A 55,763-nucleotide genomic window follows, 5' to 3' on the forward strand; every position below is an offset into this window, starting at 1 on the left:
CGTGGCGCCCGCGCCGTAGGAGAACGACTGCCAGTCCAGCACCGTCACCGGACGGCCGCCGGCCGGGGTGGCGAACATCATGTTGTCCGGCCGGAAGTCGTTGTGCGTCAGGCAGCGGGGCCCGTCGTGGCCGCCGCCGAACTGGGTGAAGCGCCGCGACAGCCAGTCTCCGGCTTCGATCCAGCGCGGCTCGAGCCGGCCATCGTAGCGCGCCTTGAAGCCCTCCCACAGCGCGGCGACCATCTCGTCCTGCACCATGCTCGGCGGCGCGGCCTTCGAACCCTGCACCCAGGGGATCTGGTCCAACCCGTCGTCGCCCCAGTGCGAAGCGTGCAGCCGGGCGGCCTCGACCACCACCAGGCGCGCCTGGTCCAGGCTGACGCCGGCCAGCTGGTCGCCCTGTTCGGCGGGGGCGAGGTCCTCCATCATCAGCACGAAGTCGGAGGTGGCCTCGTCGACGTCGGCGAAATAGCAGCGCGGCGTGGCGATCAGCGCCTTGGGCGCCAGCTGCTGATAGAAGCGCACCTCGCGCAGGTAGTTGCCCAGGGCGACGCCGGTGTTGCGGCTCTCCTCACCCGCCGCCGGGAACTTGCCGACCAGTGAGGCGGGGGCGGCGTCACCGCCGCGTTCGTAGTCCAGCCGGAAGCGCACGCTGTCGCCGATCTGGCCGGTGCCCACCCCCTTGGCGGTGAAGTTGCCGACCACGGCGTCGACGCCGGCGGCCTGCAGCACCTGCGTCAGCCAGCGGGCGTCGACCGCCTCGGGCCGGCGGATGTCGGGAGCCGATGAGCCGCTCATGCGCCGCCGAGCATGTGGATGTAGACCTCGTTCAGGGCGATGCGGTCGCCGTCGAGGATCACCAGGTCGAAGCCGCGCATGCGCCCGCCGCCGGCGATGTCGCAGTACCAGCGCCCACAGAAGCCGCCGGGGATCGGCCAGACCTCGTCGGGCGCGTAGGTCATCGCCGGGGTGCTGGCGAAGAGCTGCGTCAGGTAGGGGCGCAGGGCCGCGTGGCCGGTCAGGCCGGCCGGCGTCTGAGGGTCCTTGAACACGCAGTCCTCGGCGTAGAAGCCGCAGAGGGCGTCGACGTCCTTGGCCGTCCAGGCTTGCAGCCAGCGGGCGTTGTAGTCGGCGATGTCGACAGTGGCGGTCATCTTCAGGTCTCCGCTCAGCCGCCCAGCACCCGGGCGCGGTGCTCCTCGGTGAACATTTCCGGCGGCAGCATCTCCGGCCCTGCCATCACCCCCAGGCCGTGCGCCTTGAGGCTGGGGTCGGCGGCGCCCCGTTCGAACAGGCTGCGCCGGCGCTCGGCGGCGGCCTCGCCGAACTCCATGTCCACCGCGGCCTGCAGCCCGGCGATGAAGCGCAGGCGGCGCATGCGCTCGGCCCGTTCCTGGGCGTAGCTGGAGAAGTCGACGGCGCGCCAGTCGTCCGAGGCCTTGAGCAGGTCGCTGACGATGCGCACGTCGCGATAGGTGATCGACAGGCCCAGCCCCAGGATCGGGTCGTTCCAGCCCGCGGCGTCGCCTACCAGCACCACGCCGGGCGCGAACGGCTCGTCGGTCCAGCTGTCGGCGTTGAAATAGCTGAACAGTGGCCCCGCGGGCTCGCCGGCCACCAGGGCGGCGTTGCCCGGGCTGCACGCCATGGCGAAGGCGTCCAGGAACCGCCGCGCCCCGTCAGGGCCCTTGAAGCGCTGGGCCTGGTCCAACGGATAGCCGCCGTAGACCCGCACCCGCCCCTCGCCCTGCGGGAAGGCCAGGAAGCCGAAGTCGCCCTCGGTGCCGATCGCCTGCAGGGTCGGGTCCCAGCCCTCGACGCCATCCACCAGCAGGCCGGCGAACCAGTGGTGCGGCTTGTCCTGGTGCAGGACGATGCCGGCGGCCTCGCGCACCTGCGAGGTGCGCCCGTCGGCGCCGACCAGCAGGCGGGCGTGCGCCTCGACGGTCCGACCGTCGTGCTCGTAGACCACCGTCGGATCGGGCCCGCCCGTGGCCGACATCACGTTGACGCCGCGCAGGGCGGTGGCCCCCGCCGCCTTGGCGGCGTCGAAAAGGGTCTGGCAGTGGATCGGGTGGCGCAGGCACAGCGGCCCCGGCACGCCCTCGCGGAAGATGCCGAGCGGCAGGGCCGTCGCCTCGGCGTCCTCCGGGGCGCGGGTCTCGTCATAGGTGACGTGGCGGGTGATGTGGTGGCCGCCGGCGGCCATCAGCCGGTCGTAGAGCCCCAGGCGCTGCACCTCGGCCACGCCCCAGGGCGCGATCCATTCGCCCCGCACCTTGTCCTGATAGACGTCGGTGGCCTCCAGCAGCAGCACCGACCGCCCCGCCTCGGCCATCACCGTGGCCAGGGCCGAGCCGCCGATTCCGCCGCCGACGATGACCAGGTCGTAGGCCTGCACGTGTCGCTCCCGCGATTGCCCGCAGCGTCTGTCGCGCCGCGTGCGGTCACCATCGCCGCGCGGCGCGGCCCCGTCCAGTAGCCGCCACGGAAGCCTTGCGTCGGGTCAACGCGGCCGGCCGGCTCAGGCGGAGGCGGGGCGGCTCCACGCCAGAGCGGGGTCGCTGCGGCTGGGCCGGCCGGTCTCGATATGGCCGGCGAAGCGGCGCAGGAAGCCGGCGTCGCCCGCCACGCTCACCGTGACGTCGTACCAGTGGCCATGCGGCGCCAGCGGCCACGACAGCGTGGCTTTCGCGCCTGGCGCCAGTCGTGCGGTGCGGACCTGGCCGCCGTAGGCGTTGACCGCCCGAACCGCCACGGGCGCGGGACCGCTGTTGGCCACGTCCACGCGCAGGACGCCGCCCACGGAGTCGCGCAGCCGTGCGGAGAGGGGCTCGGCGCCCGCGCCGCCGAACTGCCGCAGAAACCCGTTCGGGCCGTGCAGGGTCAGGTCGTAGGCGCTCTCGATCGGCAGGCTGTCCGTCAGGCTCTTGCCGGCGTCCACGGCGTAGAACCACGGCCCCGGCCCGCCCGCCGCGGCGGGATAGAGGGCAAAGCCGGCCCCCGCGGCGCCAGTGTTGGCGATGGTCAGGGCCAGCGTCCCGCCCCGGCGTTCCATCCACGCGTCGAAGGCGTAGGGCAGCGGCCGCGCGGGCCGCGCGCCGGGCTCCTGCGACGGCAGGGCCTGCGCCTGGGCGGGCGCCTTCGGCTCCGGGAGGGCCGATTGCGCCGTGGCGCGCGCCGGCAGGACCGACGCGTCCGGCAGCGCGGCGCGCGGGCCGCGGTCGGGGGCGGCGAAGTCGAACACGCTGGACAGATCGCCGGTGACCGTGCGCCGCCAGGGGGTGATCTGCGGCTCAGCCACCCCGAACCGCGTTTCCAGCAGGCGGATCACCGACGTGTGGTCGAAGGTCTGGGAGTTGACCCAGCCGCCCTTGGTCCAGGGCGAGACCACCAGCATCGGCACGCGCGGTCCGAGGCCTACCGGCACGCCGTGGTAGGTCTCGCCGTCCAGCGCCGCGGTGCTGCGTCCAGGCGCGCCGCCGGTCGGTGGGACCAGCGGCGGCATGTGGTCGAAGAAGCCGTCGTTCTCGTCGTAGTTCACGATCAGCGCCGTCTTGGCCCACACCTCGGGGTTGGCGGTCAGGGCCGCGATCAGCCGGGCGGTCAGGTGCTCGCCCGCGGCAGGCGTCGCCGAGGGGTGTTCGCACAGCTTGTACGGGGGGACGATCCACGACACCTGAGGCAGGCGGTCGGCGGCCACGTCGCGGGCGAAGGCGGCGACCAGGTGCTCGCCGTCAGAGGTCTTGGCGTTGCCGGCGTTGGCGCCGTCCGCCCAGGCCCGTCCGCGGTCGAACAGCGGATGGCCCGGACCGACGCCACGGAACGTCTCGAAGTACGCCAGGGCGTTGTCGCCGTAGTTGTCGAACTCCTGGTAGACCCGCCAGGAGACGCCGGCCGCCTGCAGCCGCTCGGCGTAGGTCGGCCAGCGATAGGCGGCGAAGGCCTTGGCGTCGTTGGCCGGATCGGCCGTCTCGTTCAGCTCGTCGGGCGGATTGGCCACCACCTGCGGGCCGTCGGCGCCCGCCGCCAGGCCGCTGGTGCCGGTGAACAGGAACATCCGGTTGGGGTTGGTCGGTCCGAAGATCGAGCAGTGGTAGGCGTCGCAGACGGTGAAGGCGTCGGCCAGGGCGTGGTAGAAGGGGATGTCGGCGCGGGTGAAATAGCCCATCGTCAGGTCGGTCTTGGCCGCGATCCAGGCGTCGTGCCGCTTCCAGAGGTCGTGGCTGCCCTTCCAGCTGTGGTCCAGGCTGTGCAGGCTCTGGGCGCGGGTGGCCGCCGCGTCGAGGTGGAACGGCGTCACCACCTCCGCGGAACCGGGCGAGCGGGGCTGGTGGAACACGTTGGCGCCGCCCGGCAGCCGCAGCGGCCGGGGATCGGCGAAGCCGCGCACGCCGCGCAAGGTCCCGAAATAGTGGTCGAACGAGCGGTTCTCCTGCATCAGGATCACCACGTGCTCCAGGTCGCCGATCGTGCCGCCGCCTCGCCGCGCCGGCAGGGCCAGCGCCCGGTCGATGGTCCCCGACAGCGCCGAGCCTAGCGCCGCAGCGCCGGCCGCCTTGAGGAATGTCCTGCGTTCAGCGCCCCGATCCGCCCCCTGTCCCGCCATCGTTCCGCCCCCAAACGCGTCGCAAGCCGCCTCTATGCGGACCGATCTTGAAGCCCTTGCGACAGTCCCGCCAGCGCCCTCTTTCTGCGCTGGCCCCAGACCAGGGTATCGGCCGCCGCGGCGCGGGGCGACAAACGCCGCTTCGGTTCTCCAAGACCGGCGGCCCCGCGCAGCCGATAGCCGCCACAGCCGAAGCGCCAGCCTCGCGCCCTTTTCCCTGCAGGAGCCGACCCGATGAGCGAGATCAAGACCAAGGACGGGACCACGATCTTCTACAAGGACTGGGGGTCGGGCCAGCCCATCGTCTTCCATCACGGCTGGCCGCTGAGCGCCGACGACTGGGACGCGCAGATGCTGTTCTTCCTGCATCAGGGCTTCCGGGTGATCGCCCACGACCGCCGCGGCCACGGCCGCTCCAGCCAGACGTCCGGCGGACACGACATGGACACCTACGCCGCGGACGTCGCCGAGCTGACCGCGGCGCTGGACCTGAAGGACGCCGTCCACATTGGCCATTCCACCGGCGGCGGCGAGGTGGCGCGCTACGTCGCCCGGGCCGACAAGGGCCGGGTCGCCAAGGCGGTGCTGGTCAGCGCCGTGCCGCCGATCATGCTGAAGACCGCCGCCAACCCGGGCGGCCTGCCCATGGAGGTGTTCGACGGGTTCCGCACGGCCCTGGCCGGCAACCGCGCCCAATTCTTCCGCGACGTGGCGGCCGGCCCGTTCTACGGCTTCAACCGGCCTGGCGCGACGATCTATCCCGGCGTGATCGACAACTGGTGGCGCCAGGGGATGATGGGCGCGGCCAACGCCCACTACGACTGCATCAAGGCCTTCTCGGAAACCGATTTCACCGAGGATCTCAAGGCCATCGACGCGCCGACCCTGGTGCTGCACGGCGACGACGACCAGATAGTGCCCTACCAGGATGCCGGCGTGCTCTCGGCCAAGCTGCTGAAGAACGGCGCGTTGAAGATCTACCCCGGCTATCCGCACGGCATGCTGACGGTGCACGCCGACGTGCTGAACGCCGACCTGCTGGCGTTCATCAAGAGCTAGCCCCCGGGCGTCGGCCCCAAAGCCTGTTCCGGTCCGCACGGATCGGGGCGGGCTTCGCCCTGCGCCGTCCGGGAACCGCCGTCGACGCCGCGCGTTGGCTCCGGGTGTCACCGGGGACGGCGCGAGAGGAATGTTGTTGGCCGAACGCGGGCCCCAGGGGGTCACCAACGACGAACTGCCGTTCAGGCAGCTCGCACAGAGCCTGCCTACGCCTTGCTGGATATCCGACCCCGCCGGCCAGATCATCTGGGTGAACGACGCCTGGCTTGACTACACCGGCTTCGACGTGGGCGCGATCGAGCGCCAGGGGCTGGCCCCGCTGCACGACAGGGCGGTGCTGCCGCGGGTGAACGCGCGCTGGGACGAGGTGCGCCGGGCGGGGGGCGCGGCGGAGATGGTGTTCCCCCTGCGCGGCCGCGACGGTCAGCTGCGGCCCTTCATCACCCGGGTGGCGCCCTTGCGCGACAGCGCCGGCCGCCTCACCGGCTGGTTCGGCACCAACACCGACATCAGCGTCCAGGCCGACGCCGAGACCCGCGCCCGTCAGCGCGAGGAAGACCTGCGCGAGGTGTTCGACTGCGCCGGCGACGCCATCGCCATCACCGACGGTCAGGGGCGCATCCTGCGGGCCAACCCGGCCGCCGCCGCCCTGCTGGGCTACACGACCGAGGAACTGCTGGAGACGGCCGTGCTGGACCTTGTCCGCGTCGAGGACATCGACCGGCTGCACGTCGACCGCGGTCGAAGCGAGACGCTGGACGAGTGGCGGCTGCGGCGCAAGGACGGCGCCCTGGTCGACGTGGAGATCAACACCCGCCAGCTGAGCGGCGGCCGGCGCTTGGCCATCCTGCGCGAGATTTCCGAACGCCGGCGTCAGGAGGCCCGGCGCGAGGACGCCTCCGAGCGGCAGTTCCGCCTGCTGGTGGCCAATGTGGTGGACTATGCCCTCTACATGCTGGACCGCCAGGGACACGTGGTCAGCTGGAACACCGGGGCGCAGAACATCAAGGGCTACGCCGCCGACGAGATCGTCGGCCGGCATTTCTCGGCATTCTACACGCAGGAGGACCGCGCCGCCGGGACGCCGCAGCGGGCGCTGGCGACGGCGCTGGAAAAGGGCCGCTTCGAGGCCGAGGGCTGGCGGGTGCGCAAGGATGGTTCGCGCTTCTGGGCCAGCGTGGTGATCGACCCCATCCGGGACGAGACCGGCGAGCACCTGGGCTTCGCCAAGATCACCCGCGACATCACAGAGCGGCGCAACACCCAGCTAGACCTGCAGCGGGCGCATGACCGGCTCGCCCAGGCGCAGAAGCTGGAGGCGGTGGGCCAGCTGACCGGCGGCGTGGCGCACGACTTCAACAACCTGCTGATGGTGGTTGGCGGCCAGGCGCAGCTGCTGCGCGACAGGGCCGCCAGCGATCCGGTGATGCTGCGCCGACTGGATTCGATCGACGCGGCCGCGCGCCGCGGCCAGGACCTGACCCGTCACCTGCTGGCCTTCGCCCGCCGCCAGCGGCTGCAGCCGGCGCCGCTGCGGCTGGACGAGCGGCAGGCGGGGCTGCGCGAGCTGATCCTGGCCTCGGTGGGCTCGATGATCCGGGTCAACCTGGATCTGCCCGAACATGTCTGGCCGGTGCAGGTGGATTCCGGCGAGCTGGAGCTGGCGCTGCTGAACATGGCGGTCAACGCCCGAGACGCGATGCCCCAGGGCGGGGCCCTCTCGATCTCGGCGGGCAACGCCGCATCCGACGAGGTTCAGGGGCTGGAGCTCACAGGCGACTTCGTAGTGCTCACCATCGCCGACACCGGCCAGGGCATACCGCCGGACATCCTGCCCAAGGTGTTCGAGCCGTTCTTCACCACCAAGCCGGTGAACCGTGGCACGGGCCTGGGCCTGTCCCAGGTCTACGGCTTCGCCCAGCAGTCCGGGGGACGGGTGACGGTGGACAGCACGCTCGGCGAAGGCACGCGCATCCGCCTGTTTCTGCCCCGGGCGACGGACGAGCCGTGCTCCGCGGCCGCGGAACCCCTGGCGACGGCGCCCGCGGGCCTGGACATTCTGGTGGTGGAAGACAACCCAGATGTCGCGGAGGTCGCCGCCGGACTGCTGGCCCAGCTGGGCCACACCCCCTGGCTGGTGAACAGCGCCGACGAGGCCATGGGCTGGCTGACGGAGAACCCCCTGCCCGACCTGGTGTTCAGCGACATCGTCATGGCCGGGGAGATGGACGGCCTGGGGCTGGCCGAGCGACTGCGGGTTCTCCACCCGCAGCTCCCGGTGCTGCTGGCCAGCGGCTACAGCGACGCCGCCGCCAGATCCGATGCCGCCTTCACCATCCTGCCCAAGCCCTACCAGATCGAGGACCTGGCCCGCGCCGTCGCCGCCGTGGCCGCAGGCCGCCGAACGGCGGAGAACGCGTAGCGACGCGCGCCGCGATCTGCTAGAACAATCGGCGAACATGTCAGCCGTCGTCCGATGAGCCAACGTAGCGGCAGCGCCGATCTTCCCCTGCACGGCGGCCGGGTGCCCGCCTGGCTGGCGGAGCGGATGAGCGCGCTCGGGGTGATCATCAGCGAGGCGATCGTCGCCGAGTACGGCCGCGACGAACTTCTGCGGCGCCTGGCGCATCCCTTCTGGTTCCAGTGCTTCGGCGCGGTGATGGGCATGGATTGGCACTCGTCCGGCATCACCACCAGCGTGCTGGGCGCGCTCAAGCGCGGTCTGAAGCCGCGCGAGGCGGAGCTGGGCCTGTTCGTCTGCGGCGGACGGGGGCGCCACTCGCGCCGGACGCCCGACGAACTGGTCGCCGTGTCGGACCGCCTGGGGCTGGACGGCGCGGCCCTGTCGCGCACCAGCCGGCTGGTGGCCAAGGTCGACAGCGCCGCGGTGCAGGACGGCTTCGACCTCTATCTGCACGGCTTCATCCTGGCCGAGGACGGGCGCTGGGTGGTGGTGCAGCAGGGCATGAACGGCGGCTCGCGCCAGGCGCGCCGGTATCACTGGCTTTCGGAGGGCCTGACGAGCTTCGTCGACGCCCCGCACGCCGCCATCGAGGGCCAGAACCAGGGCGCCATCGTCAACCTCACCGACCGCCGCGCCGAGGCCTCGCGCTCGCGCCAGCTGGACCTGCTGGGATCACTGGGTCCCGACGGCGTCAGCCAGGCCTACGCCCGGCTCGCGACCCGAGCCGCCCGGCGGCCGGATCCCGAGCCCGCCCAGGGTCTTCTGCCGCATCTGGTGCTGCCGGAGCATCATGACGTGCGCGCCGAGGACGTGGTGGCGCGGCGCCTGCAGGCCAACCTGGCGGCGGCGGCGGACCGCGCGCCGGCCGACTTCGCCGAGCTGCTGCTGGCGCCCAAGGTGGGCGCGCGGACGGTGGAGGCCCTGGCTCTGGTCGCCGAGGTGATCCACGGCGCCCCCTGCCGCTTCACCGATCCGGCGCGGTTCTCGTTCGCCCACGGCGGCAAGGACCGCCACCCGTTCCCGGTGCCGATCACGGTCTATGACGAGACCATCCGTGTACTGAAGGCCGCGGTCGGACACGCGCGCCTGGGCCAGTCCGATCGGCTGGATGCGATCCGCCGCCTCGACGCCCAGGCCCGGCGGCTGGAAGGCCGCGTGGCCGGACCGTCGGTGGACGCCCTGATCGCCAGCGAACGGGCGAGGTCGCCCGACTATGGCGGCAGAAGCGTGTTCGGCTGGGAGGCGGAGCTGGCGGCCAAGGACCGGCCGGCCTGAGGCCGCCGCGCCGGATTAACCTTTCAGGAAGTCGCCGATCATCGCCACCGCGAAGATCAGCACGCCCAGTTCCATCAGGCCCAGCACGCCGATCATCACCAGGCGCACCGGCGAATAACCTTCGGATTCCATGACAACCTCCTCGACCCTTGCGCCCCAGCGCCAGGGAAACGCCCCGCCGCGGCCAAGGTTGCGGCGATCCCCTCTCGACCCGTGCGACGGCGCCGCTAAAGTCGCCCCCTGATCCGCGGCCGATCGGCCGGCCAAGACAATCCCAGGGACGAACCCATGAAGACCCGCATCACCGAACTCTTCGGCATCGAGCACCCGATCATCCAGGGCGGCATGCACTTCGTCGGCCTGGCCGAGATGGCGGCGGCGGTGTCCAACGCCGGGGGCCTGGGCATCATCACCGGCCTGACCCAGCGCACGCCGGAGCTGCTGGCCAAGGAGATCGCCCGCTGCCGGGAGATGACCGACAAGCCGTTCGGCGTGAACCTGACCTTCCTGCCGGCGGTCACGCCGCCGGACTACCCCGGCTATGTGAAGGCGATCATCGACGGCGGGGTGAAGATCGTCGAGACCGCCGGCAACAACCCGCAGAAGTGGATGCCCGCGCTGAAGGAAGCCGGCGTAAAGGTGATCCACAAGTGCACCTCGGTGCGCCACTCGCTGAAGGCCGAGGCGATCGGCTGCGACGCGGTCAGCGTCGACGGCTTCGAGTGCGGCGGCCACCCCGGCGAGGACGACGTGCCCAACTTCATCCTGCTGCCGCGCGCGGCCGAGGAGCTGAAGATCCCGTTCGTCGCCTCCGGCGGCATGGCCGACGCCCGCTCGCTGGTCGCCGCCCTGGCCCTCGGCGCGGAAGGCATGAACATGGGCACCCGCTTCATCGCCACCAAGGAAGCGCCGGTGCATGAGAACGTGAAACAGGCCATCGTCGCCGCCTCCGAGCTGGACACCCGGCTGATCATGCGCCCGCTGCGCAACACCGAGCGGGTGCTGACCAATGCGGCGGTGGAGAAGCTGCTGGTGATCGAGAAGGAAAAGGGCGCGTCCCTGTCCTTCGCCGACATCGCCGAGGAGGTGGCCGGGGTCTATCCGCGGATCATGGTCAATGGCGAGATGGACGCCGGGGGCTGGTCGTGCGGCATGGTCGCCGGCCTGATCCACGACATCCCCACCTGCAAGGAGCTGGTGGAGCGGATCGTGCGCGAGGCCGAGGAGATCGTCGCCGGCCGCCTGACCCGCATGTTCGCCCGCCAGCCGGCCATGGCCTGAGGCCAGGCCCCCGACCGTGCCGCGTAACCTCACCCTCGACCGCCGGCGCCTGATCGGGGCGTCGGCGAGCCTCGGCGCGCTTGGCCTGGGATCGGTGGGGCTGGGCGCCTGCGCCACGGCGCCCGCGGCGCGGCCGTTGACCGCCGCCGGCCTGCCCGCGCCGCAGGTCGGCCCGCCGTTCGTCCCGGAGCTGGCGCCGATCCGCGCCCGCGCCGACCGGCTGTTCGACATCACCGTCTGTCTGCGGCCGTTCCGCGCCGCCGGGCCGCGACTGGACACCGAGACGGTGGGCGACACCCTGGTGGTGCACAACTACGGCCACGGCGGCTCCGGCTGGTCGCTGTCGTGGGGCTCGTCGACCATGGCTGTGCGCAAGGCTATGGCGGGCAGCCCACAGCGCGTCGCCGTGATCGGCTGCGGCGCCCTGGGCCTGACCTCCGCCACCCTGGCGCAGCAGGCCGGCGCGCAGGTGACGATCTACTGCAAGGACCTGCTGCCCGACACACGCTCGTCGCGGGCCACGGGAAGCTGGACGCCGGACAGCCGCATCGCCCTCACCTCGGCCGCGGGACCGAAGTTCGGCGCGCTGTGGGAAGAGATGGCGCGCATCTCGTTCAAGACCTATCGCCGGTTCCTCGGCCTGCCCGGAACGCCGGTGGAGTGGGTGGACCACTATGTGCTGGCCGATGACGGGCCGCAGGCCGAGCCGCCGGACCCGCTGGGCTTCGCCAGCTATGGCGAGCGCATCGCCGACCTGACGCCGCGCCGCGAGATCCTGCGGCCGGGGTCGACACCGTTTCCGGTGGCGCACGTCAGCCGCAATTCGACGCTGATGTTCAACATCGCCGACTACGGGCACACGCTGATCGCCGACTTCCTGGCGGCAGGCGGCCGCATCGAGCACCGCGAGTTCCACGATCCTTCGGAAATCGCCCAGTTGCCGGAAAAGGTGGTGATCAACTGCACCGGCTACGGCGCCCGGGCGTTGTGGAAGGACGAGAGCATCACCCCGGTGCGCGGCCAGATCGCCTGGCTGATCCCGCAGCCGGAAGTGCGTTACGGCGTCTTCTATCGCGACGTGAACGTGCTGCCGCGCCGCGACGGCATGGTGGTGCAGGCCCTGGAGGGCGGCGACATGAAGGGCTACGGCAACGACCACGAGGTCCCCGACCGCGCCGAGGCCGAACACGCCGTGGGCGTGATGGCCGACCTCTACGCCCGCTTCCCCCGCCGCGCCTGAGGCGGCGGCGATGGCCGGCGACATCGACCTCGTCGTCTCCGACATCGACGGCACCCTGGTGACGCCAGACAAGACCATTACGCCCCGCGCCGCCGCCGCGGTCGCCGCGCTGCGGGCCGCCGGCGCCCGCTTCACCCTGGTCTCCAGCCGCCCCCCGCGCGGCATGGCCGCGATCGCCCGGGCGCTGGACGTCGCCCTGCCCTTCGCGGCCTTCAATGGCGGCGCCATCGTCTCGGCCGAGCTGGAGCCCCTGCGCCGCATCAGCCTGCCGCCGGATCCGGCGCGCCAGGCGCTGGCCGTGCTGGAGGCGCACGGAGTCTCGGCCTGGGTGTTCGATGGCGCCGACTGGCTGATCACCGATCCACACGGCCCGCGCGTCGGGCTGGAGCAGCGCACCGTCGGCTTCGATCCGCTGGTGGTGTCGCGGCTGGACCAGCGCCTGGACGCGGTGGGCAAGATCGTCGGGGTCAGCGACGACCACGCCCGCCTGGCCGACGCCGAGGCCGCCGTGCGCGAGGCCCTGGGACCCGCGGGCTCGGCCAGCCGCTCGCAGGCCTATTACCTCGACATCACCCCCTGCGGCGCCGACAAGGGCTCGGCGGTGCTGGCCCTCTGCGCCCGTCTGGGCGTCGATCCGGCGCGCACGGCGGTGATCGGCGACATGGCCAACGACGTGGCGATGTTCCAGGTCGCCGGGCTCTCCGTCGCCATGGGCCAGGCCCCGGCCGCCGTGCAGGCCGAGGCCCTCGCCGTCACCGCCGCCAACACCGCCGAAGGCTTCGCCCGCGCGGTGGAGGAAATCATCCTGCCCCGCATCGGCTGACGTGCTCTAGTGTCGGCCCGCGCAGACAGGAGGCGGCATGCCGACGCCCGAAGACCCGTTCGACCTGATCCGCTTCGAGGAGGCGCAGGACGACGTGCTGGACCAGGTGCGCGCCGAGCTGGCCGAGGGCCGCAAGCGCGGCCACTGGATCTGGTACGTGTTTCCGCAGTTCGCCGGCCTGGGCGCCAGCATCATGTCCCAGGGCTACGCGATCCGCAGCCGCGCGGAAGCGCAGGCGTTCATGGCCCACCCCGTGCTCGGCCCGCGGCTGAAGCAGCTGGTCGCCCTGGCCACGCAGATCCCTGAGCGCAGCGCCACCCAGGTGTTCGGCACGCCGGACGACCTGAAATTCCGCTCGTGCGTGACCCTGTTCGGCGCCATCGAGCCGGACGAGCCGGTATTCCAGCGCGCGCTGGCGCGGTTCTATGGCGGCCAGCCGGACCCGAAGACGCTGGAGCTGCTGGCGGCGTCCGGTTGACCCGCGCCCACCCTTCCGGGGTCGCTTAGTTCCCCTCCCCCTTGCGGGGAGGGGTCAGGGGTGGGGGCGCCAATCGGGACGCGGCCGATGCTGGCGCGGCAGGCCGGATGGGTGTCCCCGACCGGACTGCGCAACGATCCCTTGGAAGGCGGCGGCAATCGAGAAGCTGTCGCCGAACAGCTCACTCCACCGTCACCGACTTGGCCAGGTTGCGCGGCTGGTCGATGTCGCGGCCGAGACCCTGGGCCACTTGGTAGGCGATCAGCTGCAGCGGGATATTGAGCAGCAGCGGGGCCAACTCCGGCTCGCAGGCCGGGACCGCGAACGCCGCCTCCACCCCCTCCAGCGAAACCCCTGGCTGGGTCACCGCCAGCACCGGCCCGCCCCGCGTGCGCACCTCGGCGACGGTCGACAGGTTCTTGGCCAGCAGATCGTCGTCCGGCAGCAGCATCACCGTCGGCGTGTCGGGCGAAATCAGCGCCAGCGGGCCATGCTTCAGCTCTGACGCCGCATAAGCTTCGGCGTGTAGATAGCTGACTTCCTTGAGTTTCAGCGCCCCTTCCACGGCGATCGGGAAGCTCGCCGCGCGGCCCAGGAAATAGGCGTGCTCGGCCCCGGCCAGCCGGGCGGAGAGGGCCGCCAGCTCAGCCTCGCGGGCGATGATCCCGGCGATCTGGTCCGGCAGGGCGTCGAGGCCCGCCACCAGCCGCGCTCCGGCCGCCGCCGACAGGTCGCGCACCCGCCCCAGCTGCAGGGCAAGCAGGGCGAAGGCCGTGCAGGTGGAGGTGAAGGTCTTGGTGGACACCACCGCCACTTCGGCCCCCGCGTGCAGGTAGACCCCGCGGCCGCACTCGCGGGCGATGGTCGAGCCGACGGCGTTGACGATGCCCAGCACCCGGCCGCCCTTGCGCTTGACCTCCTGGATGGCCGCCAGGGTGTCGAACGTCTCGCCGGACTGGCTGACCGCCACATACAGGGTGTCGGGCTCGATCACCGGGTTGCGGTAGCGGAACTCCGAGGCCGGCTCGGCGTGGGCCGGGATGCGGGCCAGCTGCTCGATCAGGTGCGCGCCGACCATGCCGGCGTGGCAGGCCGAGCCGCAGCCCAGGATCTTCACGCGCCGGATGTCGAGCATCTCGCGCGCCGCCATTTCGATGCCGCCGAGGTGGGCGGTGGCGAAACGCCGGTCGAAGCGGCCCAGCAGGGTGCGCCGCACCGCCGCCGGCTGTTCGTCGATTTCCTTGCGCATGAAGTGGGCGTAGTCGCCCTTTTCCAGGGCCAGGGCGTCGCCCGAGAGTTCGCTGAGCGCCTTGACGGTCTGCGTTCCCTCCAGCGTGAACACGGTGAAGCCGTCGGCGCGGACCTCGGCCAGTTCGCCGTCGTCCAGGTGCGCGATCGAGCGGGCATGCCCCATCAGCGCCGCGGCGTCGGAGGCGATGAACCCCTCCCCCTCGCCCACGCCCACCACCACCGGCCCGCCATTGCGCGCCGCCACCAGGGCGCCGGGTCGAGCGGCGTCGATCACCGCCAGGCCGTAGGCGCCCTTGACCTCGGCCAGCACCGCCCGCACCGCCTCCACCAGCGACGGCTCCGGGCGACGGGCGATCAGGTGGGCCAGCACCTCGGTGTCGGTCTCCGAGGCGAACGTCACGCCCTCGGCCGCTAGGCGCTGCTTCAGCGCCGCGGCGTTCTCGATGATGCCGTTGTGCACGACGCCGATCCGGCCGGTGGCGTCCAGGTGCGGGTGGGCGTTGGCGTCGCTCGGCTCGCCGTGCGTGGCCCAGCGGGTATGGGCGATGCCGACAGCGCCGGAAAAGCCGGCCGCCGGCAGGGCTGCGTCCAGCTCGCGCACCTTGCCCTTGCGCTTGGCCACCGACAGCCGGCCGCCCTCGGCCACCGCGATGCCGGCGGAATCATAGCCCCGGTATTCCAGCCGCCGCAGGCCCTCCATCAGCAGCGGCTGGGCGGCGCGGGCGCCCACATAGCCGACGATGCCGCACATCAGCAGGCCTCCTGCGCGGCGGGCGTCTCAGCCGTAGATGATCCGGCGGATCTGTCGCAGGCTGTAGGGCGCGGCGGGAAAGCGGCGCTGGGCCAGTTCGCGCGCGATGCGCGGATAGATCGCCTCGTTGCGATGCCCCAGGCGGCTGAGCGCGGCATGGCGCCGGCGCACGAAGTCCTCCGGACTCTCGACCAGGTAGCTGAGTATGTCATCGACGATCCGCCTTGCCGTGGAAGGATCGAGCCCGCTGGACCGCGCCACATAGGCCGCCAGGTCATCCAGGTCGCTCAGATCCGACATCCCGGCCTCATGCGGCTTGTCCGGACGCCACACAACGCGCTTGCCCGATTTCGGGCAAGCGACATCGCAGCATCACGCGAGGTGCGCCGTCAGGTCTGGGAGATCAGCAGCTGGGTCAGGCCTGGGCGCGGCCGGGGTGCTGGCCGTGCGCCACGGCGACGGCGTCCATCAGCCGCTGGGCCAGCCGTTCGGCGGTCTGAGCGCTGATGCTCAGCGGTTCGTGGGTCAGGCCCAGGATCAGGACCTCCCCGTCGCGCACGGCCACGTTAACCGACGCGATCGCCGAAGACGGCGACACTGGCACAGCTGTCACGGACGAAAGCTTCCTCAACCCGTCCCACGCCTTGCCGTCCATGCGCCCCACCGCATGGCCCGTCGACGCGAGCCCGAACAATCCCACGCCGGAGGATACTCCCTCAATTCTAGCGGGCGGGTAAATGCGGAATCGTCCGGCGCGACATAAGGGCGCCGTAACGGTCCCGTCACCGTCAGGGTTCGGATCAGGCCATGCCCGCCAGGCCGCGGTCCACGGGCAGAACCGGCGGGCGCTGGTAGTCGCGCGGCGGCAGCTCCTTGGGATCGTCGAACCGGTCGGTGACCCCCAGCAGGGTCAGCAGCCGGGTCTTCAGCCGCCGGGCGTCCAGCGGATCGACCCGCCCGTCCGCGCCGCGCGGCATGGCGATGTCGGCCGCCAGCCGCCCGCCCTCCAGCACCACCACCCGATCGGCCAGGGCGATGGCCTCGTCGACGTCGTGGGTGACCAGCAGCACCGCCGGCCGGTGGATCGCCGACAACCTTCGCAGCAGGGCGTGCATGCGGATGCGGGTGAGCGCATCGAGGGCGCCGAACGGTTCGTCCGCCAGCAGCAGCGCCGGCTCGCGCGCCAGGGAGCGCGCCAGGGCCACCCGCTGCTGTTCGCCGCCGGAGAGTTCGTAGGGCCACGAGCCGCCGCGGTGGCCGAGTTCCACCTCTTCCAGCGCCTTCAGGCCGCGCTGGCGCGCCTCGGCGCCCGGCAGGCCCAGCACCACGTTGTCCAGCACCCGCTTCCAGGGCAACAGCCGGGCGTCCTGGAACACCACGGACAGGTTGGCCGGCACGTCGACGGTCCCGGAGCCGGTGGCCTCGTGATCGAGATCGGCCAGGGCGCGCAACAGGGTGCTCTTGCCCGAGCCGCTGCGCCCCAGCAGGGCGACGAACTCGCCGCGATGGATATCGAGGTCGACCCCGTTCAGCACCCCGCGCAGGGTGAAGCGCCGGTGCAGCGCGCGAACGCGGACGATGGGCGCGTTGTTCATGCGAAGGTCCTCCGCCAGGCCAGCACGCGCGCCTCGACCAGGCGCACGGCGGCGTCGCTGACCAGTCCCAGGAGGGCGTAGACCACCAGTCCGACCAGGATCACGTCCGACTGGGCGTAGGTGCGCGCCAGGTTGATCATGTAGCCGATCCCGCTGGTGGCGTTCAGCTGCTCCACCACCACCAGGGCCAGCCACGCGCCCAGCACCGCGAAGCGCAGGCCGGTCATGAACCCCGGCAGGGCGCCCGGCAGCACCACGTGGCGGATGAAGTCCCAGCGCCCCAGGCCGAGGGTCTCGGCCAGCTCCAGGTGCTTGACGTCGAGGCCGCGCAGGGCGGCGTGCAGCTGGATGTACATCGGCGTGAACACCGACAGGGCGATCACCGTGACCTTCATCCCCTCGCCGATGCCGAACCACAACACCAGCAGGGGGATCAGCGCCAGCACCGGGATCGAGCGCTTGATCTGCACCAGGCTGTCGATGGCGTAGCCGCCCAGCTGCGACAGGCCCGCGGCGAGGGCCGCGATCACGCCGACCACCACGCCCCAGGCCAGCCCCTGCCCCGCCCGCCAGGCGGAGATGGCGAGGTTCTCCTGCAGCCGGCCGTCGCGGATCAGGTCGCCGGCGGTGGTGACCGCCACCCAGGGCGCCGGCAGGACGCGCGGGTCGATCAGGCCGGCGGCCGAGCCGGTGGTCCAGGCCAGCAGCAGCAGGAACGGGCCCAGCAGCCACCCCCCGCGCACCGCCTCGCCGGGGCCCAGCCGCCGGGCGCGCCGGGCCGCGGGCCGGCCGGTGGAGGCCTGGCCCAGCGGGATCGGGCCGGCGAGCGGCGCGCCGCCCGGCAGGGCGTCGGCCACCTCCAGCTGGGCGCCGATCACGGCGCTGGTCACGGGGGCGTTCATGCGGGGCTCCTTCAGCGGCCGGCGGCGGGGGCGCTGCGGCCCTCCGCGGCGGCGGCCTGCCAGGCGACGGCTTCGAAGCGGCGGTCGAACAGGCTGGCGGCGTCGAAACGGGGATGGCGGGTCTCGCGCGCCATCAGGTCGAGCGACGCCTGCTCCAGGCGCACCGCCTCGTCCCAGCTGCGCGGAATGTCGGGCACGCCGTTGGTCTGGGTGACATAGCGGGCGTCGGCGGGCGAGAGGCCCTGGTTCTGCTGGTAATAGACCTGCGACCACTCGTCCGGGTGCGCGGCGATCCAGGCGTTGGCCCGCGCCCACAGCTTCACATAGGCCTTCAGCGCCGCCGCCTTGCCCGGATCGGCCAGGGTCTCGGTGCGCACATAGAGGCAGGTGAGGTCGTCGCGGGTGGCGCTGTGGCGGATCAGCGCCGCGCCCTGCGGGCCGTAGGCGTCGACATAGTGCTTGGCCACCGCGCCGGCGCCGATCGGGGCCACGTCGACCATGTGGCTGACCAGGGCGTTGACGTAGAGGTCGCCGCCGGTGCTCGGCAGCTCCACCAGGGTCACGTCGGCGCGGGTTAGGTGCGCGGCTTCGAGCGAGCGCAGCACCACCTCGCCCTGCACCTGGCCGGGACTGTAGGCGATGCGCTTGCCCTTCAGATCGGCCAGGCTGCGCACGCCCGCCCCCGGCGCGACGGCCAGCACGTACAGCGGGTGCGCCTGCGGATCCTGCCGCAGCCGCACGGTGATGATCTTCACCGGAATACCCACCCAGACCGCGTGGATCGGCGGGATGTTGGCCACCGAACCGACGTCCAGCGCCCTGGCGTGGAACGCCTCGGTCACCGCGGGCCCGCCGGTGATCTCGGCCCACTTCACCTGGAACGGCAGGTCCTTGATCCAGCCCGTGTGTTCCAGCACCCGGCGGGTCGTCGGATCGCCGATGGTCAGGGTGACGCCGGGCGGCACGGTGTCGGGGATCGGCGCAGACAGCGGCAGGCCGCCGAGGGCGACGGCGTCGCCGGGCCGGGCGAAGACGCCGCGATGGTCCCTGGCCGCGCCCAGCAACACCACCGCCGAGGCGGCGAGCGCCACGCCGACGATCGCGGCCAGTCCGGTTCTTGTCGACGCCATGCCGGTCGTCCTGTCGGTCTCAAGCAAGAAGGTTCGGGCGCCGCAGCCTGAAGGGGAGACTAAAGGCCACGACGCCCGAGGTGCTCGGCTGTGAAGCGGTTCAGCCGAGAACGTTGAACAGCTCGCCCTCGAGCGGTTGCGAGCGGAAACCGTCGACGCCTTGCGGCAGGTCGCCGGCCACGGTGATGCGGCGCACCACGCGGGGCAGGTCGAAGTGGGCGTAGTCGATGGGGCCGGCGTGGCTGACCGCCGCGTTGTCCCACACCACCAGCGAGTTCGGCCGCCAGCGGAAGCGCGCCTGGTACTCCGGCCGGGTGATTTCGGTGTACAGCAGGTCGATCAGGAAGGCGCCCTCGCGCTCCTTCAGGCCCTCGAAGTGGCTCACCGTGCCGGCGTTGAAGAACAGCACCCGCTCGCCGGTCTCCGGGTGAACCCGCACCAGCGGATGCAGCGAGGCGAACGGACCAGGCTTGCGACCGTCCTTGCGCAGCCGCCGCTCGCCGCCCCCGCCGTCGTAGGCCGAGGTCTGGTGCACGGCCTTCAGCCCATCCGCCAGCGTGCGGATGGCGGGCGACAGCCCCTCGTAGGCCGCCACCAGGTTGGCGAACAGGGTGTCGCCGCCGAACGCCGGGATCTCGGTCCCGTAGAGGATGGAATAGCGGTTGGGGTTGGCGACGAAGGTGATGTCGATGTGCCAGCCCTTGTAGTCGCGGGGCGGACGGCGGCCGACGGCGCGGGTCTCGTCGCTGCGGCGACGCTCGCGGTATTCGTCGGCGGCGCGCTCCCAGATCTCCGGGTGATCGTCCAGGCCCTCGGAGATCGGGTGGGCGGGGGTCAGGGGTCCGAGGTGGCGGCCGAAGGCCTTGAGCTGGTCGTTGCTGAGCTGCTGATCGCGGAAGAACACCACCCGCCAGTCGCGGATCGCCGCGCGGATCTCGTCCACCGTCTCGGCGTCCAGCGGCCGGGTAAGGTCGATCCCGGAGATCTCGGCGCCGATCACCGGCGTCACCGGCTCGATGACGATCCGGCGCGGAACGAACTTCGGCCGCGCGCCGGCGGCGGCTTGCGGACGATCAAGGATTTCGGCGGTGCTCACGACGGCGTGCTCCAGGCCCAGGTTGCGGTCGCAGCGCCCGCCGCGACGAGGCCGGGACAGGAGCGCCGCCGGCCTGGGCTTTTATTCCTATCGAACTGATATGAATGTCAATGGAGCATGCCCGGTGTCTTCGGGAAAGAAATTCTGCGCGCGATGCCAGACCCGCTGACAGACAGCGGCCCACCATCGGCTCTCAGGGCGGCAGAATCGGAACGCAGAGGGCGCGTACGGCGCGGCCTCGGCAGCCATCAGGCCGCGGGCGCGGCGTCGTCCTGCAGCAGGGGATGCACGGCGCCGGGCGCGCGCAGGGCGCCGGCCAGGGTGGTGCGATCGAGGATCTCGGACACCTCGTTGCGCACATTGGCCATGATGCGACGCAGGACGCAGGCCGTCTCGTCCGTACAGTCGTCGCAGCGCTTGTAGAAGTTCTGGCTGGCGCACGCGAGCAGCGCCAGGGGGCCGTCGATCAGGCGGATCACCTGGCCGAAGGTGATCAGGTCCGCCGGCCGCGCCAGCCGGTAGCCGCCCATCTTGCCGCGGGCGCTGTCCACGAGCTCGCCCCGGCGCAGGTCCGACATGATCGCCTCGAGGAACTTGCGCGGGATGTTCTCCTCGGCGGCGATGGTGCTGACCCCGCGCGAGGCCCCTTCGGCTCGCGCCAGGTTGATCATCGCCTTCAGGGCGTAGCGGCACCGCTGCGACAGCATCTCGACATCCAGATCCGGCCGGACGCACCCGCCCGCCGCATGAAACCCTGAGCATAGATAGTGGATCGCCCGACGAATGGCGACGGGGCCGCGACACCCCGCCCCAGCGCGGCATGCGCGTCGCCAAGCGCGACCATGACCCAGAAAAACTATTCAATTCGCCAGAAGGAATGAGATTCATTTCATATTGACCCAATAGGATTTTAAAGACCACAAACCGGCGCCTTTGAAAGAATGCTGGAACAACAAAAGATGCGTCTGTCTCTGAAGTCCGCCCTTCTCGCCTCCCTCGCCCTGTCGCCCGCCGCCGTCGCGCGCGCCGCCGATGCGGTCGCCGCCGCCGACGTCGATGCGGCCAGCGCCACCGCCGTCAACGAGCTGATCGTCACCGCCCGACGCCAGTCCGAGCGCGCGCTGGACGTGCCGATCCCGCTGTCGGCCCTCTCCGGCGACAGCCTGGCCAGGACGGGCGCCTATACGATCGCCGACGTGCAGAACCAGGTCCCCAGCCTGACGGCGTACAATTCCAACCCGCGCAATTCATCGGTCGGCATCCGCGGCATCGGCGTGTCCTCAGCCTCCGATGGCCTGGACACCTCGGTCGGGGTGTATGTCGACGGGGTCTACCTGGGACGCCCCGGGATGGCGCTGACCGACCTGATCGACATCGACCAGGTGGAAGTCCTGCGCGGGCCGCAGGGCACGCTGTTCGGGCGCAACAGCTCGGCGGGCGTGCTGAACATCACCACCAAGGCGCCCAATTCCACGCCCAGCGCCACGGTGGAGGCCTCGTACGGCAACTTCAACTACGGCCAGGTGCGCCTGAGCCTCAACGGCCCGCTGCTGGACGACAGGATCGCCGCCCGGCTGACCGCCTTCACCACGCGGCGCGACGGGGTGCTGCCCAACATCAAGACCGGCTCGGCGGCCAATAGCGTGGGTCGCAGCGGCGCGCGGCTGCAGGTGCTGTTCACGCCGGACGCGAAGTTCTCGCTCAAGCTCAGCGGCGAGTACTCCGTGGAAGACGACACCTGCTGCGTCAGCGTGCTGAAGTCGGTGCTGCCCGACAGCGCCGGCGCGACCACCGCGCGCACCAAGGCGGCGCTGGCGGCGCTGGGCTACGTCCCGACAGCCAGCCTGGACTACACCCGGAACAATGCGCCGCAGGAGATGATGACCGACCAGCACGCGGTCTCGGCGGAGGCGAAGTACGACCTCGGCTTCGCCGACCTGACCTCGATCACCGCCTACCGCTACTGGCACTTCCATCCGCTGCAGGACAGCGACGGCACGCCGCTGGACATCATCCAGGTGAACGTCGCCCAGACCAAGGACGACCAGTATTCACAGGAGTTCCGCCTGGCCTCCAAGCCGGGGCGCCTGACCTGGCAGGCGGGGGCCTACTTCTTTCACCAGAAGCTGCGCGACCACTATATCCTGAACCAGTTCGGCTACGACGCCAGCGCCTTCTACACGACCTACGCCCGGCTCGCGAACCCGGCGGCCGCGGCGATCACCGTGGCGCCCGGCTCGCAGTATCTCGACGACGTCGTCGCCACCACCGACAGCGCGGCGGTGTTCGGCCAGGCCAACTTCAAGCTGACCGACCGCCTGACCCTGACCGCGGGGGTGCGCTACACCCACGACAAGCGGCACGGCGTCAGCGCCACCTCGACGGCGGGCACGCCGCTCGCCACCACCTCGATCCCGTTCAGCTACGACGTGACGGTGAAGAACGGCAACTGGTCGTACCTGGCCAGCGGCTCGTACAAGGTCACCGACGACGCCATGGTCTACGTGTCCTATTCCACGGGCTACAAGGCCGCCGGGATCAACCTGAACTCGGCGGTTTCGGCCGGCATCCCGCTGGTGCTGCAGCCCGAAACCGTGGGGGACTGGGAGGCGGGCTTCAAGTCGTCGCTGTTCCAGCACCGGGTGGACTTCAACATCGACGTCTTCACCACCCGGCTGAACGGACTGCAGGCCAACATCTATCCGCCCGGCCTGAAGTCCTACCTGGCCAACGTCGGCGACATCCGCGCCAAGGGCGTCGAGGGCGAGGTGGACTGGCACGCCAGCAGCGCGCTCGATCTCGGCCTGAACTTCTCGTACAACGACACCCGCTACATCAGCTACGCCAACCCGCCCGCGCCGGTGGGCGTGGTGCTGCCAGCTGGGACCGTCGCCAGCCTGACCGGCCAGCCGGTGTACCAGGCGCCGAAGTGGGTGGTGAACGCCAACGCCCGCTACGACTTCCCGGCGCATGGCCGGTTCAAGCCGTACATCCAGGGGCAATATTCCTACCGCTCCGGCGTGTTCGGCGACGTGCAGGAAAGCCCCGGCGCCTGGATCCCGGCCTATTCGCTGGTCAATGCGCGGCTCGGCGTCCACATCGGCGAGCGCTACGACGTCGCCGTCTGGGTGAACAACGCCTTCGACAAGCGGTATTTCCAGAACCTCGGCTCGTCCTCGATCACCGGCGCGGCGGCCTACGGGTTCGGCGGGCAGCTCGGCACGCCCAGGACCTTCGGCGGCACGGTGCGGGCCGAGTTCTGATCCTGTCGGCATCTTCACTCGACAGGACCGCGCGGGCGCCCGAACCTCGACCTGACATCGAAGGTCGCGCCGGAGCGCCCGCATGGACATCAAAAGCGACCTGAAGAGCACCCTCGCCGCGCGGGCCGACGAATACCACCGTCTGGGCCTGGCGGGGGTGCGCGCGGCCATCCGCGCCGCCATCGCCGGCCGCGACCGGCGCTGCCCGCCCCTGGACGAGGTGCGCGAGCTGGTGATCGACGGCCCCGCGGGCCCGCTGCCCGGTCGGCTCTATCGGCCGCGAGGGGCGCCGCCTGGCGGGCCGGCGCTGCTGTTCATCCACGGCGGCGGCTTCGTGATCGGCGATCTGGACACCAACGACGCCTTCTGCCGCCGGCTGGCCGACGGGGCGCAGGTGACGGTGATCGCCGCGACCTACCGCCTGGCGCCCGAGGCGCGCTATCCGGCGCAGCGCGACGACGCCCTGGCCGCCGCCCGCTGGGTGCTGACGCACGCCGCCGAGCTGGGCGTGCGGCCGGACGGGCTGGTGCTGAGCGGCGATTCCGCCGGCGGCTACCTGGCCATCACCCTGACGGCGGCGCTGAACGCCGAGCGGCCCGGAACGGTCGCGGCGCAGGTGCTGGTCTACCCGCTGATGCATATCGACGACGCCATCTGGTCGACCACCATCTTCCAGGATTCGCGGATCGTCGGCCGGGCGGCGGTGGCCTATATCCGCAGCCAGCTGGCCGACGGCGAGGTGAGCGCCCCGTCGCTGTTCGACGTCGACATGCCCCCGGCCCCGCCCACCCTGATCGTCACCGGCGGCCCGCTGGACCCGGTGCGGCCGGACGCCCGGCGCTACGGCGAGATCATCGCCGCCCAGGGCGCCCGCGTGGTCACCCGCGAGTTTCCACTGCTGCCGCACGGCTGGGCCAACATGACCCACGCCTCGGCCAACGCCCGCAAGGCGGTCACCGAGACGGCCGCCCTGGCCGGAGCCCTGATCCGCGGCCAGGGAATGGGCGTGTGATCGCCGCCCGCAGACCCCACCCTCCCCTTCTGTTCAGACCGGGGACATCGGTGACAGGTGTTCGGGGACATCCGTGACACATGTCCGATCTCGCAGGGAGGTCGGAGATGGCATTCACGGGGGTGTCTGCGATGGATCAGAAGCGTGAGTTTGTGCGGTTGGCTCTGGTGGAGGGGTGCAACCGGTCGGAGCTTTGCCGACGCTTCGGGGTGAGCCGGACGTTGGGGTACCGGCTGCTGGCACGCTATCGGCAGGAGGGTGAGGCTGGGCTGGATGAGCGCTCGCGCCGGCCGCTGAGCAGTCCTGGGCGCACGGCCGCGGCGGTGGAGGCGGCGGCTCTGGCGGTGCGGTCGGAGCATCCGGCCTGGGGCGGGCGCAAGATCGCCAAGCGACTGGAGCGGCAAGGGCTGGCGGCGCCGTCACCCTCGACGGTGACGCAGGTCCTCAAGCGCCACGGCGTGGCGCTGGGGACCTTCGGCGGCGGCCATGCGCCGTTCACCCGCTTCGAGCATCCCGCGCCCAACGATCTGTGGCAGATGGACTTCAAGGGCCATGTGCCGATGCGTTCGGGCCGGCTGCATCCGCTGACCGTCCTGGACGATCACTCCCGCTTCTGCCTGGTGCTGGCCGCTTGCGCCGACGAGAAGACCTCGACCGTAAAGGCCAACCTGATCAAGGCCTTCGAACGCTACGGCCTGCCCTGGCGCATGACCATAGACAACGGCGCGCCCTGGGGCAACGGACCTGGCGATCCCTACACCCCGCTGGGCGTGTGGCTCATCGAGCAGGACATCCGCGTCGGCCACTCCAGGCCATACCACCCCCAGACCCAGGGCAAGGACGAGCGCTTCCATCGCTCCCTGAAGGCCGAGGCCCTGACCGGCCCGCCCTTCGAGACTCTCCACCACGCCGCCAGACACCTCGAGCAATGGCGCGGCGTCTACAACACCCAGCGCCCGCACGAAGGTATCGGCATGGGCGTCCCCGCCGAGCGCTACGCCGTCAGCCCAAGAGCCTATCAGCCCAAGCCCCGGCCCTTCGACCACGGACCAGACGACCAGCTCCGCCGCGTCCCGCCAGAGGCCCGCATCAGCTTCAAAAGCCGCAGATGGCGCGTGCCCAAGGCCTTCAACGGAAAGCTCGTCGCCGTCAGGCCGACCCAGACCGACGGCCTCTACGACGTCTTCTTCCGAACCAACCGCATCGCAACCATCGACCTCAACCAGTCCGACTGACATCATCCACATGTGTCACGGATGTCCCCGAACACCTGTCACCGATGTCCCCGGTCTGAACACCTTCATGGGGAGGGAAAGGCGGCGAAGCCGCCAGGGTGGGGAACACCCGCCGGTGGTGGGAAGGTTCCGATTGGCCGGTGGGACGCCCTGACTCCCCCACCCTGATCGCTTCGCGATCTGTCCCTCCCCACAAGGGGGAGGGCGACCGGCGGGCCTACTGGAACCCCGCCGGGCGTCTGTTGGCCCACGGCCGGACCTGTTCCAGTTGGCCGGCAAGGCGGAACAGCAGGGCCTCCTCCGCCGCCCGCGCGGCGAACTGCACGCCGATCGGCAGGCCGGACCGGCTCCAGGCCAGCGGCACGGTCATCGCCGGCTGGCCGGTGATGTTGAACGCCTGGGTGTTGGGCATGAAGGCGAACAGGCGCGATGCATAGCCGGCCAGGTCCAGCGGCTGGCCGCGCAGCTCGCCGACCCTGATCGCCGGCGAGCCCAGGGTCGAGCACAGGAAGATGTCGAAGGTCTCGAACAGCGCCGCGACCTGCCGGCCATAGGCGTGCGCCGCATACAGCGCCCGCACGAAGTCCGGGCCGCCGACCGCCTTGCCGCGGCCCAGCATGGCCTGGGTGAGCATGTCGATCTCGCCGGGTTCGACCGCGCGGCCGCGGCGATCCTCCTCGGCGGCGATGGTGGCGGCAATGCTGGCGCCGATGATCTGGCCCGCGGCCGCGGCGGCAACGCCGATGTCGGGCAGGCGCGCCGGCTCCACCGCGTGGCCCAGGCTTTCGCAGAGCCTGGCCGCATCCTCGACGGCGGCCACGCATTCCGCATCGATCTGCCCACCGGTATTGATCGCGCCGGTGAACACGCCGATGCGCAGGCGCCCGGGATCGCGGCCCACCTCGGCCAGGAACGGCGTCGCCGGCGGCTCCAGCCAATAGGGATCGCCTGGCTGCGGCTGGCAGATGGCGTCCAGCAGCGCGGCGCTGTCGCGAACCGTGCGGGTGACGGCGTGCTGGATCGAAAAGCCGCCCCAGCCTTCGTTGGAGGGGGCGAAGGACACGCGGCCCTTGCTGGGCTTCAGCCCGAACAGGCCGCAGCACGAGGCCGGCGTGCGGATCGAGCCGCCGCCATCGCTGGCGTGCGCCGCCGGCACCATGCCCGCCGCCACCGCCGCCGAGGCGCCGCCCGACGACCCGCCGGGCGTGCGATCGAGGTCCCACGGGTTGCGGCTGGGACCGAACAGCTCCGGCTCGGTCACCGGCTCCAGGCCGAATTCCGGGGTGTTGGTCTTGCCGTACAGCACCAGGCCCGCCCGGCGGTAGCCGGCGACCACCGCGCTGTCGGCGGCCGGCACGTTGTCCTGGAACAGGCGCGAGCCGATGGTGGTGGGCACGCCCTTCATCAGCGCGCCGAGATCCTTGATCAGATAGGGAACCCCGGCCAGGGGCCCGTCCGGCAGCGGCCCGGCGGCGGCGGCGCGCGCCTCGTCCTCCAGCAGGCGGATCACCGCGTTGACCTTGGGGTTGGTATCGGCGGTGCGCGCCAGGGCGGCCTCCAGCACCTCGAGCGCGCTGACCTCGCGCCGCCGGATCAGGTCGGCCAGGCCGATGGCGTCGTGCGCCAGGTAGTCCTCGGGCGTCATCACATCCCCTCCGCGATCTCGCGCACCCAGCGCCGCGCCGCGCGGCCCTTCTCTTTTTCGACGGATCGGGCCACAGCTTCGGCGAAGGACCATGACCCGCCAGCGATGACCCGCGCCATCGAAATCTTCATCGACGCCGACGCCTGCCCGGTGAAGGACGAGACCTACAAGGTGGCCCAGCGCTATGGCCTGAAGACCTGGGTGGTGGCCAACGCCTTCATGCAGGTTCCGGCCCACCCGCGCATCGAGCGGGTGCAGGTGGACGCCGGGCCGGACGTGGCCGACGACTGGATCGCCGAGCGGGTGCAGCCGGGCGACATCGTGGTGACCAACGACATCCCGCTGGCCGAGCGCACGCTGCAGGCCGGCGGCTCGGCGATCGGCGCCAACGGGCGTCCCTTCACCCGCGACAGCATCGGCTCGGCCATCGCCCAGCGGGCGCTGATGGAGCAGATCCGCTCCACCGGCGAGATCACCGGCGGCCCGCGCCCGTTCGACCGCAACGACCGCTCGCGCTTCCTGCAGGCGCTCGACGAGGCGGTGAACAAGGCCATGCGGGGGCGGCGATGATCGAGGTCACCCAGCGCATCAGCCTGGACGATGGCGAGCTGGAGTTCAGCTATGTCCGCGCCGCCGGCCCTGGCGGCCAGAACGTCAACAAGGTGTCCTCGGCCGTGCAGATGCGCTTCGACGCCCGGCGCAGCCCGTCGCTGCCCAACGACGTCAGCATACGCCTGCAGCGCCTGGCCGGCTCGCGCCTGACGCAGGACGGGGTGATCGTGATCAGCGCCAGTCGCTTTCGCGACCAGCAGCGCAACCGCGCCGACGCCATCGAGCGGCTGGTCGAGCTGATCCGCAAGGCCGAGCCGGCGCCGGTCAAGCGCAAGGTCACCAAGCCCACCCGCGCCGCCCGCGAGAAGCGGCTGGAGGGCAAGGCCAAGCGCGGCGCGGTGAAGTCCATGCGCCAGCGTCCGATGGGCGATTAGTCCAAACGGACGGCAGCGACGTTGCAAGCTCGGCCGTCTGCGGTATGTCTCCGGCAGACAACAGGCGGAGACGGCGATGCGCATCGGAACTTCTGTGGTGGTGATCCTGGGAGCGGCGTCGCTGCTGGCGGCCTGCGGCAAGTCGGGCGGCGCCTCGAGCACGGCCTCCGCCGACCAGCCGTCCGCGCCCGCCGAGCCGGCGTCCGCCCCGGCCGCCCTCACCGACGCGCAGAAGAAGGCGCTGCTGGCCGAGCTGCCGGCGGCCTACCAGACCGCCGACCTGGACAGCGGCCAGGCGAAGTTCGCGCTGTGCAAGTCCTGCCACACGGCGGTCAAGGACGGCGGCGACATGACCGGGCCGAACCTCCACGGCGTGTTCGGCCGCAAGGCCGGGTCGAAGGAAGGCTTCGCCTACTCCGACGCCCTGAAGGCCTCGGGCATCACCTGGGACGCCGACAAGCTGAACCAGTGGCTGACCAACCCCAAGGGCCTGGTGCCCGGCACCAAGATGACCTTCGTCGGCCTGCAGGACCCCAAGGACCGCACCGACCTGATCGCCTATCTGAAGACCATCACCAGCGATCCGAAGTCCTGAGGACGGTCTGAGGCGAACCGGGGAAGGCGCGGCGGATGAGCGACAACGGTCCTGACGCCCGGCTCTTCGCCCTCGAACGCCTGGCCGCCCTGCTCGAGAAAGGGCTGCTGACGCGCGAGGAGTTCGACGCCCAGAAGGCGGTCATCCTCGCGGGTGGCGAAGCGCCTCCCCAGCAGGCCGTCCCCGAACCGGTCGTCCCGCTCCCGGACCCCGTGGAGCCGGCGGTCGAGCCGGCCTTGCCGCCCCCGTCCGAGCCCACCGAGGCCGAGCCGGCGCCCGGACCGGCAGAGCCGCCGGCCGGCGCACAAAGCCCGCGCGGGCCGTCGGTTCCGGCCATTGCGCTGGGGGTCAGCGCCGCCATCGCCGTGGCGGCGCTCGGCGCGGTGCTGTGGATGCTGTGGTCGCGCGCGCCGCCCACCGGCCCCAGCGCGGCGACCAATGCGATGAGCGCGGCCACCGAGGCGGCCAGCGTCGCCCTCCCCGCGCCGCCCACCCTCGACGACGCCTTCGCCCTGGTGTTCGGCGCCCACGGCTCGGCGGTGACGACCCAGCAGTGGCAGCACGATGCCATCCAGGTCCGCTACACGCCGCAGAAGCTGATCCCGATCACCGGCGGCTACGCCGTGGTGGCCAAGGGCGACGTGGTGGACGCCGCGCACGTCAACTCCGGCTTCCTGGGCGTCGCCTACCTGACGCCCGGCCCGGCCGGCTGGGCGGTGTCCGGCAAGTGGCCGCAGCTGGTGGAGACCGGCTCGTTCGGCGCCATCGATGGCTGGCGCTCACGCGACGAGCTGTTCGACAACCCGGGGCTCGAGGTCGACGGCGGCTACCAGGGCCAGGGCTGTGCGGTGCAGTCGGCCGATCTCGTGGAACTGACCCCCGGTGCGCCGACGGTGCGCGCGCGGCTGCTGCTGCTGTTCGACTATCCGTCGCCCGACACCGCCGACCAGCCGACGCCGGACCCGGCCGACGGCGCCGCCATCCAGTACGGCCACAGCGAGGCGAAGATCGCCGCCCTGGTGAAGGGCCAGTCGTTCAAGGCGACCTATGACGGCGACTATGCCCGCACGGTCACCTACAGCCTGAACGGTCCCGGCCTGTTTCGCGCCTCGGCCAACGTGAAGACGCTGCCGGGCTGCTGAGGCCGGCCCGAAAAGAGAAAAGCCGCCTCGCGGCGGCTTTTCCGTTCCTTCGGCTGAAGGCCCCCGTCAGGCGTCGTAGCCCGGCAGTTCGCGGTCCAGCCGGCGCAGGGCGCCCGGCCAGGCCAGACCCCCGCCGATGCCGCGGCTGGTCTGCGACTTGACCTCGGCCTGGGCGGCGTCCGGCGCGATCAGCACGTTCTCGCGGCCGGCCGAGAGGGCCATCACCTGCTGCTTGCAGGCGCGCTCCAGATAGAACATCCCGGTCCAGCAGTCAGCGGCGCTGCGGCCCACCGACAGGGTGCCGTGATTGCGCAGCAGCATCAGCGTCTTGTCGCCGATGTCGTGCACCAGGCGCTCGCGCTCGTCGAGGTTCAGGGCGATGCCTTCGTAGTCGTGGTAGGCGAGCTTGGGCAGCACGATCAGGGCATGCTGGCTGAGCGGCAGCAGGCCGTCCTTCTGCGCCGACACGGCCACGCCCTGGTCGGAGTGCAGGTGCATCACGTAGTGGGCGTCCTCCCGCGCGGCGTGGATCGCCGAGTGGATGGTGAAGCCCGCCGGATTGATGAAATACGGGGTCTCCTGCAGGATCTTGCCCTCCAGGTCGATCTTCACCAGCGACGAGGCGGTGATCTCCTCGAAGAACATGCCGTAGGGATTGATCAGGAAGTGGTGCTCCGGCCCCGGAATGCGGGCCGAGATGTGGGTGTAGATCATGTCGTCCCACCCGTAGAGCGCCACCAGGCGGTAGAGCGCCGCCAGGTCGACGCGCGCCTTCCATTCCTCCTCGGAAACCTTGCCCTTGAGCGAGCTGAGGCCCGCGACCGAACCGTCCGCCATGGCCATTCCTCCTGTATGAGATCCGTTCAGCTCAGAGTCGCGCCGGCGCCGGCCTGCGTCAAGCGCGCGCAGGGAGAACCGGCGCCGATTGGTTTAAGCACGTTCTTAACATGATGCGTCGAAGCTTGACCTCTAATGACCCTGGATTCCAAGGCCAGCCACACGACATGAGCGCCCGCTCCGAAGACCTTCTGGAACTGGCGCGCAGCAGAGACCCGGCCGACCGGGAACAGCTGCTCGGCGGCATCGTCAGCATTTGCGAAGACTCCGACATCCAGGGGCGTTCCCTGGACCCGGCCGTGAAAGGACTTGTGGAGTCCATCTTCATGGCCCTGGTGGTCGAGGCCGAGCATGACATCCGCCGTCGCCTGGCCGATCGTCTCGCCACCGCCGCCTGGGCGCCGCGGGCGCTGGTGAACGTGCTGGCGCTGGACGACATCGAGGTCGCGCGGCCGATCATCGCCGCCAGCCCGATCCTGCAGGACGAGGATCTGGTGCGCCTGCTGGTCGAGGCGACCATCGAACATCAGATCGAGGTCGCCCGGCGGCCGAAGCTGTCCAATGCCGTGGTGCAGGCGATCCTCAACGGCGACGAGCCGGCGGTGCTGACCGCCCTGGCCTCCAACGACAGCGCCGACGTCTCCGCCGCCGACATGCGCCGGCTGGTGGAAAGCTCGCGCCGGATCGCCGCCCTGCGCGCGCCGCTGGTGCGCCATCCGAAGCTCAATTCCGACCTGGCCGGCCAGCTCTACGCCTGGGTGGGCCAGTCGCTGCGCAGCGCCATCTGTTCGCGCTTCAGCGTCGACCCGGCCGAGCTGGACAAGGCCATCGCCGCCGCCGCCAGCGAGGCGCATGGCAACATCGGCGCCGACAAGGGCGCGCCGGTGGTGATGGAGCGGGACGGCGAACAGGAAGAGATGGAGAAGCGGCTGATCGACAAGCTGTCGGAAGCCGGCCAGCTGCGTCCCGGCTATCTGCTGCGCGCCTTGAAGGAACGCCGGCTTTCGCTGTTCGAGGCCGCCCTGGCGCGGCTCGGCGGCTTCGACGCGACGCAGGTGCGCAAGGCCGTCTCCAGCGCCGACCGTCCCGAGCTGCTCGGCCTGGCCTGCGCCGCAGTGGGCATCGACCGCGGGGCCTTCCCGACCATCCTGGCCATGGTCCGCGACATCAATCACGGCCGCCCCGGCGGCGGCGAGGATGGCGAGCGGCGCGCCATCGGGGCCTTCGGCCCGTTCGCCAGCGACATCGCCGCCAGCGCCTTCCGCAAGGCCGTCGCCACCTAGCCCAAGAGTACGATCGTCCCCGCATGACCGAGCATCAGATCATCGGCCTCAGCGCCGTGGCCGCGGCCCTGTCGACCGCCCTGGCCCTCATCACCGGCCGCGCGCCCTATGTCAGCCTGACCGGCCGCCCGCGCATGGCCATGCGCCTGGAGCATCCCGACCACTATTGGGAATCCGTCTCGGCCTTCGCGGTGGTCGCGGCGATCTTCGCCTGGATGGTGTTCCAATAGGCCCTGGGCTGGCGCCTACCGCCGTCCCGCGCTGAGGTCCGCGTCGACGCGGCGGTCGGGTCCCTCGAATATCCGCATCAGGGCCTGCACGAGGAGCCAGCGCAGGGGTTCCGGCGGCAGCGGCGGGGATCTGCGCTGCAGCAGGTCGACGTCGCCATTCGGCCGGTCCAGGACCTGGTCCGCCAGCAGGGCGCCGTTGTAGGTCGCCTGGGCGACGCCGTGGCCGTTGTAGCCCATGCCGTGAAACACCCGGCGCCGGCGGTCGGCGTGGCTGAACGGCAGGAAGTCGATGGTCATGGCGATCCAGCCGCCCCAGAAGGTCTCGATCTTCAGGTCGGGAACCTCGGCGAAGCGCTCGCGCAGCAGCCCGTCGTAGCGTCGGAACACGTCGGGGCGATCGCCGTCCGCCAAGCCGCCGCCGTAGCCGTACTGGACGTACTTCGATCCGCCGAGCAGGCGCCCATCGGCCGTCATCCGATAGGATTCCAGGCTCTCGTGCGCCGTATAGACGCCCTCGCCGCCAGGCCAGCCCAGCGCTTGCCGCTGACGGCTGTCCAGCGGCGCGGTGCGGAACAAGGTCACGCGCAGAGGGAACACGCGGCTGCCCATCCGACCCAGCGTCGAGGGCGTATAGGCGTTCGTGGCCAGCACCAGCCGCTCGCCGACGATCGCCGCCTTGCCGACCACCGCCCGCACGCCCCGGCCCGTGGTCTCCAGCCGATCGACCCGCGACTGCTCATAGATCCTGACGCCCGCCTGCAGCGCCGCCCGCCGCAGGCCCATCACGTACTTGCCGGGGTCTAGGTGGCCGCCCGTCGCTTCGAGGACGCCAAACCGGAACGCCGCCGGCAGGCCGCGCCGCCGCATCGCCGCCTCGTCGAGGAAGGACGCCGCCACGCCGATGCCGGCCGCCAGCTCGGCCGCCCGCTCCAGCGGCGCCCTGTGCCTGGGGTGCACCCCGGCGATGATGTTGCCGACCGGGGCATAGTCGCAGTCGATGGCGTGCCTGGCGAACGCCGCCTCCGTGTACCGCACGGCCCGATCGGCAAACCCCGCCAGTTCCGCCGCACGGCCCTTGCCGACGTACTTCACCAGAGTCGGCAGATCCTTGCCGATGGTGGGCGTGAGATGCCCGGCGTTGCGGCCGCTGGCGCCCTTGCCGCAGTAGTCCATCTCCAGGATCGCCACGTCGACGCCCGCCGCCCGCAGCGACAGGGCGGTGCTGAGGCCGGTCAACCCGCCGCCGACGACGACCACGTCCGCGCGCGTGTCGGCGTCCAGCGCCGGCTGCAGGTCCGGCGGCGGCTGCACCCAGACGCTGACATCGCGAAAATCATGCACCACGGCCCTGGCTCCTCCGGCTCGACAGCCGGAACGCTAGCCGAAGGCGTGGCGACGGGCGTATCCAGAGACGCCAACCTGATATCCGATCACGCCAGACATCGCATGCCTCGCACCACCCTGATCCAGGGCCTCACCCTCGACCGCGCCATCGCCGTGGCGAGGCAGCGTGGCCTGGACTGCCGGCCGTTCCTCCGCCGCGCCGGCGTGCGCCGGGTCCCCGACGCCTGGGCCGGACAGACCGTCGCCAACGACCTCTTCGCCGGTCTGCTGCATTGGGCCGCGCAGGAAGCCGGCGACCCGCACTTCGGGCTGCGGGTCGGCGCGGCGTTCCAGCCCGGGGACCTCGGCGCCCTGGGCTATCTGCTGATGAATGCGCCGACCATTGCCGACGCCCTCGTCGCCGCGGCGCGCTGGTTCGTGTTCCAGCAGGATGGCGGCTTCTTCGAGGTCCGGCGCCTGGAGCCGGGTGAGGTGATGTTGCTCTACGACGGTGGCGACCTCGCCGAAGGCCCGCGCCGCCAGGATGCGGAGTGCGGCCTGGCCATCATCTCGACGCTGCTGCACGCCATCGTCGGCGCACGCCCCCTCGCCGCCTATGTCCGCCACGCCCTGGACGAGGGTGACAAGGCTCTCGCCAGCCACTTCGGCTGCCCCGTGCAGGGGGCCTGCCCCGACAATGCGCTGGTCTACGACCCCGCCCTGTTCACAAGCCCAATTCGCGGGGCCGACCCCCTGCTGTTCCGCATCCTGGCCGAGCACATCGCGCGAAAGGTCGGCGAGCGGCCGCCCGACGACGACGTGGTCGGCACGGTCGAGTGGCGGATAGGCCGGGTGCTGGCCGACGGCGGCGCCGTGCGCCTGCCGCTCGTCGCCGAGGCGATGGGCCTGAGCGCGCGCACCCTGCAGCGTCGCCTGACCGAGGAGGGCCAGAGCTTCGCGTCGGTGCTGGACCGCGTGCGGCGGACCCTCCTGTCGGAGGCGGGCTCCCGGCCGGGCAGGACGTGGGCGGAGCTGGCCCCGATGCTGGGGTTCGCCAATGCCGGCGCCCTTCACAAGTGGCGACGACGCCAGGGGCCTTTGTGACGGTTTGACTTTGCCGGCGGCTTTGCCTCTTGTGCCGCCCGCATGAGCGGCCCTCCCCCCCACCCTCGCCTCGCCTTCCTGGCCAGCGACCGGCCCGAGGCGCAGGAAGCCAAGGCGGCCCTCGAAGCGCGCTACGGCGCGGCGACGCAGGATGAGGCCGACGTGGTGGTCGCACTCGGCGGTGACGGCTTCATGCTGGAGGTGCTGCACCAGAACCTGGCGACGCGGCGGCCGATCTACGGCATGAACCGCGGCTCGGTCGGCTTCCTGATGAACGACTACCGCGAGGATGGCCTGCTGGAGCGGATCGCCGCCGCGGAGCTGTCGCACATCCATCCGCTGCGCATGCGCGCCGAGGACGCGGGCGGCGCCGAGCACGAGGCGCTGGCGATCAACGAGGTCTCCCTGCTGCGCGAGACCCGCCAGACCGCCAAGCTGAGGATCCTGATCGACGGCCGTCCGCGCCTGGCCGAGCTGATCTGCGACGGCGCGATGGTGGCGACGCCGGCCGGCTCCACGGCCTACAACCTCTCGGCCCATGGCCCGATCATCCCGATCGACGCCCAGGTGCTGGCCCTGACCCCGATCAGCGCCTTCCGCCCGCGCCGCTGGCGCGGCGCTTTGCTGTCGCATCGGGCGAAGGTCACCTTCGAGATCCTCGAGGCCGACAAGCGGCCGGTCAGCGCGGTGGCGGACAACGTCGAGGTGCGCAACGTGGTGCGCGTCGAGGTCGTGGAGGACCGGTCGATCTCGCTGGTGATGCTGTTCGACGCCGGCCGCAGCCTGGAAGAGCGCATGCTGGCCGAGCAGTTCCAGGCCTGATCCGCCCCCCTGAGACCCGTCGCCGCAGGCCGCGAGGCGGCATGGATCATGCGTTGTTAAGCCTTTCTGCCTAGCTTCACCTGAGTATTCAGGAGGGGTGAGCCTTGAGCGAGACCAATTCCAGTCAGGTCATTCCGGCGTCCAATACGCTTCGTCTGAAGGTGGGCGGCCGGCTGGGCGGGATCGACGCGGCGGCGGTGGCCAAGGCTGAGGCGGCGCTGAAGAGCCTCGCCGGCAACTTCGCGCAGTGGCTGCAGGACGAGGTCACCAAGCTGGAGGCCGCCCGCAACCGCATCAAGACCGACGGCCTGACCCCCGAGACCGCCGAGAACCTGTACTTCCGGGCGCACGACCTGAAGGGCCTGGGCGCGACCTACGAATATCCGCTGGTGACGCGCATCGCCGGCTCGCTGTGCAAGCTGATCGACGATCCGAAGACCCGCATGGATGCGCCGATGTTCCTGATCGACGCCCACATCGACGGCATCAAGGCCGCCGTGCGCAACCAGATCCAGACCGACACCAATCCGGTGGGCAAGGCCCTGGCCGAGGAACTGGAAGGCCAGGTCCGCGCCATGCAGGCCGCCGGCTGAGGGCTGGAGCTTCCTCGGTCCGAAAAAGGTCTGCCTTCAAACATTTGGAGCCTGTCAGGCGAAGCCGCGCTGGCTTCGCCTGATAGACGCTGGGCCTCGGCTCACATCACCTTCGACAGCGGCTCGGCGACCTCGCCGTAGCCCGCGTTCGGCGGGATCACCAGAACCCGCCCTTGCGGCGTGTCGGTGACCTTGGGCTCGACCGTCACGAGTTCGCGCGCCCGCGCCCGCTCCACCGCATCCTCCGCGCCCGCGGCCTCGGCCAGCAGCTGCAGGTTCATGCGCGTGGGAAAGATGACCGTCCGCTCGCCGGCGGCGCCCAGACGCAGGGCCTCCGCCGGGGCGATCCACTCGGCGTCCACCGTCTCCCAGCCATCGCACACCGCCAGCTGGTCCTCGGGAGCGATGGCCACATAGAACCAGGTGTCGAACCGCTTGGCGGTGAGCGGCGGGGTGATCCAGCGGGCGAACACCGACAGGGCCTCCAGGTCGAGGCTGACGTCCAGCTCCTTCACCAGGTCCAGGAACGAGCGGCGATCGTGGGCGATGTCGTCGCGCGCCTTGGCCGCCCGGTCGTCGGCGGTGAAGGGAGAGCCGTCGGGGTGGCGGGCCAGCAGGATGCCGGTCTCCTCGTAGGCCTCGCGGATCGCGGCGATGCGCAGCGGCCGCTTCTCCGGCAGGGCGGCGCCCCAGCCCAGGGTGCGGAACTCCCAGTCCGGGTCGTGGTCGCCGGCGTGGGTCTTGCCGCCCGGGAACACCAGCGCGCCGGAGGCGAAGTCGATCTGGTGGTGGCGCTTGACCATCAGCACTTCGAAGGTCGGCGCGTCGCGCACCAGCAGGATGGTGGCGGCCGGCAGGATCGGCGCGGGCGGCTTGGGGGCTTCCTCGGTCATGCCGCCAGCTTGGGCGCGCCCCCGAGGCGGATCAAGGGCGCCGCGAGGTCAGGCCCCGGCGGGCCTGAGCCGGCTTTAGCCGGCGGCGGCGCTGAGCCGCGGGGTCTCCTGGGGCCCGACCGACATGCGGTCCAGCTTGTCGAGCAGGTAGTCGACGTCGTCGCGCGAGGCGCTGAGCGGCTGGGTCAGGAAGCGCTCCAGCATACGCCGCTGGAAGCGGGCGCGGTCGTGGTCGGCGCCGTCGAACTCCACCGAATGGAAGGCGTCGACCCCGGCCCGAAACGCCGGCAGCAGGCGCGCCGGCAAGCCGGCCCGCTCGTAGATCGCCTTCAGCCCCAGTTCCCCAGCGTCGTGGATCATCAGCCAGGTACGGTGGTGCGGCACGCCGGCCAGTTCGGCCACGGCCCATTCGAAGAACGGCATGTGCCCGTGCGCCAGGGCCCGCAACATCAGCGAGGGCGTCAGCCGGCCCATCTTGTGCAGATAGGCGACGAAGGCGCGCATGTCGGCGGCGCGGCCGGCCTGGTCGACGAGGTCGAGGGTGGCGCGCTCGCGCGCGCCCAGGGCGATGGCCAGCGCCGTCTCCGGACTGACGGCGTGGTGCGTGATCAGGTGCTCGCGAACCTGTTCGGAGACCAGGTTGACCAGCCGCTCGGTCACCGACAGCGGCAGCACCTGGCGGAAGGCGATGGCGGCCAGCACCCTTTCCGACTGCTCGAAGCGCTCGACGGCCTTCTCCAGGCTGCGCGGAGCAAAGTCGGCGTTCTCGTTGGCGCAGGCCCGGCCGACGGCCTCCTCGACGCCGAAGTCGACGATGGCGGCGGTGACCTTCTGCGACAGGACAGGGCGCTTGGCGATCGCCACCTGGCGCACCGGTCCGCCCAGACGGACGATCTCGGCGAGGTCCTCGTCGCTGAACGCGGGCGAGAAGTTCAGCACCGGCAGGGCGATGCTCTCGATATCGCGGGCCAGGCGGTTGGCCACGTCGCGCGGCACCAATGGCGAGGATTTCAGGGTCACGGCCAGGGCGCGGCGGACCAGCTCGGCGGCGTCCGAGGCCATGATCCGGAGGATCTGCTGCGCCTCGTCGCGTTCCTCGTCGGTCAGGTCAGCGCGGTCGATGTGCCGGCAGAGCCGGTGGGCGGCGACGGCGCGCTCGTCGGCCGTGGCCCCCTTGATCAGGGTGCGGATGTCGTTGTCGGTGAGCGCCGCGCGCGTGGTGGCCATGTCTTCCCGCCCGCCCCGCCCCCGGGGCCCGAATCTCTTCTCCAGCAGCATGGTCGGTTAGGCTTAATGATTGCTTGTGCCGGCGAGGTTTCGTTAACGCTGTCCCGTAACCCCGGGACAAGGCGGCGCGGGTAGTCTGCGAGGCGAATACGCTTCAGAGGTGACCGCCCCGCCATGTCCTCCGCCCTCCCCGGCGACGCCGCCCGACCGGCCCCGCACAGCGAGGCCGAGGCCCTGACGCTGCAGGCGCTGGACGCCCAGCAGGCCCTTCTGCCGCAGGCGCTTGGCGTGTTCGCCGTGTGCCTGCCGTTCTACGTCTGGGCCGGGTCCTACGCCGCCAACAGCGAGGTGATGGCGGCGACCTTCTCGGTGTTCGCCATCAACTGGGGCGCCTTCTACATCATCGTGAACTGGCTGAAGCGGCCGGAGGCGCGGGATGTCGCCCGCCGTCAACGAATCCAGATCCTCGGCGGGCTGCTGTGGGCGGGAGCCGTGGCGCAGATCGCGGCCATGGGCGCCGGCGCCGGGGCCGCGGGCCAGACGATCATGATGATGGCCGCCGCCGCGGCGGTGATCTGCCTGTTCTTCGCCGCCACCTCGCTGCCGGGCCTGCTGATCGTCGGCCCCGCCGCGATGGCCGGTCCGCTGCTGGCGATGTTCGTGCGGCCGGAGTCGCGCCAGGACGGGGTGATCACCTGGGGCGCCTTCGCCCTGGCCTTCCTGCTGGCCCTGCTGATGAACCGCAACCTGCGCCGCCAGTTCGTCATGGCCGCCGACCGCGAACGCCTCTCGACCGAGCGCGAGCGATCGCTCGCCGAGGCCGAGCGGCTGGCGCGCTCAAAGTCCGATCTCGTGGCCACCCTGTCGCACGAGATCCGCAACGGCCTGACCGGCGTCGCCCACGTGCTGGCCGCCGCCGCCGGGCAGAACGGGCGCGCCGCCCCCTCGCGCGAGCAGCTGGGCGCGGCCCTCGCCGCCGCCAACGACCTGATCGCCGTGCTGAACGCCACCCTGGACACCGAGACAGCGCAGGCCGGCCGCCTGACCGTCGACGCCGCGCCGTTCGACCCTGTGAGGACGATGCGCGAACTCTCCGTCCAGGTGCGCCAGCAGGCCGCCGCCAAGGGGCTGGAGTTCTCGCTCTATGTGGAGCCCGAGCTCGAGGGCCGGCGGGTGGGCGCGGCCGTCGCCGACGTGGTCCGGGTTCGCCAGGTGCTGGCGAATCTGCTGTCCAACGCCGTGAAGTACACCCTGCGCGGCCGGATCGAGGCGCGGGTCGAACGCAAGGGCGAGGGCCGTCTGACCATCGCCATCGCCGACACCGGCCCCGGACTGACTCCCGAGGAGCTGCGCGTGGCCTTCGAACCCTTCAAGCGGGTGGCGCGCACCGCGGCCGGGGTTTCCGGCGCGGGCCTGGGCCTGTCGCTGTCGCGCCAGCTCGTGCGCCTGATGGACGCCGCCCTGGTCGCCGACAGCGCCGTGGGCGTCGGCAGCTGCTTCACCCTGGAGCTGCCCTACGACAGCGCCGCGCTGATCGATGCCGAGGACGAGGACGAGCGCGCGACGATCGAGGGCCCCGGCGGCCTGCGCGTGCTGATGGCCGAGGACGAGGCGCTGAACGCGGCCATGCTGCGCGGGGTGCTGGAGCAGCTGGGCCACAAGGTGGTGCACGCGCAGAACGGCCGGCGCGCGGTCGAACTGGCCCGCATCGTCGACTTCGACGTGATCATGCTGGACGGGCGCATGCCCGAGATGGACGGGCCTGAGGTCGCCCGGGCGATCCGCGCCCTGCCCGGGCCGGCGCGGGGAATCGGAATCGTCGCCATGATCGCCGGCGACGCCGACGAAGCCCGCGAATGCCTGGACGCCGGGGCGGACACAGTGATGCGCAAGCCGGTGACGGTCAGCGGCGTGGCTCGCGCCCTGGCCGAGATCGCCCGTCGCGCGGCGCCCGCGCTCGCCCCCGCGACCGGCCCTCGGGCGGTCGCCTGAGCCCTGCCCTCGCGGCGCCTATCGCCCCCGCCCCGCAGCCGCTAAACCGCCAACAGGCGGCGGCGCGACGCGTCGCCGCAGGCGAACCGGCGGCAGGGAGGCCAGGGTGCTCGAAGGTCTGAAGGTCGTGGAGTTCTCCACCTATGTCGCCGGTCCGAGCGCGGCGATGGTCATGGCCGACTGGGGCGCCGAGGTGATCAAGGTGGAGAGCCGCAGCGGCGATCCCACCCGCCACACCTTCTCCGCCTCGCCGCACCTGAAGCACAACCCGGTCTTCGAGTTCGAGAACCGCGGCAAGCGCGGCGTCGTGCTGGACATCAGCAAGCCTGGCGGCCGCGACGCCCTGGTGCGGATCCTCAAGGACGCCGACATCTTCATCACCAACCTGCGGCCGCGGGCCCTGAAGCGGGCCAAGCTGGACTTCGCCTCGGTGCACGCCGAGCTGCCGCGGCTGATCTATTGCAACGTCACTGGGTACGGCCTGGAGGGCGAGGCCGCCGACATGCCCGCCTTCGACATCGCCGCCTTCTGGAGCCGGGGCGGCGTGGCCAGCTCGACCATCCCGCGCGGCGTGGAGCCGTTTCCGATCGGGCCGGGCGTCGGCGATGAGATCTGCGCCCTGGCCACGGTCTCGGCCGCCCTGGCCGCGGTCAACGAGCGCGCGCGCACCGGCGTCGGCCGCCAGATCGAGACCTCGCTGCTGCGCACCGGCGTGTTCGCCAACGGCTGGAACACCGCGATCCAGCTTCGCTTCGGCAAGGTGGCGGCGACGCGCTCGCGCCGGGAGCTGTTCAATCCGCTGTCCAACTACTGGCCGACCGCCGACGGCACCTGGGTGTGCACCGTCACCCGCCACGGCGCCGACGACTGGGCCGGGATCACCAGCGCGGCCGGCCTGCCGCAGCTGATGGAAGATCCCCGCTTCGCCACGCCGCGCGACCGCACCCAGAACGCCGCCGCCCTCATCGACGCGCTGGACGACGGCTTCTCCAAGCTGTCGCTGGCCGAGGTGGGCGCGCGCCTGACCGCCGGCGACGTGATCTGGGCGCCGATGCAGAACCCCGGCCAGGTCGCCGGCGACCCGTGGGCGCAGGCCGCGGGCTGCTTCACCGAGGTGGAAGAGGACAATGGCGAGCGCTACCTGGCGCCGGCGGGGCCCGCCCGACTGCCCGGTCAGCCGGAAAGCGTCAAACGCACCGCGCCGGGGCTGGGCCAGCACACGCGGCAGGTCCTGGCCGAGGCCGGCTATTCGGCGGCCGAGATCGAGGCGCTGATCGCGGACGGCTCGGCGGTCTGACGGCCTTCAGCCGCCGTGGCCGCGGCGCGCTTCGGAGAGCACCTGGAGCATCTCGGCGGAGAACATCGCCCCGGCCGCGCGGCTGGTGGCGCTGGCGCCCACGTCGTCCACCGACTGAGGCCCGCGCAGGATCAGGTCCACCACTTCGCGCTGGGCGGCGACCCGGTCGGCGCGGCGGGCGGAAGCGTACTGCACGAACGCCTTGTCATCCTCCTGCGCCGGCTGGGCGGCGCCCATCGGGCGGCTGGCGCCCGGCGCGGCGGTCAGGTTGGCGTAGACTTCGGACACCGTCGCCGAGCGACCCTGACGGTAGAAGATCGTGGGATTGGCGTGCGCGGCGTCGGGGAACAGGGCCGAGGCGGCCGCCCCCGGCTGGCTGTGCGCCGCCTCGATCAGCTTGGCCGATCCGGCGGCGCCCAGGAAGTGGGCGATGTACAGCTCCCCCGCCGTCGGGTCGCGCCCCACCCGTCCGCGCAGGTAGGAGGCGTGGTCCGCGGTCAGTTCGCCGGCCATCAGCGCCGAGGCGCGCGGGTCGAGCCGCAGCGCCATCACCGCCTGCCGCGCGTCCGAGCCGTTGATCCGCAGCCGCCCGTCGCCGCCGGTCTCGATCAGGTCGGCATAGCGGGCGTAGCCGTGGCGCGCGCCGTACTTCTTCAACGTCGAAAGCCAGGTCTGCTCGGTGAACTGGTAGAGGCCGGCCGCAGACGACGTGGGCGCCTTGGCCGCGGGATTGTAGCCGCTCTCGCGCTTGGCGGTGCCCAGCAGGAAGCCGAAGTCCACGCCCGTGGCGTTGGACGCGCTCTGGATCGCCGCCTCGACGACCCCGCGGATGGACTCAATGGGCATGGCCTCATTGGTGGCGGGTTATGGTTAAAGGCGGCTTAACCATGTTCGCGCGCGGCGCGGCGCGCACCCCCGCGCGCGGCCTTGGGCGGCGCGAGCAAATGCGTATTCCCCCTCCGCATCTCCACAAACGCCCGTTCGTATCTTGGACTGCGCGTTCCACTCAAGTCCTGGATAAATGGACTTTCCGCCTAAACTACCAAATCCGCAGTAACTAAACCGCGATAACTGCCGCCCGGCACAGGACGGATGCTTTACAGGCGCAAACGACAGCCCGACGCTTCCCACAACTATAATCGAACCAGGGAGGTTCGCATGGTCATCCGGGAACCCATCAACGGGGCCGTCTTCCACTCGATCGCCGGCGACACGCCGCGGCGCAAGATGTCGCGGGGCATGAGCATCGCCATCGGCGCCTCGATCGTCGCCCACGTGGCGGTCGGCATCTATCTGTACAACGCCAACTTCAACGTGCCGAAGCCGCTCGCCGAGCCGGAAGACCCGCCGACGATCATCGACATCCAGCACCCGGTGAAGCAGACGCCGCCGCAGCCTGTGCAGAAGCAGATCCCGCATCCGACGATCCATAATCCACCGCTCGTGCCGGACGTCCCGCATCCCGATCCGCTGCTCGTCGACGTTCCGCCGAAGACGACCCCGGCGCCAGCCGACCCGCCCCGGACGCTCACCCCTCCGAACGTGGTCGTCGCGCCGCCCCAGCCGCAGCCCAAGCACATCACCCGTCCGGACTGGCTGAGCCGGCCCAGCGCCGACGAGGTGAACCGCTGGTACCCGGAGCGGGCGATCCGCATGAACATGTCCGGCGCGGCGACCTTGCGCTGCACCGTGGCCGCCAACGGCTCGGTCTCGGCCTGCACGGTGCTGAGCGAGACGCCGGCCGACTACGGCTTCGGCGCGGCGGCGCAGAAGCTGGCGCGGTACTTCAAGATGCGGCCGCAGATGGAGGATGGTCAGGCCGTCGCCGGCGGCACGGTGGAGATCCCGATCAAGTTCCAACTCAGCGAGGGCAACTAGCCGAAGCGTCGAGGATCGAAGCCGGCGGGGAGCTGCGGCTCCCCGTCCGAGAGCAGGGCGTCGGTCAGCGCCCGGGCGATCAACGGAGCCAGCAGCCAGCCATTGCGGCGCGCGCCGCCGGCGATCCACATGTCCGGCGTCGTCGAGCGCCCGGCCAGCGGCAGGTGGTCGGGGGTCTCAGCCCTGACGCCGGCCGCGGCGACCAGCCCGGCCCCATCCAGAGCCGGGAAGGCCGCGCGGGCCTGATCCAGCAGCCGCGCCACCACCTCCGGCTCGATCTCGGTGTCGCAGCGGCCCGGCTGCATGCTGGCGCCGACGATGGCGCCGCCGGGCGATGGGCAGAGATAGCCGCGCGCCAGGCGCACCATCGGCCCAGCCGACGGTCCCCCGGCCAGGCGCAGGATGTGCCCCTTGATCGGCCGCAGCGCCTTCAGCTCGGGGACCGCCTCGGCCAATCCCACCGCCGCGCCGGTGGCGACCACCAGCCGGTCCGCGGCCCAGGTCTCGCCGGCCTCCAGGCGGACCACACCCGCCGAATACCCGGCGATCCGACCGAGGACGCGCCGCACCGATCCGGCGCGCGCCACCGCAGCCAGGACTGCTGCAGGGTCGATGCGGAAGTCGCCGGTCGTGAACAGTGCGCCGTCGGCGGCCTTCAGCCCCGAGACCAGCGCCTCGGCTTCGCCGGCCGACCGTCGCGCGACGGTCGCCCCAAGGCGCTGAGCGGCGGCTTCCCAGGCTTCCAGGGTCTCGGCCGTCGCCACAGCCAGGGCGCCGGCGCGGTCCGGCTGCACGCCGATGCGGGCGCTGAGCGGGCCCCAGAGCGCCGCCGCCTCGCTCAGCACGGCGAAGTCCACGCCTGTGTCGCCGTCCAGCAGCGCCTCGAACACCGGCGCCACCATGCCGGCGGCCACCGCCGAGGCGTTCGGCCGCCCGCCGGGGTCCACCAGGGTCACCTCGGCCCCGGCGTCCGCCAGGAACAATGCCAGCACCGAGCCCAAGGCCCCTGCCCCGGCCACGGTCACCTTCATGCCGGTCGGTCCGCTCATGCCCCCTTAGCAGCGGGACAGGGCGGCCGGGTCAACCCCGGGCGGCGAAGATCAGGCGAACTGGTAGCGGATCGGCAGGCGCTTGGGGCCGCCGACGAAGGCGCCGGCCGAGCGCGCCGGCTCGCCGGCGAACTCCAGGGACTTCAGCCGCGGCAGCAGCTCCTCCCAGAGAATCCGCATTTCCATCTTCGCCAGATGCTGGCCCAGGCAAAGGTGCGCCCCATAGCCGAACGCCAGGTGCCGGTTGGGCGTACGCTCCGGACGGAAGGCGTCGGGGTCCTCGAACACCTCCTCGTCGCGGTTGCCGGAGGGATAGGCCAGCCACAGCCAGTCGCCCTTGCTGATCTTGCGGCCGCGCAGCTCGGTGTCGGCGGTGGCCGAGCGCATGAAATGCTTCACCGGGGTGATCCAGCGGATGGATTCGTCCACCAGGCCTGGGATCAGCGACGGATCGGCCTTCACCTTGGCGAACGCCTCCGGATACTGACACATGCCCCACACGGCGCCGGCGGTGGACGAGGAGGTAGTGTCGTGGCCGGCGGTGGCGACGATGACGTAGTAGCTCATCGCCTCGAAGTCGTTGATCGGCTCGCCGTTGATCTGGCCATTGGCGATCACCGAGGCGACGTCGTTGCGCGGATTGGCCTTGCGGTCATCGGTCAGCTGCTTGAAGTACATGAAGAAGTCGGCGATCACCGCCTGCAGCTCCAGCATCGCCGCGTCGTTGTCGCGCCCCTCCGCGCCCGAGCGGTTCAGTTCCGGATCGCCGGCTCCGAACAGTTCCTGGGTCAGCTTCAGCATGCGGGGCTCGTCCTCGGGCGGAACGCCCAGGATCTCCATGATCACCCGCAGCGGGTAGGTCAGGGCCACGTCGCGCACGAAGTCGCACTCGCCGCCCAGCGAGGCCATGTGCTCCACGTGGGCGCGGGCGATGCCGCGGATGCGGTCTTCCAGGCCACGGATGTTCTGCGGCAGGAACCACGACTGGGTGAGCAGCCGGTACTTCGGATGATCCGGCGCATCCATCTGCACCAGGGTGCGCAGCAGGTGCGGACTGCCGCCAGTGCGCTCGCGGACATAGCGATCGCCCTCTATGGTGGTAAATGTCGTTGGCATGTCGCCAGAATGGAAAAGGTCGTTCTGCCGGCTGATCTCGAGGATGTCGGCATGCTTGCTGACCACCCAGAATGGGTACACGCCGTCCAGTTCAGCCCGGCCGAGTGGATTATTGGCGCGCAGCCAGCGGAACGCTTCGAGCGCCGGAGCGTCTTCAGCATAGGCGGCCGGCGCAATCACCGCCGTCGCGATGTCCTTAGGAATGACGATGTCGGCCGTCATAAAAACGTCTCCCCGAAACGCGTGTATCTACACTCTATTCAGCGACCGGCGCCGCCACGGCAGTCAACCACAACCTTTCGTTCAAAGATACATGCGCTCCACCATCTAGAATCTGGAGATATATTCTCTGTTTCGAAAACGACACCGGCCAGAGCGGTCGAATTGTTGGAAGTAGAGCTCAGAGTGGAATCATGGTTTCAAACCCGACGCATCGGTGCGTTGAGCCGCAAGGCCCTTTGGTGGATGCTTGGATCGGTGGAAGCCGGACAAGTTGTGATCTTGGCGTCAATTCCCCTTTCACGCGCGCGCCCTAGCGTTTTTCACTTTGGGGCTGTAAGCGGGGTAATTCCCGCCACTTCTGGAGAACGCTGATAATGCAGGCTGTTAATCGCGAGGGACCGGACCCGATCGACGTCGCCGTCGGCGCGCGCGTTCGGATTCGCCGTCGCTGGCTCGGCCTGAGCCAGACCCAACTCGCCAACGCCCTCGGCATCACCTTTCAGCAGGTGCAGAAGTACGAACGCGGCGCCAACCGCGTTTCGGCCTCCATGCTGGTGAAGATCGCCGCGAAGCTGGAGACCACCGTGGCCGCCCTGGTGGGCGAAGACGGCTCCGCGCCGGTGGAAGCGATCATCTATGCCCAGCTGGCCACGCCCGGCGCCACCGACCTGCTGGCCGCCTTCGCCAAGATCAGCGACGGCGAGGCTCGCCGTGCGGTGCTGACCATCGCCCAGGCCCTGACCGGCGAAGGCGCCGCCCGCACGCACGCCGCGGCCTGAGCCGCGCGCGTCGCATCGCCGCCGGACCCGGGCGCCGCGACGGCGCCCTTGACGCCGGCGCCACATGAGGGCGCCATGCCGGTAACCGCGCTCTGAAGCGCCGTGACCGCGCCGCGCCGCGGATCCCTGTCGGACCCGGCCCGGAAGGCGCGCCGCCGCCCGCGGCGGCCGCGCGCCGGCAGGTCGGCAGTCTATAGGCGGCTGGGGCTTAAGGGGGCGGGAAGACAATCGGGTTCACAACAGGCGAAACCGCCGACGGACCCGCTAGGGAAGGAACACCATGCCCCTGGACTACGCCACCAATCTGGACGAGGCGATCGACGCCGCCCACCTGCCCGCCCTGATGACGGCCCTGGTCCACCTGACCGGCAACACCCATCACCTGAAGCCCGAATGGCGCCCCGCCTACGCGCCGATGGACCGCAACAACATCGGCGTGCCCGACGAAGAGCAGGCGATCATGCGCGCCTTCGCCAAGGGGGTGATCACCGACTACCTGGAGGGTCGCCGCCAGCCGGTGGGCGACCTGGCCTCCGAGGCGATCCGGCCGATGATGGACTACATCACCGGCGTCGACATCCCGTCCAGCTACCTCGACTTCCTGGAGGACGAGCTGGACCTGATGGGCGAGAGCAGCAAGCGTCCGAAGTGGGAGACGCCGAAGCTCAAGGCCGCTGCGGCGAAGATGAAGGTGCTGGTGATCGGCGCGGGCATGTCCGGCATCCTGGCGGCGATCAGGCTGAACGAGGCGGGCGTCGGCTACACCGTGGTCGAGAAGAACGCCGACGTCGGCGGCACCTGGCTGGAGAACACCTATCCAGGTTGCCGGGTCGACTCATCCAACCACTTCTATTCCTATTCCTTCGAGCCCAACCACCTGTGGCCGCAGCACTTCTCCACCCAGCCGGTGCTGCTGAAGTACTTCCAGGACGTGGCCGAGCGCTATGACCTGAAGAAGCACGTGCGCTTCCAGACCGAGGTCGAGGCGCTGACCTTCGACGAGGCGCGCGGCGTCTGGCAGGCCACCCTGCGCACGCCGCGCGGGACCGAGACCCTGGAGGCCGACGCGGTGATCACCGCGGTGGGTCAGCTGAACCGCCCGCGCCTGCCGGACATCGAGGGCCGCGACAGCTTCAAGGGTCCGGCGTTCCACTCCGCGCGCTGGGATCACGACGTCGACCTGACGGACAAGCGCGTGGCCGTGATCGGCACCGGCGCCAGCGCCTTCCAGTTCGTGCCGGAGATCGTCGGCAAGGTCGGCCACCTGGAAGTCTTCCAGCGCACGCCGCCCTGGTGCTTCCCCACGCCGCACTACCACGAGGACGTCGCGGAGGGGAAAAAGTGGCTGCTGGAGAACATCCCCTACTACGACCGCTGGTACCGCTTCTGGCTGCTGTGGATGGCCACCGACGGCCTGCTGCCGGCCGTGCGCGCCGATCCCGACTGGACGGGCCCCGCGACCGCGGTCAGCGAGGCCAACCAGGCGTTCCGCGACATGATCGCCGAAATCCTCCGCGGCCAGGTGGCCGGACGCGAGGACCTGGTCGACAAGGTAGTGCCGCAGTACCCCCTGGGCGGCAAGCGCGCCCTGCTGGACAACGGCGTCTGGCTGGCGGCCCTGCAGCAGCCCAACGTCGACCTGGTCACCACGGCGATCAGCAAGATCACCCCGGACGGCCTCGTCACCGACGACGGCGTGCTGCATGAAGCCGACGTGATCATCTACGGCACCGGCTTCACCGCCTCGAAGTTCCTGTCGCCGATGAAGATCACCGGCAAGGGCGGGATCGAGCTGCACCAGCAGTGGGCCGGCGACCCGCGCGCCTACCTGGGCATGACGGCGCCGAACTTCCCCAACCTGTTCATGATCTACGGGCCGAACACCAACATCGTGGTCAACGGCTCGATCATCTTCTTCTCCGAGTGCTCGGTGCGCTACATCCTGGGCTGCCTGGAGCTGCTGGCGGAAACCGGGGCCAAGACCCTGGAGGTCCGCCAGGACGTGCACGACGCCTTCAACGAGAGGGTCGACGAGGGCAACAGGCTGATGGCCTGGGGCTCGCCCAACGTCACCAGCTGGTACAAGAACGAGGCCGGTCGCGTGACCCAGAACTGGCCCTTCGCCCTGGTCGACTACTGGCGCGCGACCCTGAAGCCGAACCCCGAGGACTTCGTGCTGAAGGAGCCGGCGACGGCCTAGCGCCGCCTCCCCGATGATGTCCGGTTTCCGCCAGCCACACGGCTGGCGGGCCGGCACACTGGCGTCCTGACACGACATCAGGAGACGCCGGCATGGCCTCGATTCACAAAGAGATTTCGCTCGCCTCGACGCCAGAGGCGGTGTGGGACGTGGTGCGCGACATCGGCGCGGCGCACACCCGCTTTGCGCCCGGCTTCGTCACCGACACGACGATGGACGGCCCCGACCGCATCGTCACCTTCGCCAACGGCTTCGTGGCCCGCGAGGTGATCGTCGACGTCGACGAGACCGCCCGCCGCCTGGCCTATTCCGCCCGCAGCGAGCGCCTGGCCCACCACAATGCCTCGTTCCAGGTGATCGCCGAAGGTGAGGGCAGCCGACTGGTCTGGATCGCCGACGTCTTGCCCCAGGCCGCGGCCGAGACGGTGGGCGCGATGATGCGCGAAGGCATCCAGGCGATTGCGGCGGCGATGAATGGCCGAGCCTAGGCGCCTATCCTCACCTCACCGCGATGGCGCGCACCGACTCCCTTCTCCCGCAAGGGGAGAAGGAGCCCAGACACTGGCCGACGCCCGCGAAGTGACTAAGCCGTCGCCGCTGCCCGCCCGTACTGCCGCTGCAGCGCCGCCAGCTCGGCCTCGAACTCGGCGACGGTCTCGGCGATCACCTGGGCGACCGGCTTGATCTCGTCGATGCGGCCGGCGACCTGGCCGGACAGGGCGATGGAGGCCTCCATGTCGCCGCCGAAGTACAGGTCCAGGGCGTTGCCGAACTCGGCCATGATGTTCTCCGGCGGCGTCTTCTCGTAGGCGCTGGTCTTTTCGGTGCGCAGCGCCCGCAGCGCCGGCCCGGGGCCGAAGCGGTTGAGGAACACCGTGTCGGTCTCCTTGGCCTCCAGGATGGCGGTCTTCCAGTTGCCGTGCACCGGGCTCTCGGCCGCCGAGACCATGCGCGTGCCCATCTGCACCCCTTCGGCGCCCAGGGCGAAGGCGGCCAGCATGGTGCGACCGTCGACGATGCCGCCGGCGGCGATCACCGGGACCTTCACCCTGGAGCAGACCAGCGGCAGCAGCACCATCGAGGCCACGTCGCGGCCGTTCTTGAAGCCGCCGCCCTCGCCGCCCTCGACCACCAGCCCGTCGACCCCGGCCTCGATCGCCTTCAGCGCCGCCGCCAGCGACGGCACCACGTGGAACACGGTCAGGCCCGCGGCCTTCAGCGCGCTGCAATAGCGATTGGGATCGCCGGCCGAGGTGGTGACGAACTTCACCCCCTGGTCGACCACGAACGAGACGATGTCGGGATCGCGCACGAAGGCCTGGGCGATGTTCACCCCGAACGGCTTGCTGGTGAGGGTGCGCATCTTCCTCACCTCCTCGCGCACCTCGTCGAGGCGGCCGGAGGAGGTCTCGATGACACCGAGCCCGCCGGCGTTCGACACCGCAGAGGCCAGCTGCGCGCGGGCGATCCAGCCCATCGGCGCCTGCACGATCGGGTACTCGACGCCCAGCAGTTCCGTGATGCGGTTGTTGATGGCCATGGGCTCCCCGATCGTCTCGTCTTTGCGTGGGTTTGGTTGTTTGCAATCGATCTGGCCACAGTGACCCAGCGCGAGGCAAGGCCCTGCGCCGCGGGCGCCTCCGCGTGGCAGGGGCCCGCGCGGCTTCCCTGGCGACAGGCTTGCCAGCCTGCCCCCGCCCGCCGGACAATGGCTGAAACACGACGGGAGCGCGCCATGCCGACAGCCATCGGGAACGGGGTCGAGCTGGAATACCAGGTGTTCGGGGCCGGCGGGGCGGAGACCTTCCTGCTGATCAACGGCCTGGGCTCGCAGATGACCCGCTGGCCGGCGGACTTCTGCGGCCGGCTGGCGGACGCCGGCTTTCAGGTGGTGCGGTTCGACAACCGCGACGTCGGCAAATCCACCTGGCTCACCGACGACCAGCCCTACACCGTCGAGGACATGGCGGCCGACGCCATGGCGGTGCTGGACGCCGTGGGCGTGGCCAGGGCGCACATCGTCGGCATGTCGATGGGCGGGATGATCGCCCAGACCGTCGCCTCCGACTTTCCCGAACGCACCCTGTCGCTGACCAGCATCATGTCGGCCACGGGCAATCCGGACCTGCCGCCCGCCACGCCCAAGGCCTGGGCGGTGATCAGCCAGCCGGCGCCCGACCCCAAGGACCGCGAGGCCTACCTGGCGCACGCCGTGGAGAACGCCGAGACCATCGGCAGCCCGGCCTATCCCTGGCCCGAGGGCGCCCTGCGCGAGCGCGCCGAACAGGAGCTGGCGCGCGCCTTCAACCCGGCCGGCGTGGCCCGGCAGATGGGGGCGATCCGCGCCTCGGGCGACCGCCGCGCCAAGGTCAGGACCATCACCGCCCCTACGGTCGTGCTGCACGGCGCCGAGGATCCGCTGGTGCCGCCCGAGGGCGGGCGCGACACCGCCGCCCTGATCGCCGGCGCCGAGCTGCGCGAGATCCCGGGCATGGGCCACGACCTGCCGCCGGCCCTCTACGAGACCTTTCTGCAAGCCATGCTGCGCGCCGCCCAGCGCGCCCACGCAAACGCCTGACGTCGAACCAAACCCCTTCAGGAGCCTTCCATGGCCGACGACGCCCCCCAGTTCATCACCCGCCTCGAGCCGCAGGACGAGTACACCCACGAGCCAGACGCCGCGGCGAACTACAATGAAAGCATGTACTTCAACGTCTTCGACCACGGCTCGAGGGCGGGCGGCTGGTTCCGCATCGGCAACCGGCCGAACGAGGGCTACGCCGAGATGAGCGTCTGCCTGTACCTGCCGGACGGGCGTATCGGCTTCATGTTCGGCCGGCCGAAGATCGATCACAACCGCGAGCTCAACGCCGGCGGCCTGAAGATCGAGGTGATCGAGCCGTTCAAGCGCCTACGCGTGACCTATTCGGGCAAGGTCTGCCTGATGGCGCGGCCGTTCGACATGGCCGACCCGTCCAAGGCGTTCCGCGAGAACCCCACCCTGCCCTGCACGGTGGAGCTGGACTACGAGGGGGTCTCGCCGATGTACGGCGGCGAGACCGTGCGCGCCGACGGCAAGCCGCGCGAGATCGACCCCGAGAAGTCGTTCGCCAAGGCGCACTACGAGCAGCACGTGGCGGCCAAGGGCTTCTTCCAGATCGGCGAGGAGCGCTTCGAGATCGACGGCTTTGGCCTGCGCGACAAGTCGTGGGGGCCGCGGCACTGGTCGGCGATCAACTGGTATCGCTGGTGCCCGCTGAACTTCAGCCGCGACTTCGGCATGATGCTGTCGGTGGTCACCGGCGAGGACGGCAAGCCGCGGCAGGGCGGCATGGTGTTCAAGGATGGGGCCTACGACCTGATCACCACCTGCGAGATGGACAGCGACTGGGACGAGCACGGCTACCAGACCGCCCTGCGCGCCAGCGTCCGCACCAAGGGCGGCAAGGCCTATGAGGTGACCGGCAAGGTGCTGTCGCTGATCCCGCTGCGCAGCCGGCGCAAGGGCCCGGACGGGACCGAGCTCAACACCCGCATCACCGAGGGAATGACCGAGTATCGCTGCGGCGACCTGGTGGGCTATGGCCTGTCGGAATACCTCGACCAGATCGAGGACGGGCAGCCCAGCGGCAAGGTGGCGGAAGCCGCCGCCAAGGCCTGAGGCGCGGGATGACCGTCGAACCGTTCAAGACCTACCAGTGCGCCACCTGCGGCTTCATCTATGACGAGGCCGAGGGTCTGCCGGCGGAAGGCTTCCCGCCCGGCACGCGTTGGGCCGACATCCCGGCCAGCTGGAACTGCCCGGACTGCGGCATGTCCAAGAGCCAGTTCGAGATGGTGGAACTTTAGGACGGGTCCTTCTTCTCCGGCGGCACGGGAATCGACACCGGGTCGCTGGCGGGGAAGGATTCCTCGAGCGCCTCGTCCAGCAGGTCTTCCTCGTGCTCGGCGGCGTCGTTCGCGGGGGACTTCGGCGGCTTGCTCATGCGGGGACTCCAGACGCTCGGCGCCGATAAGCCGCCTCCCCGGGCGCGAAATCAAGGCCGACCGCGCGCCCGCGGCGCGCCTGGACAAGCGGCGCCGCGATCCGACAACGCCCGCCGACACCCCCCTGGCAACGCCTCCCCGACAACGCCCCTTGCGGCGCCGCAGGGACAGCCCGCTATGCTGCGCGCAAACGGGAGGATTTCCATGAACGACCGCATCACCATGACCATCGACCGCGGCGTGGCGGACGTGCGCCTGGTGCGCGCCGACAAGATGAACGCCCTGGACGACGCCATGTTCGAGGCGCTGGTGACCACCGGCGAGCAGATCAAGAACGACCCGTCGATCCGCGTCGTGGTGCTGTCGGGCGAGGGCCGCGGCTTCTGCGCCGGGCTGGACATGGGCAACTTCGGGCGCATGGCCGACGGCTCGCGCGGCGACGGCGCCAGTCGGCCGAAGTCCGACAACCTGGGGCTTTCCAGCCGCACGCATGGCATCGCCAACCGCGCGCAGTACGCCGTGTGGGTGTGGCGCGAGATCCCGGTGCCGGTGATCGCCGCCGTGCACGGGGTCGCCTTCGGCGGCGGCTTCCAGCTCGCTCTGGGGGCGGACATCCGCTACGTGGCGCCCGACACGAAGATGGCCGTCATGGAGATCAAGTGGGGCCTGATCCCCGACATGGCCGGCACCCAGATCATGCGCCATCTGGCGCGCGAGGATATCGTCCGTGAGCTGACCTACACCGGGCGCATCTTCTCCGGCGTCGAGGCCAAGGACTACGGCTTCGCCACCCGGGTGTGCGACGACCCGCGCGCCGACGCCCTGGCCCTGGCCCGCGAGATCGCGGGCAAGAGCCCCGACGCCATCCGTGCCGGCAAGCGCCTGCTGAACGAGGCGGTGATCACCGATCCGCGCTCGGGCCTGATCCAGGAAACCGTCGAACAGGTGGCCCTGATCGGCAGCCCGAACCAGGTCGAGGCGGTGATGTCCAACCTGCAGAAACGCGAAGCCAACTACGCCGACCCGGCGTGATCTGGCGTCCTCCCTCCCCTTCATGGGGAGGGAAAGATCGCCCACCCTCCCCTTCATGGGGAGGGACAGATCGCGAAGCGATCAGGGTGGGGAAGTGAGGTGTCGGGTGCGGGCTCATCCAATGAGTCCGCGCGCCGGCCGGTGCCCCCCACCTGCCCGCTTCGCGGGCCCCACGAGCTAGGGATGCACATTGGCGAAGACGGCTCGATTGCCCTCCCCTTCTCCCCTTGCGGGAGAAGGTGGCCCGCGTCAGCGGGTCGGATGAGGGGTTGACGGAGCCTTCGCGACTATCCTGGCGAAGGCGGCGCAGCACCAACCGGAAAGGCGCGTCGACCCCTCATCCGTCTTGCTGCGCAAGACACCTTCTCCCGCAAGGGGAGAAGGGCTTCGCAACGCGGCATCGACATGTGTGAACCGCCTGGACCCCACGAGGGGGAGGGCTATTTCGCCCCGCCCGCCGCCTGGTACGCCCGCGCCTGTTGCAGCAGATAGGCGCGGATGGATTCCACCTGCGCCGGGGTCAGGTACTTGGCGAAGCTGACCATGCCGTTCTGCCGGCGCGCGCCGTCCAGCACCACGGATTTGAAGTTGTCCGCGGTGACGATCATCGGCGAGTTGCGCAGATTGGGCAGGTAGGTCCCGCTGGCCCCGGGGCCGTGGCAGACCGAACAGTTGGACAGGAACAGACCCCGGCCTTCCTCGGCGTTGCCGCTGGAGGCGGCGCCGGTCAGGTCCACCTTGACCACCGCCGGCTTCGGATAGGCCGGCACGGTGTCCTTGCCGCCGATCTTGAACACCAGCAGCCGCCCCGGCAGGCGCGGCCGGTCGGGCAGCGTCCAGCTGGCGGCCAGCGGCGCGGCGCCGCCGTAGCCGACCATCACCGCCACATACTGTTCGCCGTCGATCTCGTAGGTCATCGGCGCGGCGACCACGCCGTTGCCGGCGTCGTACGACCACAGCAGCTTGCCGTCCTTGGCCGCATAGGCCGAGAACTTGCCCTCGGCCGCGCCCTGGAACACCAGGCCGCCGGCGGTCGCCAGCACGCCCGCGTTCCAGAAATAGGGGTGCTGCACGGTCCAGCGCGCCTGCTGCTTCACCGGGTCCCAGGCGATCAGCATGCCCTTCAGCATCGCCTTGGTCGCCGCCTGCTGGGCGGCCGGCGGCAGGTCGGTCAGGCCGAAGTCGATGCCGACGTTCCAGGCGCCGTCGTGATAGGCGAACTTGGAGTCGTTGCCATAGCCGAACGGCACCTCCATGGCCGGGATGTAGACCAGCCCTTCCTTGGGGTCGTAGGCCATCGGCTGCCAGTTGTGGCCGCCGTAGGGGGCCGGCAGCACCACGTCCGGCTTGTCGACGAAGCGCGCGGCCGGGTCCTCGATGGGCCGGCCGGTCTTCATGTCCACGCCCTTGGCCCAGTTGATGGTGATGTAGTTCTTGGCCGAGATCAGCTGGCCGGTCTGGCGGTCCAGCACGTAGAAGAAGCCGTTCTTGGGCGCCTGCATCAGCACCTTGCGCGGCTTTCCGTCGATGGTCAGGTCGGCCAGGATGATGTGCTGGGTGGCGGTGTAGTCCCAGCTCTCGCCCGGCGTGGTCTGGTAGTGCCAGACATAGGCGCCGGTGTCGGGGTTCAGCGCCACGATCGAGGACAGGAACAGGTCGTCGCCCTTGCCGCCCGAGCGCTTGACCGCATTCCACGGCGAGCCGTTGCCGGTGCCGACGTACAGCAGGTTCAGATCGGGATCGTAGGCCATCGAGTCCCAGGGCGTGCCGCCGCCCCCGGAATGCTTCCAGACGCCGTCGCCCCAGGTCTTCTGCGCCTTGGCCGCCAGCACGTCGTCGGAGGCGGCCCCGTCGGGCTTACCGTCCGGGTTGGGGGTCATGTAGAAGCGCCAGTCGAGCTTGCCGGTCGCCGCGTCGTAGGCCGACAGGTAGCCGCGCACGCCGTACTCGGCGCCGCCGTTGCCGATCAGCACCTTGCCCTTGATCACCCGCGGCGCGCCGGTGATCGTATAGGGCTTGGACTGGTCGACGGTGACCACCGACCAGTCGACCTTGCCGGTCTTGGCG

Annotated in this window: 51 protein-coding genes and 1 pseudogene (2 of these 52 cut by a window edge); 29 read left to right on the forward strand and 23 right to left on the reverse strand. The window is 70.8% G+C overall.

The genetic code is table 11. The annotated features are described in order from the left end of the window. From ACO2Q3_RS09830 to ACO2Q3_RS09845, 4 genes are all read right to left on the reverse strand, one after another. On the reverse strand, positions 1 to 798 hold the 5' portion of the coding sequence (locus tag ACO2Q3_RS09830) for a phosphotransferase (protein ID WP_423306385.1). It extends 282 nt beyond the left edge of the window; the window shows 798 of its 1,080 coding nt (coding positions 1-798); it begins with the start codon at positions 796 to 798; its stop codon lies off the left edge, out of view. Beyond that, complete coding sequence (locus tag ACO2Q3_RS09835) at positions 795 to 1,154, reverse strand: YybH family protein (RefSeq protein ID WP_423306386.1); 360 nt, start codon at positions 1,152 to 1,154, stop codon at positions 795 to 797. Before ACO2Q3_RS09835 ends, ACO2Q3_RS09830 begins: the two co-directional genes overlap by 4 nt. A gap of 14 nt (positions 1,155 to 1,168) precedes the next feature. After that, positions 1,169 to 2,401, reverse strand: a complete 1,233-nt coding sequence (locus ACO2Q3_RS09840) for an FAD-dependent oxidoreductase (protein WP_423306387.1) — start codon at positions 2,399 to 2,401, stop codon at positions 1,169 to 1,171. A 123-nt stretch (positions 2,402 to 2,524) separates the two neighbouring features. After that, positions 2,525 to 4,609 (reverse strand): phosphocholine-specific phospholipase C, encoded by a 2,085-nt coding sequence (locus ACO2Q3_RS09845; protein WP_423306388.1) that lies wholly within the window; start codon positions 4,607 to 4,609, stop codon positions 2,525 to 2,527. Positions 4,610 to 4,843: 234 nt separating this feature from the next. Between ACO2Q3_RS09845 and ACO2Q3_RS09850 the strand changes: the two genes are divergently transcribed. From ACO2Q3_RS09850 to ACO2Q3_RS09880, 7 genes are all read left to right on the forward strand, one after another. Next, positions 4,844 to 5,668 (forward strand): alpha/beta fold hydrolase, encoded by an 825-nt coding sequence (locus ACO2Q3_RS09850; protein WP_423306389.1) that lies wholly within the window; start codon positions 4,844 to 4,846, stop codon positions 5,666 to 5,668. 136 nt (positions 5,669 to 5,804) lie between these two features. Further along, positions 5,805 to 8,090: a PAS domain S-box protein gene (locus ACO2Q3_RS09855; RefSeq protein WP_423306390.1), complete on the forward strand. Its 2,286-nt coding sequence runs from the start codon at positions 5,805 to 5,807 to the stop codon at positions 8,088 to 8,090. Positions 8,091 to 8,144: 54 nt separating this feature from the next. Next, positions 8,145 to 9,407: a DUF763 domain-containing protein gene (locus tag ACO2Q3_RS09860; protein WP_423306391.1), complete on the forward strand. Its 1,263-nt coding sequence runs from the start codon at positions 8,145 to 8,147 to the stop codon at positions 9,405 to 9,407. Positions 9,408 to 9,695: 288 nt separating this feature from the next. Continuing rightward, positions 9,696 to 10,688 (forward strand): NAD(P)H-dependent flavin oxidoreductase, encoded by a 993-nt coding sequence (locus tag ACO2Q3_RS09865; RefSeq protein ID WP_423306392.1) that lies wholly within the window; start codon positions 9,696 to 9,698, stop codon positions 10,686 to 10,688. A gap of 16 nt (positions 10,689 to 10,704) precedes the next feature. Beyond that, positions 10,705 to 11,928: an FAD-dependent oxidoreductase gene (locus ACO2Q3_RS09870; RefSeq protein WP_423306393.1), complete on the forward strand. Its 1,224-nt coding sequence runs from the start codon at positions 10,705 to 10,707 to the stop codon at positions 11,926 to 11,928. Between the two features lie 10 nt (positions 11,929 to 11,938). Beyond that, a complete protein-coding gene (locus tag ACO2Q3_RS09875) occupies positions 11,939 to 12,751 on the forward strand; it encodes an HAD family hydrolase (protein WP_423306394.1) in 813 nt (270 codons plus the stop codon). Positions 12,752 to 12,788: 37 nt separating this feature from the next. Next, positions 12,789 to 13,229, forward strand: coding sequence for a DUF1810 domain-containing protein (locus tag ACO2Q3_RS09880; protein WP_423306395.1), 441 nt, complete (start codon positions 12,789 to 12,791; stop codon positions 13,227 to 13,229). Between the two features lie 181 nt (positions 13,230 to 13,410). Here ACO2Q3_RS09880 and glmS read toward each other — a convergent pair whose 3' ends face one another. From glmS to ACO2Q3_RS09920, 8 genes are all read right to left on the reverse strand, one after another. Further along, positions 13,411 to 15,231: a glutamine--fructose-6-phosphate transaminase (isomerizing) gene (gene glmS / locus ACO2Q3_RS09885; protein WP_423306396.1), complete on the reverse strand. Its 1,821-nt coding sequence runs from the start codon at positions 15,229 to 15,231 to the stop codon at positions 13,411 to 13,413. Positions 15,232 to 15,258: 27 nt separating this feature from the next. Next, complete coding sequence (locus ACO2Q3_RS09890; RefSeq protein WP_423306397.1) at positions 15,259 to 15,531, reverse strand: hypothetical protein; 273 nt, start codon at positions 15,529 to 15,531, stop codon at positions 15,259 to 15,261. A gap of 115 nt (positions 15,532 to 15,646) precedes the next feature. Next, positions 15,647 to 15,844, reverse strand: coding sequence for a hypothetical protein (locus ACO2Q3_RS09895; protein ID WP_423306398.1), 198 nt, complete (start codon positions 15,842 to 15,844; stop codon positions 15,647 to 15,649). Between the two features lie 187 nt (positions 15,845 to 16,031). Further along, the gene (locus ACO2Q3_RS09900; RefSeq protein WP_423306399.1) at positions 16,032 to 16,826 is read right to left on the reverse strand and encodes an ABC transporter ATP-binding protein; all 795 of its coding nucleotides are present in this window, start codon (positions 16,824 to 16,826) and stop codon (positions 16,032 to 16,034) included. Next, positions 16,823 to 17,728 carry an ABC transporter permease gene (locus ACO2Q3_RS09905; protein ID WP_423306400.1) on the reverse strand — a complete coding sequence of 302 codons (906 nt, stop codon included), beginning with the start codon at positions 17,726 to 17,728 and terminating at the stop codon, positions 16,823 to 16,825. Before ACO2Q3_RS09905 ends, ACO2Q3_RS09900 begins: the two co-directional genes overlap by 4 nt. A gap of 11 nt (positions 17,729 to 17,739) precedes the next feature. Continuing rightward, entirely contained in the window at positions 17,740 to 18,858 is a 1,119-nt protein-coding gene (locus ACO2Q3_RS09910) for an ABC transporter substrate-binding protein (protein WP_423306401.1), read from the reverse strand. 100 nt (positions 18,859 to 18,958) lie between these two features. After that, positions 18,959 to 19,954, reverse strand: coding sequence for a TauD/TfdA dioxygenase family protein (locus ACO2Q3_RS09915; protein WP_423306402.1), 996 nt, complete (start codon positions 19,952 to 19,954; stop codon positions 18,959 to 18,961). Between the two features lie 248 nt (positions 19,955 to 20,202). Then, positions 20,203 to 20,661, reverse strand: a complete 459-nt coding sequence (locus ACO2Q3_RS09920) for an RrF2 family transcriptional regulator (protein WP_423306403.1) — start codon at positions 20,659 to 20,661, stop codon at positions 20,203 to 20,205. A gap of 252 nt (positions 20,662 to 20,913) precedes the next feature. Between ACO2Q3_RS09920 and ACO2Q3_RS09925 the strand changes: the two genes are divergently transcribed. The 3 genes and pseudogenes from ACO2Q3_RS09925 (at position 20,914) to ACO2Q3_RS09935 (ending at position 25,523) form a co-directional block, all read left to right on the forward strand. After that, positions 20,914 to 23,217 (forward strand): TonB-dependent receptor, encoded by a 2,304-nt coding sequence (locus ACO2Q3_RS09925; RefSeq protein WP_423306404.1) that lies wholly within the window; start codon positions 20,914 to 20,916, stop codon positions 23,215 to 23,217. 82 nt (positions 23,218 to 23,299) lie between these two features. After that, positions 23,300 to 24,229: an alpha/beta hydrolase gene (locus tag ACO2Q3_RS09930; protein WP_423306405.1), complete on the forward strand. Its 930-nt coding sequence runs from the start codon at positions 23,300 to 23,302 to the stop codon at positions 24,227 to 24,229. A 107-nt stretch (positions 24,230 to 24,336) separates the two neighbouring features. Next, positions 24,337 to 25,523: pseudogene (locus ACO2Q3_RS09935) on the forward strand (IS481 family transposase). A 158-nt stretch (positions 25,524 to 25,681) separates the two neighbouring features. On the opposite strand, the gene ACO2Q3_RS09940 reads toward ACO2Q3_RS09935, so the two are convergent. Next, positions 25,682 to 27,109 (reverse strand): amidase, encoded by a 1,428-nt coding sequence (locus ACO2Q3_RS09940; protein ID WP_423306406.1) that lies wholly within the window; start codon positions 27,107 to 27,109, stop codon positions 25,682 to 25,684. Between the two features lie 105 nt (positions 27,110 to 27,214). Between ACO2Q3_RS09940 and ACO2Q3_RS09945 the strand changes: the two genes are divergently transcribed. From ACO2Q3_RS09945 to ACO2Q3_RS09960, 4 genes are all read left to right on the forward strand, one after another. Beyond that, positions 27,215 to 27,679 carry a YaiI/YqxD family protein gene (locus tag ACO2Q3_RS09945; RefSeq protein ID WP_423306407.1) on the forward strand — a complete coding sequence of 155 codons (465 nt, stop codon included), beginning with the start codon at positions 27,215 to 27,217 and terminating at the stop codon, positions 27,677 to 27,679. Beyond that, positions 27,676 to 28,095, forward strand: a complete 420-nt coding sequence (gene arfB, locus ACO2Q3_RS09950) for an alternative ribosome rescue aminoacyl-tRNA hydrolase ArfB (protein WP_423306408.1) — start codon at positions 27,676 to 27,678, stop codon at positions 28,093 to 28,095. The genes ACO2Q3_RS09945 and arfB overlap by 4 nt, the downstream gene beginning before the upstream one ends. A 76-nt stretch (positions 28,096 to 28,171) precedes the next feature. Beyond that, positions 28,172 to 28,690, forward strand: coding sequence for a c-type cytochrome (locus tag ACO2Q3_RS09955; RefSeq protein WP_423306409.1), 519 nt, complete (start codon positions 28,172 to 28,174; stop codon positions 28,688 to 28,690). A 35-nt stretch (positions 28,691 to 28,725) separates the two neighbouring features. Continuing rightward, positions 28,726 to 29,832 carry an SHOCT domain-containing protein gene (locus ACO2Q3_RS09960; protein WP_423306410.1) on the forward strand — a complete coding sequence of 369 codons (1,107 nt, stop codon included), beginning with the start codon at positions 28,726 to 28,728 and terminating at the stop codon, positions 29,830 to 29,832. A gap of 66 nt (positions 29,833 to 29,898) precedes the next feature. Here ACO2Q3_RS09960 and ACO2Q3_RS09965 read toward each other — a convergent pair whose 3' ends face one another. Next, the gene (locus tag ACO2Q3_RS09965) at positions 29,899 to 30,669 is read right to left on the reverse strand and encodes a class II aldolase/adducin family protein (RefSeq protein WP_423306411.1); all 771 of its coding nucleotides are present in this window, start codon (positions 30,667 to 30,669) and stop codon (positions 29,899 to 29,901) included. A 167-nt stretch (positions 30,670 to 30,836) separates the two neighbouring features. On the opposite strand from ACO2Q3_RS09965, the gene ACO2Q3_RS09970 reads away from it, so the two are divergent. Then, positions 30,837 to 31,952: a DUF2336 domain-containing protein gene (locus ACO2Q3_RS09970; RefSeq protein WP_423306412.1), complete on the forward strand. Its 1,116-nt coding sequence runs from the start codon at positions 30,837 to 30,839 to the stop codon at positions 31,950 to 31,952. A gap of 23 nt (positions 31,953 to 31,975) precedes the next feature. Beyond that, complete coding sequence (locus ACO2Q3_RS09975; RefSeq protein WP_423306413.1) at positions 31,976 to 32,182, forward strand: hypothetical protein; 207 nt, start codon at positions 31,976 to 31,978, stop codon at positions 32,180 to 32,182. A 15-nt stretch (positions 32,183 to 32,197) separates the two neighbouring features. On the opposite strand, the gene ACO2Q3_RS09980 is transcribed toward ACO2Q3_RS09975, so the two are convergent. Beyond that, positions 32,198 to 33,523 carry an NAD(P)/FAD-dependent oxidoreductase gene (locus ACO2Q3_RS09980; RefSeq protein ID WP_423306414.1) on the reverse strand — a complete coding sequence of 442 codons (1,326 nt, stop codon included), beginning with the start codon at positions 33,521 to 33,523 and terminating at the stop codon, positions 32,198 to 32,200. Positions 33,524 to 33,628: 105 nt separating this feature from the next. On the opposite strand from ACO2Q3_RS09980, the gene ACO2Q3_RS09985 reads away from it, so the two are divergent. The 3 genes from ACO2Q3_RS09985 to ACO2Q3_RS09995 all read left to right on the forward strand — a co-directional run bounded on the left by ACO2Q3_RS09985 (position 33,629) and on the right by ACO2Q3_RS09995 (position 36,024). Next, positions 33,629 to 34,609 carry an AraC family transcriptional regulator ligand-binding domain-containing protein gene (locus ACO2Q3_RS09985; RefSeq protein ID WP_423306415.1) on the forward strand — a complete coding sequence of 327 codons (981 nt, stop codon included), beginning with the start codon at positions 33,629 to 33,631 and terminating at the stop codon, positions 34,607 to 34,609. Between the two features lie 42 nt (positions 34,610 to 34,651). Further along, complete coding sequence (locus tag ACO2Q3_RS09990) at positions 34,652 to 35,431, forward strand: NAD kinase (RefSeq protein ID WP_423306416.1); 780 nt, start codon at positions 34,652 to 34,654, stop codon at positions 35,429 to 35,431. A gap of 104 nt (positions 35,432 to 35,535) precedes the next feature. Beyond that, positions 35,536 to 36,024, forward strand: a complete 489-nt coding sequence (locus tag ACO2Q3_RS09995) for an Hpt domain-containing protein (RefSeq protein ID WP_423306417.1) — start codon at positions 35,536 to 35,538, stop codon at positions 36,022 to 36,024. Between the two features lie 101 nt (positions 36,025 to 36,125). Here ACO2Q3_RS09995 and ACO2Q3_RS10000 read toward each other — a convergent pair whose 3' ends face one another. Further along, positions 36,126 to 36,917, reverse strand: a complete 792-nt coding sequence (locus ACO2Q3_RS10000; protein ID WP_423306418.1) for an NUDIX hydrolase — start codon at positions 36,915 to 36,917, stop codon at positions 36,126 to 36,128. Positions 36,918 to 36,992: 75 nt separating this feature from the next. Further along, positions 36,993 to 38,144: a DUF2336 domain-containing protein gene (locus tag ACO2Q3_RS10005; protein ID WP_423306419.1), complete on the reverse strand. Its 1,152-nt coding sequence runs from the start codon at positions 38,142 to 38,144 to the stop codon at positions 36,993 to 36,995. 174 nt (positions 38,145 to 38,318) lie between these two features. Here ACO2Q3_RS10005 and ACO2Q3_RS10010 point away from each other — a divergent pair, with 174 nt between their 5' ends. Then, on the forward strand, positions 38,319 to 40,136 hold the full coding sequence (locus ACO2Q3_RS10010; protein WP_423306420.1) for an ATP-binding protein: 1,818 nt from the start codon (positions 38,319 to 38,321) through the stop codon (positions 40,134 to 40,136). A gap of 106 nt (positions 40,137 to 40,242) precedes the next feature. Beyond that, positions 40,243 to 41,433 carry a CaiB/BaiF CoA transferase family protein gene (locus ACO2Q3_RS10015; protein WP_423306421.1) on the forward strand — a complete coding sequence of 397 codons (1,191 nt, stop codon included), beginning with the start codon at positions 40,243 to 40,245 and terminating at the stop codon, positions 41,431 to 41,433. Positions 41,434 to 41,439: 6 nt separating this feature from the next. On the opposite strand, the gene ACO2Q3_RS10020 is transcribed toward ACO2Q3_RS10015, so the two are convergent. Continuing rightward, positions 41,440 to 42,279 (reverse strand): transglycosylase SLT domain-containing protein, encoded by an 840-nt coding sequence (locus ACO2Q3_RS10020; protein ID WP_423306422.1) that lies wholly within the window; start codon positions 42,277 to 42,279, stop codon positions 41,440 to 41,442. Positions 42,280 to 42,591: 312 nt separating this feature from the next. Between ACO2Q3_RS10020 and ACO2Q3_RS10025 the strand changes: the two genes are divergently transcribed. Next, positions 42,592 to 43,311 (forward strand): TonB family protein, encoded by a 720-nt coding sequence (locus ACO2Q3_RS10025; RefSeq protein ID WP_423306423.1) that lies wholly within the window; start codon positions 42,592 to 42,594, stop codon positions 43,309 to 43,311. Here ACO2Q3_RS10025 and ACO2Q3_RS10030 read toward each other — a convergent pair. Further along, positions 43,308 to 44,360 (reverse strand): NAD(P)/FAD-dependent oxidoreductase, encoded by a 1,053-nt coding sequence (locus ACO2Q3_RS10030; RefSeq protein ID WP_423306425.1) that lies wholly within the window; start codon positions 44,358 to 44,360, stop codon positions 43,308 to 43,310. The two genes, ACO2Q3_RS10025 and ACO2Q3_RS10030, sit on opposite strands and share 4 nt — an antisense overlap. Before the next feature lie 51 nt (positions 44,361 to 44,411). Continuing rightward, entirely contained in the window at positions 44,412 to 45,698 is a 1,287-nt protein-coding gene (locus ACO2Q3_RS10035) for a cytochrome P450 (protein WP_423306426.1), read from the reverse strand. A 374-nt stretch (positions 45,699 to 46,072) separates the two neighbouring features. On the opposite strand from ACO2Q3_RS10035, the gene ACO2Q3_RS10040 reads away from it, so the two are divergent. The 3 genes from ACO2Q3_RS10040 to ACO2Q3_RS10050 all read left to right on the forward strand — a co-directional run bounded on the left by ACO2Q3_RS10040 (position 46,073) and on the right by ACO2Q3_RS10050 (position 49,165). Continuing rightward, on the forward strand, positions 46,073 to 46,477 hold the full coding sequence (locus ACO2Q3_RS10040) for a helix-turn-helix domain-containing protein (protein ID WP_423306427.1): 405 nt from the start codon (positions 46,073 to 46,075) through the stop codon (positions 46,475 to 46,477). A 280-nt stretch (positions 46,478 to 46,757) separates the two neighbouring features. Further along, positions 46,758 to 48,677, forward strand: a complete 1,920-nt coding sequence (locus ACO2Q3_RS10045; protein ID WP_423306429.1) for a flavin-containing monooxygenase — start codon at positions 46,758 to 46,760, stop codon at positions 48,675 to 48,677. A 92-nt stretch (positions 48,678 to 48,769) separates the two neighbouring features. After that, entirely contained in the window at positions 48,770 to 49,165 is a 396-nt protein-coding gene (locus ACO2Q3_RS10050) for an SRPBCC family protein (protein WP_423306430.1), read from the forward strand. A gap of 95 nt (positions 49,166 to 49,260) precedes the next feature. Here the strand turns inward: ACO2Q3_RS10050 and ACO2Q3_RS10055 are convergent, their stop codons facing one another. After that, the gene (locus ACO2Q3_RS10055; protein WP_423306936.1) at positions 49,261 to 50,511 is read right to left on the reverse strand and encodes an NAD(P)H-dependent flavin oxidoreductase; all 1,251 of its coding nucleotides are present in this window, start codon (positions 50,509 to 50,511) and stop codon (positions 49,261 to 49,263) included. Between ACO2Q3_RS10055 and ACO2Q3_RS10060 the strand changes: the two genes are divergently transcribed. The 3 genes from ACO2Q3_RS10060 to ACO2Q3_RS10070 are packed head-to-tail and all read left to right on the forward strand — an operon-like array spanning position 50,413 to position 52,526. Further along, the gene (locus tag ACO2Q3_RS10060) at positions 50,413 to 51,255 is read left to right on the forward strand and encodes an alpha/beta fold hydrolase (RefSeq protein WP_423306431.1); all 843 of its coding nucleotides are present in this window, start codon (positions 50,413 to 50,415) and stop codon (positions 51,253 to 51,255) included. The genes ACO2Q3_RS10055 and ACO2Q3_RS10060 overlap by 99 nt on opposite strands. A 30-nt stretch (positions 51,256 to 51,285) precedes the next feature. Then, complete coding sequence (locus ACO2Q3_RS10065; RefSeq protein ID WP_423306432.1) at positions 51,286 to 52,338, forward strand: DUF7064 domain-containing protein; 1,053 nt, start codon at positions 51,286 to 51,288, stop codon at positions 52,336 to 52,338. A gap of 8 nt (positions 52,339 to 52,346) precedes the next feature. After that, positions 52,347 to 52,526 carry a rubredoxin gene (locus ACO2Q3_RS10070; protein ID WP_423306433.1) on the forward strand — a complete coding sequence of 60 codons (180 nt, stop codon included), beginning with the start codon at positions 52,347 to 52,349 and terminating at the stop codon, positions 52,524 to 52,526. Here the strand turns inward: ACO2Q3_RS10070 and ACO2Q3_RS10075 are convergent. After that, positions 52,523 to 52,663 (reverse strand): hypothetical protein, encoded by a 141-nt coding sequence (locus ACO2Q3_RS10075; protein WP_423306434.1) that lies wholly within the window; start codon positions 52,661 to 52,663, stop codon positions 52,523 to 52,525. The two genes, ACO2Q3_RS10070 and ACO2Q3_RS10075, sit on opposite strands and share 4 nt — an antisense overlap. 205 nt (positions 52,664 to 52,868) lie before the next feature. On the opposite strand from ACO2Q3_RS10075, the gene ACO2Q3_RS10080 reads away from it, so the two are divergent. Next, positions 52,869 to 53,696: a crotonase/enoyl-CoA hydratase family protein gene (locus ACO2Q3_RS10080; protein ID WP_423306435.1), complete on the forward strand. Its 828-nt coding sequence runs from the start codon at positions 52,869 to 52,871 to the stop codon at positions 53,694 to 53,696. 440 nt (positions 53,697 to 54,136) lie between these two features. Here ACO2Q3_RS10080 and ACO2Q3_RS10085 read toward each other — a convergent pair whose 3' ends face one another. After that, a protein-coding gene (locus ACO2Q3_RS10085) for a PQQ-dependent dehydrogenase, methanol/ethanol family (RefSeq protein ID WP_423306436.1) crosses the window boundary here: on the reverse strand, positions 54,137 to 55,763 show its 3' portion. Its footprint extends 494 nt past the window's final position; only the last 1,627 of its 2,121 coding nucleotides appear in the window; its start codon lies beyond the right edge, outside the window; it ends in the stop codon at positions 54,137 to 54,139.

Source organism: Caulobacter sp. KR2-114 (assembly GCF_049446115.1).
Taxonomy (GTDB): Bacteria; Pseudomonadota; Alphaproteobacteria; order Caulobacterales; family Caulobacteraceae; genus Acaudatibacter.

Bases quoted from the DNA above. Each gene is read 5' to 3' on its own strand.
- ACO2Q3_RS10025 (WP_423306423.1), top strand. From the start codon at position 42,592: ATGGTCATCCGGGAACCCATCAACGGGGCCGTCTTCCACTCGATCGCC.
- ACO2Q3_RS09985 (WP_423306415.1), top strand. From the start codon at position 33,629: ATGCCTCGCACCACCCTGATCCAGGGCCTCACCCTCGACCGCGCCATC.
- arfB (WP_423306408.1), top strand. From the start codon at position 27,676: ATGATCGAGGTCACCCAGCGCATCAGCCTGGACGATGGCGAGCTGGAG.
- ACO2Q3_RS10060 (WP_423306431.1), top strand. From the start codon at position 50,413: ATGCCGACAGCCATCGGGAACGGGGTCGAGCTGGAATACCAGGTGTTC.
- ACO2Q3_RS09905 (WP_423306400.1), bottom strand. From the start codon at position 17,728: ATGAACGCCCCCGTGACCAGCGCCGTGATCGGCGCCCAGCTGGAGGTG.
- ACO2Q3_RS09975 (WP_423306413.1), top strand. From the start codon at position 31,976: ATGACCGAGCATCAGATCATCGGCCTCAGCGCCGTGGCCGCGGCCCTG.
- ACO2Q3_RS09835 (WP_423306386.1), bottom strand. From the start codon at position 1,154: ATGACCGCCACTGTCGACATCGCCGACTACAACGCCCGCTGGCTGCAA.
- glmS (WP_423306396.1), bottom strand. From the start codon at position 15,231: ATGTGCGGCATCGTCGGCTATGTGGGCGCCCGCGCCGCCCAGCCGCTG.
- ACO2Q3_RS09865 (WP_423306392.1), top strand. From the start codon at position 9,696: ATGAAGACCCGCATCACCGAACTCTTCGGCATCGAGCACCCGATCATC.
- ACO2Q3_RS09920 (WP_423306403.1), bottom strand. From the start codon at position 20,661: ATGCTGTCGCAGCGGTGCCGCTACGCCCTGAAGGCGATGATCAACCTG.
- ACO2Q3_RS10045 (WP_423306429.1), top strand. From the start codon at position 46,758: ATGCCCCTGGACTACGCCACCAATCTGGACGAGGCGATCGACGCCGCC.
- ACO2Q3_RS10065 (WP_423306432.1), top strand. From the start codon at position 51,286: ATGGCCGACGACGCCCCCCAGTTCATCACCCGCCTCGAGCCGCAGGAC.
- ACO2Q3_RS09990 (WP_423306416.1), top strand. From the start codon at position 34,652: ATGAGCGGCCCTCCCCCCCACCCTCGCCTCGCCTTCCTGGCCAGCGAC.
- ACO2Q3_RS09965 (WP_423306411.1), bottom strand. From the start codon at position 30,669: ATGGCGGACGGTTCGGTCGCGGGCCTCAGCTCGCTCAAGGGCAAGGTT.
- ACO2Q3_RS09875 (WP_423306394.1), top strand. From the start codon at position 11,939: ATGGCCGGCGACATCGACCTCGTCGTCTCCGACATCGACGGCACCCTG.
- ACO2Q3_RS09945 (WP_423306407.1), top strand. From the start codon at position 27,215: ATGACCCGCGCCATCGAAATCTTCATCGACGCCGACGCCTGCCCGGTG.
- ACO2Q3_RS09960 (WP_423306410.1), top strand. From the start codon at position 28,726: ATGAGCGACAACGGTCCTGACGCCCGGCTCTTCGCCCTCGAACGCCTG.
- ACO2Q3_RS09900 (WP_423306399.1), bottom strand. From the start codon at position 16,826: ATGAACAACGCGCCCATCGTCCGCGTTCGCGCGCTGCACCGGCGCTTC.
- ACO2Q3_RS10030 (WP_423306425.1), bottom strand. From the start codon at position 44,360: ATGAGCGGACCGACCGGCATGAAGGTGACCGTGGCCGGGGCAGGGGCC.
- ACO2Q3_RS09970 (WP_423306412.1), top strand. From the start codon at position 30,837: ATGAGCGCCCGCTCCGAAGACCTTCTGGAACTGGCGCGCAGCAGAGAC.
- ACO2Q3_RS09930 (WP_423306405.1), top strand. From the start codon at position 23,300: ATGGACATCAAAAGCGACCTGAAGAGCACCCTCGCCGCGCGGGCCGAC.
- ACO2Q3_RS09850 (WP_423306389.1), top strand. From the start codon at position 4,844: ATGAGCGAGATCAAGACCAAGGACGGGACCACGATCTTCTACAAGGAC.
- ACO2Q3_RS09925 (WP_423306404.1), top strand. From the start codon at position 20,914: ATGCGTCTGTCTCTGAAGTCCGCCCTTCTCGCCTCCCTCGCCCTGTCG.
- ACO2Q3_RS09860 (WP_423306391.1), top strand. From the start codon at position 8,145: ATGAGCCAACGTAGCGGCAGCGCCGATCTTCCCCTGCACGGCGGCCGG.
- ACO2Q3_RS09955 (WP_423306409.1), top strand. From the start codon at position 28,172: ATGCGCATCGGAACTTCTGTGGTGGTGATCCTGGGAGCGGCGTCGCTG.
- ACO2Q3_RS09910 (WP_423306401.1), bottom strand. From the start codon at position 18,858: ATGGCGTCGACAAGAACCGGACTGGCCGCGATCGTCGGCGTGGCGCTC.
- ACO2Q3_RS10040 (WP_423306427.1), top strand. From the start codon at position 46,073: ATGCAGGCTGTTAATCGCGAGGGACCGGACCCGATCGACGTCGCCGTC.
- ACO2Q3_RS10005 (WP_423306419.1), bottom strand. From the start codon at position 38,144: ATGGCCACCACGCGCGCGGCGCTCACCGACAACGACATCCGCACCCTG.
- ACO2Q3_RS10000 (WP_423306418.1), bottom strand. From the start codon at position 36,917: ATGACCGAGGAAGCCCCCAAGCCGCCCGCGCCGATCCTGCCGGCCGCC.
- ACO2Q3_RS09890 (WP_423306397.1), bottom strand. From the start codon at position 15,531: ATGTCGGATCTGAGCGACCTGGATGACCTGGCGGCCTATGTGGCGCGG.
- ACO2Q3_RS10035 (WP_423306426.1), bottom strand. From the start codon at position 45,698: ATGACGGCCGACATCGTCATTCCTAAGGACATCGCGACGGCGGTGATT.
- ACO2Q3_RS10050 (WP_423306430.1), top strand. From the start codon at position 48,770: ATGGCCTCGATTCACAAAGAGATTTCGCTCGCCTCGACGCCAGAGGCG.
- ACO2Q3_RS10020 (WP_423306422.1), bottom strand. From the start codon at position 42,279: ATGCCCATTGAGTCCATCCGCGGGGTCGTCGAGGCGGCGATCCAGAGC.
- ACO2Q3_RS10010 (WP_423306420.1), top strand. From the start codon at position 38,319: ATGTCCTCCGCCCTCCCCGGCGACGCCGCCCGACCGGCCCCGCACAGC.
- ACO2Q3_RS10080 (WP_423306435.1), top strand. From the start codon at position 52,869: ATGAACGACCGCATCACCATGACCATCGACCGCGGCGTGGCGGACGTG.
- ACO2Q3_RS09845 (WP_423306388.1), bottom strand. From the start codon at position 4,609: ATGGCGGGACAGGGGGCGGATCGGGGCGCTGAACGCAGGACATTCCTC.
- ACO2Q3_RS10075 (WP_423306434.1), bottom strand. From the start codon at position 52,663: ATGAGCAAGCCGCCGAAGTCCCCCGCGAACGACGCCGCCGAGCACGAG.
- ACO2Q3_RS09880 (WP_423306395.1), top strand. From the start codon at position 12,789: ATGCCGACGCCCGAAGACCCGTTCGACCTGATCCGCTTCGAGGAGGCG.
- ACO2Q3_RS09940 (WP_423306406.1), bottom strand. From the start codon at position 27,109: ATGACGCCCGAGGACTACCTGGCGCACGACGCCATCGGCCTGGCCGAC.
- ACO2Q3_RS10070 (WP_423306433.1), top strand. From the start codon at position 52,347: ATGACCGTCGAACCGTTCAAGACCTACCAGTGCGCCACCTGCGGCTTC.